Origin of the sequence: Thauera mechernichensis (assembly GCF_029588855.1) — a bacterium.
In the GTDB taxonomy this organism is placed as follows: domain Bacteria; phylum Pseudomonadota; class Gammaproteobacteria; order Burkholderiales; family Rhodocyclaceae; genus Thauera; species Thauera mechernichensis.
In genome coordinates, this window is the sequence record NZ_JARQZE010000012.1 from 57672 (window position 1) to 103357 (window position 45686).

Annotated in this window: 42 protein-coding genes, 1 tRNA gene, 1 rRNA gene and 1 pseudogene (1 of these 45 only partly in view); 29 read left to right on the forward strand and 16 right to left on the reverse strand. The window is 65.0% G+C overall.

Annotated features, from left to right (window positions below):
• The 3 genes from P7F68_RS14860 to P7F68_RS14870 form a co-directional block, all read right to left on the reverse strand.
• Nucleotides 1-1243, reverse strand: partial view of a propionate--CoA ligase gene (locus P7F68_RS14860; RefSeq protein ID WP_277834273.1) — the 5' portion only. Its footprint begins 650 nt before the window's first position; only the first 1243 of its 1893 coding nucleotides appear in the window; it begins with the start codon at nucleotides 1241-1243; its stop codon lies beyond the left edge, outside the window.
• 97 nt (nucleotides 1244-1340) lie between these two features.
• The gene (locus P7F68_RS14865; RefSeq protein ID WP_002927646.1) at nucleotides 1341-2540 is read right to left on the reverse strand and encodes a GGDEF domain-containing response regulator; all 1200 of its coding nucleotides are present in this window, start codon (nucleotides 2538-2540) and stop codon (nucleotides 1341-1343) included.
• Nucleotides 2541-2566: 26 nt separating this feature from the next.
• Nucleotides 2567-3562, reverse strand: a complete 996-nt coding sequence (locus P7F68_RS14870; protein ID WP_277834275.1) for an oxidoreductase — start codon at nucleotides 3560-3562, stop codon at nucleotides 2567-2569.
• Nucleotides 3563-3735: 173 nt separating this feature from the next.
• On the opposite strand from P7F68_RS14870, the gene P7F68_RS14875 reads away from it, so the two are divergent.
• The 3 genes from P7F68_RS14875 (at nucleotide 3736) to P7F68_RS14885 (ending at nucleotide 6255) form a co-directional block, all read left to right on the forward strand.
• Nucleotides 3736-4605: an HDOD domain-containing protein gene (locus P7F68_RS14875; protein WP_002943697.1), complete on the forward strand. Its 870-nt coding sequence runs from the start codon at nucleotides 3736-3738 to the stop codon at nucleotides 4603-4605.
• Between the two features lie 106 nt (nucleotides 4606-4711).
• Entirely contained in the window at nucleotides 4712-5287 is a 576-nt protein-coding gene (locus P7F68_RS14880; protein WP_002927652.1) for a LemA family protein, read from the forward strand.
• Nucleotides 5288-5352: 65 nt separating this feature from the next.
• On the forward strand, nucleotides 5353-6255 hold the full coding sequence (locus P7F68_RS14885; RefSeq protein ID WP_002943700.1) for a hypothetical protein: 903 nt from the start codon (nucleotides 5353-5355) through the stop codon (nucleotides 6253-6255).
• Nucleotides 6256-6297: 42 nt separating this feature from the next.
• Here P7F68_RS14885 and P7F68_RS14890 read toward each other — a convergent pair whose 3' ends face one another.
• On the reverse strand, nucleotides 6298-8223 hold the full coding sequence (locus tag P7F68_RS14890; protein ID WP_277834281.1) for an ATP-binding cassette domain-containing protein: 1926 nt from the start codon (nucleotides 8221-8223) through the stop codon (nucleotides 6298-6300).
• Between the two features lie 187 nt (nucleotides 8224-8410).
• Here P7F68_RS14890 and P7F68_RS14895 point away from each other — a divergent pair, with 187 nt between their 5' ends.
• The 21 genes from P7F68_RS14895 (at nucleotide 8411) to P7F68_RS14995 (ending at nucleotide 28838) form a co-directional block, all read left to right on the forward strand.
• Nucleotides 8411-10438 (forward strand): site-specific recombinase, encoded by a 2028-nt coding sequence (locus tag P7F68_RS14895; RefSeq protein WP_277834282.1) that lies wholly within the window; start codon nucleotides 8411-8413, stop codon nucleotides 10436-10438.
• A 17-nt stretch (nucleotides 10439-10455) separates the two neighbouring features.
• Nucleotides 10456-10530: transfer RNA gene (locus P7F68_RS14900), tRNA-Arg, on the forward strand.
• 188 nt (nucleotides 10531-10718) lie between these two features.
• Nucleotides 10719-11963, forward strand: a complete 1245-nt coding sequence (locus tag P7F68_RS14905) for a tyrosine-type recombinase/integrase (RefSeq protein WP_277834284.1) — start codon at nucleotides 10719-10721, stop codon at nucleotides 11961-11963.
• A 49-nt stretch (nucleotides 11964-12012) separates the two neighbouring features.
• Nucleotides 12013-12651 carry a hypothetical protein gene (locus P7F68_RS14910; protein WP_277834286.1) on the forward strand — a complete coding sequence of 213 codons (639 nt, stop codon included), beginning with the start codon at nucleotides 12013-12015 and terminating at the stop codon, nucleotides 12649-12651.
• Nucleotides 12652-12730: 79 nt separating this feature from the next.
• Nucleotides 12731-12994: a helix-turn-helix transcriptional regulator gene (locus P7F68_RS14915; RefSeq protein ID WP_277834288.1), complete on the forward strand. Its 264-nt coding sequence runs from the start codon at nucleotides 12731-12733 to the stop codon at nucleotides 12992-12994.
• A gap of 9 nt (nucleotides 12995-13003) precedes the next feature.
• A complete protein-coding gene (locus P7F68_RS14920) occupies nucleotides 13004-13357 on the forward strand; it encodes a hypothetical protein (protein ID WP_277834290.1) in 354 nt (117 codons plus the stop codon).
• Nucleotides 13354-13689 carry a hypothetical protein gene (locus P7F68_RS14925; RefSeq protein WP_277834292.1) on the forward strand — a complete coding sequence of 112 codons (336 nt, stop codon included), beginning with the start codon at nucleotides 13354-13356 and terminating at the stop codon, nucleotides 13687-13689. Before P7F68_RS14920 ends, P7F68_RS14925 begins: the two co-directional genes overlap by 4 nt.
• Nucleotides 13686-14558 carry a helix-turn-helix domain-containing protein gene (locus P7F68_RS14930; RefSeq protein ID WP_277834294.1) on the forward strand — a complete coding sequence of 291 codons (873 nt, stop codon included), beginning with the start codon at nucleotides 13686-13688 and terminating at the stop codon, nucleotides 14556-14558. The genes P7F68_RS14925 and P7F68_RS14930 overlap by 4 nt, the downstream gene beginning before the upstream one ends.
• Entirely contained in the window at nucleotides 14555-15934 is a 1380-nt protein-coding gene (gene dnaB / locus P7F68_RS14935; RefSeq protein WP_277834296.1) for a replicative DNA helicase, read from the forward strand. The genes P7F68_RS14930 and dnaB overlap by 4 nt, the downstream gene beginning before the upstream one ends.
• A 159-nt stretch (nucleotides 15935-16093) precedes the next feature.
• On the forward strand, nucleotides 16094-16291 hold the full coding sequence (locus tag P7F68_RS14940; RefSeq protein WP_277834298.1) for a hypothetical protein: 198 nt from the start codon (nucleotides 16094-16096) through the stop codon (nucleotides 16289-16291).
• A gap of 71 nt (nucleotides 16292-16362) precedes the next feature.
• On the forward strand, nucleotides 16363-16872 hold the full coding sequence (locus P7F68_RS14945) for a hypothetical protein (protein ID WP_277834300.1): 510 nt from the start codon (nucleotides 16363-16365) through the stop codon (nucleotides 16870-16872).
• A gap of 12 nt (nucleotides 16873-16884) precedes the next feature.
• Complete coding sequence (locus tag P7F68_RS14950) at nucleotides 16885-17382, forward strand: hypothetical protein (RefSeq protein ID WP_277834302.1); 498 nt, start codon at nucleotides 16885-16887, stop codon at nucleotides 17380-17382.
• Between the two features lie 270 nt (nucleotides 17383-17652).
• Nucleotides 17653-19452 carry a hypothetical protein gene (locus tag P7F68_RS14955; protein WP_277834304.1) on the forward strand — a complete coding sequence of 600 codons (1800 nt, stop codon included), beginning with the start codon at nucleotides 17653-17655 and terminating at the stop codon, nucleotides 19450-19452.
• Nucleotides 19452-25859, forward strand: a complete 6408-nt coding sequence (locus tag P7F68_RS14960; RefSeq protein WP_277834306.1) for a PLxRFG domain-containing protein — start codon at nucleotides 19452-19454, stop codon at nucleotides 25857-25859. Before P7F68_RS14955 ends, P7F68_RS14960 begins: the two co-directional genes overlap by 1 nt.
• Before the next feature lie 104 nt (nucleotides 25860-25963).
• A complete protein-coding gene (locus P7F68_RS14965) occupies nucleotides 25964-26284 on the forward strand; it encodes an HGGxSTG domain-containing protein (protein WP_277834308.1) in 321 nt (106 codons plus the stop codon).
• A 401-nt stretch (nucleotides 26285-26685) separates the two neighbouring features.
• Entirely contained in the window at nucleotides 26686-26913 is a 228-nt protein-coding gene (locus P7F68_RS14970; protein WP_277834311.1) for an antA/AntB antirepressor family protein, read from the forward strand.
• 127 nt (nucleotides 26914-27040) lie between these two features.
• Complete coding sequence (locus P7F68_RS14975) at nucleotides 27041-27385, forward strand: HGGxSTG domain-containing protein (protein ID WP_277834313.1); 345 nt, start codon at nucleotides 27041-27043, stop codon at nucleotides 27383-27385.
• 340 nt (nucleotides 27386-27725) lie between these two features.
• A complete protein-coding gene (locus P7F68_RS14980) occupies nucleotides 27726-28004 on the forward strand; it encodes a hypothetical protein (protein WP_277834315.1) in 279 nt (92 codons plus the stop codon).
• Nucleotides 28001-28216 (forward strand): hypothetical protein, encoded by a 216-nt coding sequence (locus tag P7F68_RS14985; RefSeq protein ID WP_277834317.1) that lies wholly within the window; start codon nucleotides 28001-28003, stop codon nucleotides 28214-28216. Before P7F68_RS14980 ends, P7F68_RS14985 begins: the two co-directional genes overlap by 4 nt.
• 8 nt (nucleotides 28217-28224) lie before the next feature.
• Nucleotides 28225-28542, forward strand: coding sequence for a hypothetical protein (locus P7F68_RS14990; RefSeq protein ID WP_277834318.1), 318 nt, complete (start codon nucleotides 28225-28227; stop codon nucleotides 28540-28542).
• Entirely contained in the window at nucleotides 28539-28838 is a 300-nt protein-coding gene (locus P7F68_RS14995; RefSeq protein ID WP_277834320.1) for a helix-turn-helix transcriptional regulator, read from the forward strand. The genes P7F68_RS14990 and P7F68_RS14995 overlap by 4 nt, the downstream gene beginning before the upstream one ends.
• 278 nt (nucleotides 28839-29116) lie before the next feature.
• Here P7F68_RS14995 and P7F68_RS15000 read toward each other — a convergent pair whose 3' ends face one another.
• Nucleotides 29117-29497 carry a YHYH domain-containing protein gene (locus tag P7F68_RS15000; RefSeq protein WP_277834322.1) on the reverse strand — a complete coding sequence of 127 codons (381 nt, stop codon included), beginning with the start codon at nucleotides 29495-29497 and terminating at the stop codon, nucleotides 29117-29119.
• A gap of 137 nt (nucleotides 29498-29634) precedes the next feature.
• Here P7F68_RS15000 and P7F68_RS15005 point away from each other — a divergent pair, with 137 nt between their 5' ends.
• The 3 genes from P7F68_RS15005 (at nucleotide 29635) to P7F68_RS15015 (ending at nucleotide 32569) form a co-directional block, all read left to right on the forward strand.
• A complete protein-coding gene (locus tag P7F68_RS15005) occupies nucleotides 29635-30819 on the forward strand; it encodes a DUF4236 domain-containing protein (RefSeq protein ID WP_277834324.1) in 1185 nt (394 codons plus the stop codon).
• Between the two features lie 187 nt (nucleotides 30820-31006).
• The gene (locus P7F68_RS15010; protein WP_277834326.1) at nucleotides 31007-31963 is read left to right on the forward strand and encodes a hypothetical protein; all 957 of its coding nucleotides are present in this window, start codon (nucleotides 31007-31009) and stop codon (nucleotides 31961-31963) included.
• A gap of 9 nt (nucleotides 31964-31972) precedes the next feature.
• Nucleotides 31973-32569, forward strand: a complete 597-nt coding sequence (locus P7F68_RS15015; protein ID WP_277834328.1) for a hypothetical protein — start codon at nucleotides 31973-31975, stop codon at nucleotides 32567-32569.
• Between the two features lie 28 nt (nucleotides 32570-32597).
• On the opposite strand, the gene P7F68_RS15020 is transcribed toward P7F68_RS15015, so the two are convergent.
• The 4 genes and pseudogenes from P7F68_RS15020 to P7F68_RS15035 form a co-directional block, all read right to left on the reverse strand.
• Complete coding sequence (locus P7F68_RS15020; protein WP_277834330.1) at nucleotides 32598-32849, reverse strand: thermonuclease family protein; 252 nt, start codon at nucleotides 32847-32849, stop codon at nucleotides 32598-32600.
• A 105-nt stretch (nucleotides 32850-32954) separates the two neighbouring features.
• Entirely contained in the window at nucleotides 32955-33254 is a 300-nt protein-coding gene (locus tag P7F68_RS15025) for a hypothetical protein (RefSeq protein ID WP_277834332.1), read from the reverse strand.
• Nucleotides 33251-33787, reverse strand: a complete 537-nt coding sequence (locus P7F68_RS15030) for a hypothetical protein (protein ID WP_277834334.1) — start codon at nucleotides 33785-33787, stop codon at nucleotides 33251-33253. The genes P7F68_RS15025 and P7F68_RS15030 overlap by 4 nt, the downstream gene beginning before the upstream one ends.
• Before the next feature lie 264 nt (nucleotides 33788-34051).
• A pseudogene (locus P7F68_RS15035) lies at nucleotides 34052-34198 on the reverse strand (helix-turn-helix domain-containing protein); the annotation flags it as partial.
• Between the two features lie 309 nt (nucleotides 34199-34507).
• Here P7F68_RS15035 and P7F68_RS15040 point away from each other — a divergent pair.
• Complete coding sequence (locus P7F68_RS15040) at nucleotides 34508-35167, forward strand: HAD family hydrolase (RefSeq protein WP_002943707.1); 660 nt, start codon at nucleotides 34508-34510, stop codon at nucleotides 35165-35167.
• Nucleotides 35168-35182: 15 nt separating this feature from the next.
• On the opposite strand, the gene P7F68_RS15045 is transcribed toward P7F68_RS15040, so the two are convergent.
• The 6 genes from P7F68_RS15045 to P7F68_RS15070 form a co-directional block, all read right to left on the reverse strand.
• Nucleotides 35183-35992 carry a S1 family peptidase gene (locus tag P7F68_RS15045; RefSeq protein WP_002943710.1) on the reverse strand — a complete coding sequence of 270 codons (810 nt, stop codon included), beginning with the start codon at nucleotides 35990-35992 and terminating at the stop codon, nucleotides 35183-35185.
• A complete protein-coding gene (locus P7F68_RS15050) occupies nucleotides 35989-36891 on the reverse strand; it encodes a transglycosylase SLT domain-containing protein (RefSeq protein WP_002927668.1) in 903 nt (300 codons plus the stop codon). The genes P7F68_RS15045 and P7F68_RS15050 overlap by 4 nt, the downstream gene beginning before the upstream one ends.
• A gap of 176 nt (nucleotides 36892-37067) precedes the next feature.
• Nucleotides 37068-39851: an XrtA/PEP-CTERM system TPR-repeat protein PrsT gene (gene prsT, locus P7F68_RS15055; RefSeq protein ID WP_277834337.1), complete on the reverse strand. Its 2784-nt coding sequence runs from the start codon at nucleotides 39849-39851 to the stop codon at nucleotides 37068-37070.
• A gap of 17 nt (nucleotides 39852-39868) precedes the next feature.
• Nucleotides 39869-41233: a PEP-CTERM-box response regulator transcription factor gene (gene prsR / locus P7F68_RS15060; protein WP_277834339.1), complete on the reverse strand. Its 1365-nt coding sequence runs from the start codon at nucleotides 41231-41233 to the stop codon at nucleotides 39869-39871.
• A 33-nt stretch (nucleotides 41234-41266) separates the two neighbouring features.
• Complete coding sequence (prsK, locus tag P7F68_RS15065; RefSeq protein WP_277834340.1) at nucleotides 41267-43309, reverse strand: XrtA/PEP-CTERM system histidine kinase PrsK; 2043 nt, start codon at nucleotides 43307-43309, stop codon at nucleotides 41267-41269.
• A 46-nt stretch (nucleotides 43310-43355) separates the two neighbouring features.
• Nucleotides 43356-44738 carry a TIGR03013 family XrtA/PEP-CTERM system glycosyltransferase gene (locus tag P7F68_RS15070; RefSeq protein WP_002927680.1) on the reverse strand — a complete coding sequence of 461 codons (1383 nt, stop codon included), beginning with the start codon at nucleotides 44736-44738 and terminating at the stop codon, nucleotides 43356-43358.
• Between the two features lie 257 nt (nucleotides 44739-44995).
• Between P7F68_RS15070 and P7F68_RS15075 the strand changes: the two genes are divergently transcribed.
• A complete protein-coding gene (locus P7F68_RS15075) occupies nucleotides 44996-45445 on the forward strand; it encodes a MaoC family dehydratase (protein WP_002927682.1) in 450 nt (149 codons plus the stop codon).
• A gap of 142 nt (nucleotides 45446-45587) precedes the next feature.
• Here P7F68_RS15075 and rrf read toward each other — a convergent pair.
• Nucleotides 45588-45686: ribosomal RNA gene (rrf, locus tag P7F68_RS19985) — 5S ribosomal RNA — on the reverse strand; the annotation flags it as partial.

Sequence of the window (45686 nt, forward strand, 5' to 3'; positions counted from 1 at the left end):
CGGGCGAGCCGAGCTTGATCGGGCTGTCTTCCACACCACGGCAGATGGCGAGCATCGGCCAGCCGGTCTCGGTCTGCCAGTAGTTGTCGATGACCGGGATGCCGAGCTCACGCATGATCCACTCGTGCGAGGTCTCGTCGAGCGGCTCGCCGGCCAGGAACAGGTGCTTGAGCGAGGACAGGTCGTACTTCTTGAGGAAGGCCGGGTCCTGCTTCTTGAGCACGCGCACCGCGGTGGGCGCCGAGAACATGACGCTGACCTTGTACTTCTCGACGATCTGCCACCAGATGCCCGCGTCCGGACGCAGCGGCGTGCCTTCGTACATGATCGTGGCCATGCCGCCGATGAGCGGGCCATAGATGATGTAGCTGTGACCGACCACCCAGCCGATGTCGGAGGTCGCGAACATGGTCTCGCCGGCTTCGCCGGTGAAGATGTGCGGCATGGTCGAGGCGAGCGCGACCAGGTAACCGCCGGTGTCGCGCTGCACACCCTTGGGCTTGCCGGTGGTGCCGGAGGTGTACAGGATGTAGCTCGGCTCGGAGGATTCCAGCCACACGACCGGCACCTGGGCATCCATGTGCCGGGCGCGCAGTTCGGCGTAATCGACGTCACGGCCCTCGACGCGCGAGAAGCCCTTGTCCAGGCCGCGGTCGACGATCAGCACCTTGGCCGGCGGGAATTCGGCCAGCTTGCAGGCCTCGTCCACGAGGTGCTTGTAAGGCACCGGCTTGCCGTTGCGCATGCCGGCGTCCGAGCTGACCATCAGCACCGGCTTGGCGTCATCGATACGAGTGGCGAGCGAGCCGGCGGCGAAACCGCCGAACACCACCGAGTGGATGGCGCCGATGCGCGCGCAGGCGAGCATCGCGAACGCCGCCTCGGCGATCATCGGCATGTAGATCAGCACGCGGTCGCCGCGCTTGACCCCGAGGTCCTGGTAGATCGCCGCCATGCGCTCGACCTCGCGCTGCAGCTCGGCGAAGGAATACACCTTCTCTTCGTTGGTCTCGGTCGAGATGTACACCAGCGCGCGGTCGTTGGGGCGCGTGGCGGCGTGGCGGTCCACTGCGTTGAAGCAGAGGTTGGTCTCACCGCCCTTGAACCACTTCACGAAAGGCGGCTTGGAAAAGTCGCAGATCTGCTCGGCGGGCTTGTTCCAGTGCACGAGCTGGGCCTGCTCGGCCCAGAACCCGTCGCGGTCTTCGATGGAACGGCGGTGGAATTGCTGGTAATCGGTCATTGCTTCCTCTCCCTTCTATTTTCCCTGTACTGCAAATGACGTGTTGCCTGCACCGCAGCGCCGGGACAGCGCAGCGAAACCTGCGACCACTCCTGCTTCAGATGGAGGTCCGGGTGGACTCCCCGTCATCATCATCACCATCGGCTGCGCTTCTGTTCTTGAGGGCATCGAGATGCCTGAGCGGCAGTCCGCAGTGAGTCTTTGATTCTATCAATTCGAGCAGCGGCATCAGCGCCGCGATGATCTCGGGCAACTGGCGCTCGACCTCGTCGCGCGCACCCGCGCGCACCTGCCTGAGCGCGCCATCGATGCTGACGAGGCGGCCGAGCGCACGCTCGATGGAGTCGGCATCCACCTCGCCGGCATCGGCGACCACGCGATTGCCCCCCGCGGCGCGCGCGGCCGCGGTACGCTCGAGCGCCAGGCCCAATAACTCGCTGACCGCACTGCGCCCGTCCACCACGGCGTTGGCAACGCCTATGCTGAGCGTGATGCGGATGCGCTCCTCGCGGTAGCCCATCACCAGCTTCTCGACGCTGCTGCGCAGGCGCAGCGCAAAGGCACAGCTCGAAACGCGATCGATGCCGGGCGACAGCAGTGCGAACTGCGAGGCCGAGTGCTGCGACAGCGTATCCTCGGCGCGAATGCGCCCGGTGAGCATCTTCGACAACTTGCGCACGATGAGTTGCACGACGTGCGCGCCGTAGCGATCGACAAGCTCGTCGAACTGGTCCAGCTCGATGACCAGAGCGGCAATGTCGGTCTGGCGGCGCAGCGACTCGGCCTCCACCTGACTGGCACGATGCTGCAGGTAGCCCTCGCTTGCGAGCCCGGTTTCCGGGTCAACCGGACTCTGGCGGGCGAGCGCGGCACGGCTGCGTTCGAGCTCGAGCTGGGCCTTCGACAGGCGCACCAGCGAGGTCAGGGTGGCGAGGAGCTCGACACTGCCCGCCCCTTTGGTGACGAAGCCGTTGGCACCCAGGGTGAGCGCCCGCTCACGGGCAGATTCGTCCTCGTCGCCGGAAATGATGACCACCGGCAGCTCGCGCACCCGCGCCACCTTCGATGCCCGGATGCGCTCGAGCAGGCCGTAGCCATCCAGGCGCGGCATTCCGATGTCGGTGAGCACGAGATCGATGCCCGGATCGACCAGCAATGTCTCCCATCCGGCTTCGCCGTCGGGCTCCTCGCGCACTTCGAAGCGGCCGCGAATGAGCTTGACGATCGTCGCCCGCACCATGCGCGAGTCGTCAACCACGAGGATGCGTGGCAGCTTGTCGTCTTCGCTCGTCACCACCTCGCCCCCGTTTTACCTGTGCCCGCTCAGGCGCCGATGCGGACGACAGTGCGGCCCTTGACGCGGCCCTGGATGAAATCGTCGAAAGCCGCTGGCAAGGTATCGAAGTCGATCGTGCGGGTGACTGCCGCGAGATGACGCGGCTTGAGGTCGGTTGCGAGGCGGTCCCACACGCGCTGGCGGGTCGGAAAACCCATGTAGCCCGAATCGATGCCGAGCAGGCTGACGCCGCGCAGGATGAAAGGGAACACCGTGGTGTCGAGCTTGAAGCTGGCCGCATTGCCGATGCTCGCCACCGTGCCCGCCTGCTTCATGGTCGCCAGCACCCAGTGCAGCACCGGACCGCCGACGTTGTCCACCGCCCCCGCCCACTGCGCGGCTTCGAGCGGGCGCACCTTGTCGAGATCGATCTCCGATCGCAGCTTGATCTCCGCCGCACCGAGCATCTTCAGGTAGTCGGCCTCGGCCTCCTTGCCGGTGAGTGCGACCACGTGGTACCCGAGGTTGGCCAGCATGTCGATCGCCAACCCGCCGACGCCACCGGTGGCCCCGGTGACGATGACCGGGCCGTTGGCAGGCGCGAGGCCGTTGTCCTCCATGCGCACCACGCCGAGCGCGGCGGTGAAGCCCGCCGTGCCAAGGGCCATGGCTTCGAACAGGTCCAGCCCTGCAGGCAGGGGCACGACCCAGCCCGCGGGCACGCGCGCATATTCCGCATAGCCGCCGTGATGCGCGACACCGATGTCGAAGCTGGTGGCGATGACCTTGTCACCGGCCTTGAAGCGCGCATCGGCGCTGTCCACAACCTCGCCGCACAGGTCGATGCCGCCCACGCAGGGAAAGCGCCGGATGATCTTGCCCGCCCCGGTAGCCGCCAGCGCATCCTTGTAGTTGATGCTGGAGTAATGGACGCGGATGGTCACCTCGCCAGCGTCGAGCTGCTCGGGCGCAAGCGCACCCATGCGGCTGACAACCTTGCGGTTCTCGTCCTGGTCGATCACGAAGGCCTTGAAGGGGGTCATGCGGACGTCTCCTGTGTGTTCGTAGCGTGGCCGTGAGGCCATTTCGACGCCGTAATTATAGCTCCAAGCGACGGGCGGGCCATTGGCCTGCCGCATGCCCTCAGGCAGCCCTTCAGTTCCGCCCGCCGGAGGCCGATAATGCAGCACAACACACGCCTTCTGCAGAGGTCCGCATGTCTTCGCTGTCACAGGCCCTGCCATCCGTGCAGGCCTACGTCGATCATTTCTCGGCCCAGCCCCTGCCGGTGCTGCGGCGGACGATGCTCGACCTTGCCGCGCTGCGTGACAGCGGGGAGTCTGTCGGTGCCAAGCAGCTCGCCAGCGTGGTGCTCTCCGACCCGCTGCTGACGATGCGACTGCTCACCCACATCGAACGCAACCGGCGCGAATCGCAGAACCACGACATCACCACCATCGAACGCGCGGTGATGATGCTCGGCATCGAGCCTTTCTTCAGCACCTTCGGCGACCTGCCGACTGTCGAGACAACACTGGCAAGCCAGCCCAAGGCCTTGGTTGGAGTGCTCAAGGTGATCGGGCGCGCGCGCCGGGTCGCCGACTACGCACGCGATTTCGCCATTCAGCGCCGCGATCTCGACGTACAGGAGATCACCGTCGCCGCCCTGCTGCACGAAGCGACCGAGATCGTTTGCTGGATCCACGCTCCGGCTCTCGCCCTGAGGGTCCAGGAACAGCTGGTGGCATCTCGCGGTCTGCGTAGCGCAGAAGCCCAGCGCGATGTTCTGGGCGCCACCGCCGCACAGATCCAGCTCGGCTTGATCCGTGCCTGGCGCCTGCCGCAACTCCTTGTCCAGCTGCTCGACGACAGCCAGCAGGACAACCCCAGGGTACGCACGATCAAGCTCGCCGCCGACCTTGCCCGGCACCTTGCCCGTGGCTGGGACGACCCTGCCCTGCCCGACGACCTGGCCGCCATCGAAGCCCTGCTGCACCTCGGCCGCGAACCCCTGCTCCTGCGCCTCGGTGCACCTGAGGAGGCGCGCGCACGCCTGCTGCCTCCAGAGCCCGCGGAGCCTGCCTGACGCATACGCCACCGTGCCCGCGCCGTTGCGCGGCAGGCGTGTCATGTGTAACAGGATTATTCATGCCAGCGATCTACAATGGCACGAATAACACAGGAGTCGTCCAATGAGCATTGGCAATGCGGTCTTCCTCGCCCTGATCGTCCTTGCGCTGGTCTGGAGCGTGGTGGTCTACAACGGCCTGGTACAACTCAAGCACAACATCGCCAAGGCCTGGGCGAACATCGACGTCCTCCTCAAGCAACGCCACGACGAACTGCCGAAGCTGGTGGAGGTCTGCCGCCAGTACAAGCAGTTCGAGCAGGAAACGCTGGCCCGCGTCACCGAGGCGCGCGCACGTGTCGCCAGGGCGCGCGAAGCCCACGACGTGCCCGCACTGGGCGCTGCCGAGAACCTGCTGCGCGCGGGCCTGGGGCAGATCTTCGCGGTTGCCGAAGCCTATCCGGAGCTCAAGGCCAACGAGCACTTCATGCAGCTGCAGACACGCATCACCGCGCTGGAAAACGGCATCGCAGACCGCCGCGAGTGGTACAACGAATCGGTCAACGTGCACAACGTACGCATCGAGCAGTTTCCGGACCTGATCATTGCGCGCCTGTTCAACTATGTTGCCCAGCCGTTGCTGCAGTTCAGCACGGCGGAAAAGGCCGACGTCGACCTCAAGGCGCTCTTCAATGCCTGAGACGCGGCCGACGCGCAGCGCGCGCTAGGCTTTCGCCCCCCCGCCCGCAGCACCACGACCGCCTGATGCTGGTCCAGCTTCGTCATCGACCGACGGACGTCATCCTGCCCTTCGTGCAGTTTGGCGCCGTCGTGCTCGCCCTCAGCGCAGGCGAAGGGCCGGGTGCCGTGACCGGATTGGGTGTGCTGCTGGCCACCGGACTGATCGGCTGGAAGCGCGCGCTGCGCCACGCACGCCTGATCGCCGACACACCGACCTCGCGCATCGCCTCGGCGGCCCAGGGCTACACCGAGCTGCGAGGACGCGGCCAGCCGCTCGACGGTACGCCGCTGCGCTCGCCGATCAACGGCTTGCCCGTGCTCTGGTACCGCGTGCTGATCGAGCAACGCCAACGCGACGGCAAGTGGAAACGGGAGACCGCCGACGAAAGCGATGCCTCCTTCCTGCTCGAGGATGCAAGCGGGCAGTGCGTGGTCGACCCCGAGGGCGCGGACATGATGGTCAAACGCTGCGACGTCGTACGCCGTGGCGACATGCGCTATACCCAGTGGTCGCTGATCCGCCACGATCGCATCTATGTGCTGGGCGATTTCGCCACCTTGGGCAGCGTCAATACCGACTTCGATTTCTCGGCCCAGGTGCGCGAGCTGCTGGCCAGCTGGAAGGCCGACCACCCCGGCCTGCTGGCGCGCTTCGACCTCGATGGCAATGGCGAGATCGATGTACGCGAATGGGAGCTCGCGCGTTCCCAGGCTCGACGCGAGGTACGCAGGCTACACGAGGAAGTGATGGCAGCGCCCGAGGTCCATGTGATGCGTCGGCCGACAGGCCGGCGCCTTTACCTCATCTCCGATCACGACCCCGCCCGGATCGCGCGCAGGTATCGCGCGCTGGCGATCTTCCATGCCGCAGTGGTCATTGCTGCAGCGGCAGCCACGGCCTGGTTCGCCCAGATCGGGGTGTTCTGAGCTCGCATCGCGAGCTGGCCGCCGACGGCAGGCCAGGCATGCTCAACCTGCGGCGCGCGACTCCAGCGCCTCCCAGCGCAGCATCGCCGCCTCGATCTCGCCTTCGATCGCCTCGAGCCGCGCCTTGACCTGCGCAACCTCCTGCGGTGCGTCCTGATACAGCGCGGGGTCTGCCATGCGCGCATGCAGGCGCGTCTGCTCGTCCTCCAGGGCGGCGATGCGGTCGGGCAAGGCGTCGAGCTCGCGCTTCTCGTTGAAGGAGAGCTTGGTCGGGCGATTGGCGGCCGGCTTCGCTTCGGCCGCGCGCGGCTTGTCGACTGGCGCCGTGGCACGGCGAGCTTGTTGCTGGGCGGCGGACTGCACCTCGGCACGCATGGCCTGTACGCGCTGCCAGTCGCCGTAGCCGCCGGCATACTCCCCCCAGAGCCCATCGCCTTCGGCCGCAATCACCTGGGTCACCACGTTGTCCAGGAAAGCACGGTCATGGCTGACCAGGAACAGCGTGCCGTCGTAACCGGCAAGCAGCTCCTCGAGCAGGTCGAGGGTCTCGATATCGAGGTCGTTGGTCGGCTCGTCCAGCACCAGCACGTTTGCCGGGCGTGCGAACAGACGTGCCAGCAGCAGGCGGTTGCGTTCGCCCCCCGAGAGCGACTTGACCGGCGAGCGCGCTCGCTGGGGGGCGAACAGGAAGTCGCCGAGGTAACCGATGACGTGCTTCCTGTCGCCCCCGATGTCGACATAGTCCGACCCCGGGCTGATGACCTCGGTGAGCGGCAGCTCGGGATCGAGTTGCTCGCGCAGCTGGTCGAAGTAAGCCACGCTCTGGCGGGTGCCGCGGCGTACCGAGCCCTGATCGGGCTCCACGTCGCCGAGGATGAGCTTCAGCAAGGTGGTCTTGCCCGCACCGTTGGGGCCGATGAGGCCGATACGGTCACCACGCATGATGCGGGTCGAGAAGTCGCGTACCACCAGCTTGTCGCCATAGCGCTTGGATACGTGGGTGAGTTCGGCAACCATCTGCCCGCTCTTGTCTCCCGTATCGACCGCCAGGCTGACGCTGCCCAGGCGGTCGCGGCGCGCCGCGCGCTCTCGGCGCAAGGCTTCGAGGCGGCGCACGCGGCCCTCATTGCGGGTACGGCGGGCCTCCACGCCCTTGCGAATCCACACCTCTTCCTGGGCGAGGAACTTGTCGAAGCGTGCCGCGGCCTTGTCCTCAGCGTCGAGTTCCTCCGCCTTGCGGCGCTGGTAGTCGGAAAAGCGCCCGGGGTAGCTCGCCAGACGGCCGCGGTCGAGCTCGATGATGCGGGTCGCGACGTGGTCGAGAAAGACGCGATCGTGGGTGATGACGATGACCGCACCGCGAAAGTCGCGGATCAGCTCTTCGAGCCACAGGATGCCATCGAGGTCGAGGTGGTTGGTGGGCTCATCGAGCAGCAGCAGATCGGGCTCGGCCACCAGCGCACGCGCCAGCGCGACGCGCTTGACGCCGCCCCCCGACAGACTGGAAACCTTTGCCGCGGGATCGAGTCCGAGGCGGGCGACGACCTGCTCGACGCGCTGGTTCAGGCGCCAAGCGGCGGCGGCTTCGACCGCATGCTGCAGGGCATCGAGCCGTGCCAGGGCCTCGGGCGTGGCATGCTCGGCGACCGCAAGCATGGCCGCGTGATAATCGACCAGCAGCTTCGCGGCGCCACCGAGTCCGTCGGCGATGGTCTCGAAGACGTCGCGCTCGAGGCCGAAGTCGGGCTCTTGAGGCACATAGGCCGTGACCATCTCGGCCTGCCGCCAGACTGTGCCATCATCGAGCGCGGCCTGGCCGGCGAGCACCCGCAGCAAGCTGGATTTGCCCGAGCCGTTGCGTCCGATCAAGGCGACACGCTCGCCTGCATCGAGCTGGAAACCGACGCGATCGAGCAGGTCGACATGACCGAAGGCGAGACAAGCGTTATCGACTGAAAGAAGAGGCATCTGCGCGGTTGCGGCAATCGGCCGCGGGTTCGGGAGAGGGGCGTCGATTTTAGCCGGCTGCGGGCGCTCAGGGCGGATTACCGCATAATGCAGTGCACAAATCCGCCCAAGGCGGCAATTTCGCGGGCGTGGCAAGCTCATCGTGGCACGCCCGACGGCAACACGGAACAGCATCAGGAAAAGACATATGGAACGATTGCTCGAACGCTTCGGCGACCACGACGAGGATCAGGTCGCGTTGTGGGCAAGCCTGGTGGGGAAGTTGCGTCCGGCCAGGGCCGACCAGGCCGACGAAGCCATCGAGAACCTGCGCGCGCTGCAACGTCTGCTGTCACGGCGGGCGGACCTGCTCGCAAACCTGCGCGCCGCATGCCTGCGCCTTTTCAACGAGCGCAAGCAGGTCACGATGTACGTCTCGTCGGGCCTGCTGCCTTCGACGGGCTTCTTCTCCGAGACCTCTCACCGCATCGGCAACCGGCTGCTGCCGGAGGTGGTGGACACCACGCACCTGAAGGATTTCCTGTCGGCGATCTTTCACCGCGTGGATGACGAGCAGTGGGTCAATGCCATCCCGGACGACGACTGGGTGGCGTTCCTGGGTCTGCTCGTCGGCCACCAGTCGCCGATGTTCGAAGAAGATGCCAACGCCCTGCCCCAGGCCGTGCGCGAGGTACTCGAGGCGTTGCGGGTGCTGTCCTTTCATGTCTCGGCGATCGGCCTGGACCGCGAACTGGTGCGCATCGACCCCAACGTGGAGGAGCATGAGTCGCCCTTCCTTGCCCAGAACGCCGAACTGCTGAGCTACATCCAGCATTACAGCGACTGGTGGACGACGCCAGGCGCACTGATTGCCGATGACAAGCACCTGATGGTGATGCTGCATCAGTGCGACGAGATCCTGCAGCGGGTGCGCAAGCGCGCCACCCGCATCGGCACCAGCCTTACCCTCACCTTCAAGCTCGAACGCCTGCGCCAGCACCTGGAGCGCATCAACGAGTTGGTGGCCCTGCTCGGTGAGCTGCGCACCCGGCGCGTGGTCGAAGACGCCGCGCCGCGCATCGTGCGCCTGTTCAAGACCCTGGTACGCGCCGAGTGCCGAAAGAACATCCTCTCCGACTACTGGGGCAAGAACGTCGAGCTGCTGTCGCTGCGCATGACCGAGAGCGCCAGCAAGACGGGCGAGAAGTACATCACCAATTCACGCGGCGAGTACTTCGGCATGCTCGCCTCGGCTGCACTCGGTGGCCTCATCATCGCCTTCATGGCGGCCAACAAGATCGTGCTCGGCAGCCAGGGCTGGGCACCACTCAACGAGTTGCTGTCGTTCTGCCTCAACTATGGCCTGGGCTTCGCCCTCATCCACATGCTGGGCGGCACGGTGGCGACCAAGCAGCCGGCAATGACGGCCAACGCCATTGCCGCCTCCATCGGCGAGGCCAAGGGCAAGGGGCGCGACCTCGAGGAGCTTGCCGACCTCATCGTACGCACCATCCGCAGCCAGGCCGCAGCGATCGCGGGCAACATCGGCGTGGCCATCCCGATCGCGCTGGTGGTGGGCCTGATCATCCACTTCGCCACTGGCAGCCACTTCGTGTCGCCCGAGAAAGCCCACCACCTGCTCGACGAGATCGATCCGCGTGGCGGAGCGCTGTTCTTTGCGGCCATTGCCGGGGTATGCCTGTTCATGTCGGGGCTGATCGCCGCCTTCTACGACAACCTGTCGGCCTACAACCGAGTACCGCAACGCCTGCGCCAGTTGCGCTGGCCCAGGCGACTGCTGGGTGCAGCGCGTGCCGAACGACTCGTGAGCTATATCGAGAACAACCTTGGCGCGCTGGCCGGCAACGTCTTCTTCGGCTTTCTGCTCGGCGGTGCGACCGCCATCGGCGTGCTTTTCGGCCTGCCCATCGACATCCGCCACATCGCCTTCTCATCGGCCTATCTGGGCTATGCATCGGTCGCACTCGATTTCGCCGTGCCGCTGACCACGGTGGCCATCGCATTCTCGGGCGTACTCCTGATCGGGCTGGTGAATCTGCTGGTCAGCTTCACGCTGACGCTGAGCGTGGCGATGCGCGCGCGCCGCATCACCTTCGAGCAAGGCCGCAGCCTCGGCGGCCTGTTGCTTCGCCGCCTGCTGCGTGCGCCGCGCGCCTTCCTGCTCCCCCCGCGCCCGGGCGACGCCGCACTTGGTCAGGCGCCACCAAACGGCTAGAATGCGCGCCCTGAGTCCTCGTCATAGTTCAATGGATAGAACGGGCGCCTCCTAAGCGCCAGATCCAGGTTCGATTCCTGGTGACGGGACCACTTAACAGCTTCACCCCGTAGCACGCAGAACCAGAAACCCGCACAGCTCAAGGCTTTGCGGGTTTTTTGTTGCCCCAGTTCGCCCCAAGTGGCACCATGTCAATACCGTCACAGCGACGGTATTTTCGACGGTACACGCAGCAGCAGGCCGATACCGTCACGAAAAATACCGTCAGCCGGAGATCGACATGCCGCTGACCGACACCGCAATCCGCCAGGCCAAGCAGGGCGCTAAGCCCATCAAGATGACCGATGGCGACGGGCTCTTCCTCCTTCTGCAGCCCACAGGCTCCAAGCTCTGGCGGTACGACTACCGCTTCGCCGGCAAGCGCAAGACGCTCGCAATCGGCGCCTATCCTGCCGTCAGCCTCGCGGCCGCACGGAAGGCGCTGGCCACTGCGCGCGAGCAACTGGCCGCGGGCGTGGATCCAGCCGCAACCAAGAAGGACGCCAAGCGCGCCGCCAGGCTCGCCGCTGAAAACTCCTTCGAGGCGGTGGCGCGATCCTGGTGGAGTAGCTGGAAGACAGCGCGCACCGAGGGGACTGCATACGCCGCCATCCGCGCGCTTGAGAACCACGTGTTCCCGGTTATCGGAAGCAAGCCGATCACCGCAGTTCAGCCCGTCGACGTCCTGGAGTTGCTCCGCAAGATCGAGGCGAAGGGCGCAACGGACATGCTCAAGCGGGTGCGCGCTCGGATCGGTGAGATCTACATCCACGCGATTGCGAACGGCATCGCCAAGAGCAACCCCGCCGAGGGCCTGCACAAAGCGGTAACGCCGCACCAAGGCGAACACCGTCCGGCACTGCGCGCCGGCGAGCTACGCGAGTTCTTCATTCGCCTGGACGCGGTACGCATCTCCAGGCCGATCAAGCTCGCGATTCAGCTTCTGGTGTTGACCTTCGTTCGGCCGGGTGAGCTGCGGTGTGCGCAGTGGCCAGAGTTCGACCTCGAGGCCGGCGTGTGGACCGTCCCCGCCGAGCGCGACCGCGCACGTGGCCTGACCGGGATGAAGATGCGCGAGGAACACGTTGTTCCGCTTTCCCGGCAAGCTGTGGCGGTGCTTCGCGAGCTGCAGGATCACTCAGCCGGAAGCGACCTGCTCTTCCCGAACCGCAACGGACAGGGCCGACCGATCAGCGAGAACACAATCAACAGCGCCTTGCGCGCGATGGGCTATCAGGCTGGCCAGGTAACTGGGCACGGCTTCCGCGCGACTGCTACCGGCGCGCTGCTGGAGCTGGGCTATCGACCTGACGTGATCGACCGACAGCTCGCGCACCGTGAGCGCAAACAGGTGTTCGCGGCCTACAGCCACCACGCGCAATTCATGGCCGAGCGCCGGGCCATGATGCAAGCGTGGGCGGATCACCTGGACGCGCTGCAGACCGGAGCACGAATCATCCCTTTCCGTAGCGTGGTGAACGGGTAGATCGAGACATCCGCGCCGCCGCCAGCCCAATCGCTCGAGGGAGTTCTGATTGACCGCCAAAGCCAAATTCAGCGGCCCCGTCTGCCCAGTCGTAGAGCTGCCGCCGGAGCTCTCAGGACAACTGCAGGGCTATGCGGTGCAGCACTGTGCCCGAGACATCGATCCCAGCGAATTTGCGGATCTTCTTTCGATGCATACCATCTACGCCGCAGCGGCGATCCAGTTGCACAGGGCCGGCGGGACAAACAAGGAAGAGCGAGAGCTGGAGCTCAGCTCCCTGAAAGCCAGCTTAGCCGACTCGGAGAGAAAGCTGTTCATGCTGTCTTTCGAGACTCATATCCTGTTCGCGTCACCAGACGACTCAGACCCTGTCGCGGAAACACGCAGATCGTTGCAGCTCATGATGCGGCAGGTCGACGCTGCGCTTCAGACCCTGAAGCAGCAGCCTCGGGCGCCTCGGTTTGACGAACGCGTCCGGGAGGTTGCCACCGAGCTCGCCGAATGCTTCGCCGAAACCCTCGAGCATTTCGGCGCCCCCGTTTCAAGAACTTCCGACGCAGACTTCGACGGATCATCGCCGGCGGTCGAGCTACTTGAGCGCCTTGGATCGATCGCGGGAATCACTCTTTCCAAGCGCACGTGGCGCGACTATCTCTCGCGACGTAGCAAACGCCCCGACTGCGGGTAGCTTCCTGCGCTCATTCCGAAGGTAACGACTACTTCAAAGTGCGCCCCATGCCGCACCACACGGCAACAAGGAGCGAACCATGCAGACAGTCACCCACCCCTCGCCAACGCTGAAAACGCACGGCGCAATCATCAAGCCGTCGATCATCAACTTCGACAGCCTGCCCGACTCGGCTCTGGTCGATGACAAGACCGTCGCCGTCGTGACAGGGCAAAGCCGCAATACGGTCTGGCGCAAAGCCAAGGCCGGCACCCTCCCCGCTCCTGTCAAGGTTGGCCCCAAGACAACCCGCTGGAAAGTTGGTGCGATTCGCGCATACCTCGCAAGCCTGACCGCGTCATGAGGTGGCGCCATGCCCGATCAGAACAAAGAAAAGGGCGCCGCCCCTTTCGAGAACGCGCGCCCTTGCGAATCACACACCTCGCACTGTAGCGCTCCGGCCAGCAGCCCGGTATTCCCGAAGGCGAACAGCATCCGCGAAGCCGCGCTGCGTGCCTTGGTCTCCGGCCCCATTCGCCAATCGGGCTTTCAACGCTCGTGGCGACTCGCCGCATACGTCCGCTTCCTGAAGGATGACGGCTGGGCGATCCGAAGCCGCGAGGTCGCGGAGAACGGCCGAGTGGTCGCCGAGTACGTACTCGACCTGCAGGACGCCGCCACCGCCAGCGCTGCGGCGCGCTTCCGGGCGTATGGGGTGGCAGCATGAACCGGCCGAGCAGCCACAGCCGGCGCGTGCACTCGAACGTGCAGATCCACGGTGACCAGGATTTCGACCGCCCGCGCCGGAGTGCCTACCCCGCGAATCCAGAGCTGCGGGTGCAGTTTCACGATCCCGTCAGCTACCGGCACATCCGCGGCCCCTACCGCGTCTCGATCCAGCTTGAGGCTCCGGTGATCGAATGGGGCACGAACGGCCGGTGCTGGGCCTTCCTGGCCGACTTCGACGACGAATCGCTCCTGCGCATCATGGCCGACTTTCGTCAGGCCACGGACGACCGCCGCGGCGCGTTCGGGCGTCCTTTCGGGGCTCGCCCATGAACGGAATTTTCAGCATCGTCCCGATCGAGGTATGGCGCGACAAGCGCCTGACCCTGGAACAGGTGCGGGTGCTCGGCGTGCTGTTCTCGTTCCGAGGGAAGAACACCGATGTGGTGTGGCCGTCGCGTGCCGAAATCGCCGCGCGCTGCGGCATGCACATCAGCAACGTTTCTTCAGCGACTACGGGACTTGAACGGCTGGGGTGGCTCCTCAAAGACGGCAAGGGCGGACACTCGAAGGCCACCCGCTACACCATAACCACGCCCGAGTCTCCCGAGGTCGGAACCGTTGCCTGTTCGGCTACGGTTGCCTGTTCGGCTACGGTTGCCTGTTCGGCTACACGCTTGCCCCTAGCCGATTCGGCTACCCCACCCCTAGCCGATTCGGCTACCCCACCCCTAGCCGATTCGGCTACACGCAAAGAACAGACCAGTGAACAGACCAGTGAACAGACCAAGGTAGGTGGACACGCTGCCGCGTGCCCCTCCTTGCTCGGCGAGATCGCACTCCAGAACACCGGAGCGAGCGCCCCAGACGCCCCCATTGCCGAGCTCGTCGCGCTGTACCACGAGCACATGCCGGCAAATCCCCGCGTGAAGATCCTCAACGATCGCCGCAAGGGGCTAATTCGGGCGCGCTGGCGTGAAGCTGCCTCGCTGACCTGCCGGCCCTTCGGCTACCAGGACCGTGCAAGCGGGCTAAAGGCTTGGGCCGCCTTCTTCGCCATCTGCGCCGAAAGCGCCTTCCTCACCGGCCGTGCAACGCCTCAGCCTGGCAAGCCGCCCTTCGTTGCCGACATCGATTTCCTGATGTCGCCGGCCGGCTTCGCGAAGACGCTCGAGAACCGCTATCACCGGGAGGCGGCATGAACACGGCGCAGACACCGACCATGCCCCCACACTCGATCGAGGCCGAACAGGGCCTTCTCGGGGCGGTCCTGATGTTCGGCGCCCCGGTGCTCGATCGCATCGAGGGCGTCGTCAAGCCGGCCGACTTCTACCGTGAGGAACACCGCCGGATCTTCGCCGCGGCCAAGGCGCAGCACGAGGCCGGCGGGAACGTCGATGTGGTGACGGTCTCCGTCGCCTTGACAGCCGCGGGCTACGCGGAGCGCACCGGGGTGATTGCGTACCTCGGCGAGCTGGCCGCCTCCTGCCTGTCGGCCGCGAACGTGAAGCGCTACGCCGAGATCATCCGCCAGCGCTCGACCCTGCGTGCCCTGCAGCAGCTGGCCACCGACCTGCAGAGCGCGTGCGCCGCAGGCGACAACCGCGACCCCGCCGAGATCGCCGCGGAGCTCGAAGCGAAGATGCTGCAGCTCGTCGACCGCAGCGAGAGCGACCCGGTGCGCCTGCACTATGCGATGGCCGAGGTTCTGCAGGACGTGGAAGCGCGCCGCGAGCGTGGCGGACGGCTCGCAGGCCTCGCCACGGGCTTCCAACGGTTCGACCGCATGACCGGCGGGCTTGAGCCGGGGCAGCTCGTGATCCTCGCCGCACGCCCGAGCGTCGGGAAGACGATCGCCGCCTGCAACATCGCTGCACAGGCCGCGGCGGGCGGATCCCCGGTGCTCTTCTTCACGCTCGAAATGACCCGGCGCGACATCGCTGCGCGGATCCTCGCGGCCCGCTCGCACGTCACGGTTCATGCGATGCGCTCCGGAACCAGCGAGCGCGGGCACTGGGATGCCATGTCCGACACGATCACCGCGTCGACCAACTGGCCGATGTTCATCGATGACCAACAGGCCGTGAGCGTGGCCTACGTCCGCGCGAAGGCTCGCCGGATTCAGCGCACCGAAGGCCTTGGCCTCGTCGTGATCGATTACCTGCAGCTCATGCGCGGTATCGGCGACACCCGGACGCAAGAGGTGGGCAGCATCTCGCGCGGGCTGAAAGCCCTGGCCAAGGAACTGCATGTGCCGGTGATCGCCCTCGCCCAGATCAACCGCGCATCCGAGGGTCGCCCAGATCGGCGCCCGATACTGGCAGACCTGCGCGACTCGGGCGAGATCGAGCAAGACGCGGACATCGTGGGGATGCTCCACCGCGAAAGCCTGTACCGCGACGCCCCGGAATGGGCAGGCCTGGCCGAGCTGCTGATCCGCAAGAACCGCAACGGGCCGACCGGTGATTGCCTGCTGGCGATCGACGGCCCCCTGATGCGCTTCACCGACCACGACGGCCCCTCGCCTCGCGAGAACGGCGCCGGACAGCCAAGCCGGCGAAAAGGGTTCGATCTGTGATCGCCAATTGCGGCGGAAACGTACCTGCCGGCTCGCAGACACCCCGAACGATACGCGGGCAATACCTACCCCTACCCGACCGACAAAGAAGCCGCCAGCGGCCGTTTTCGCGAAACACCGCATCCACGGCCCGGCGGTCCACTACCAAGGAGCAGCAGCATGATCCACCCCGAGATTGATCCCGCCCGGCGCTGCATCACCTGCGCCCATTACGACGAAGACGGATGCCTGAACGGCTTTCCAGCGGACGCGCTGTCCTGCACGGAGCATCAGACCGAGACGGAATCCGAGTTCTTCATCCATGCCGCATCTCGCGCGCCCATCGTGATGACATTCCGTCCGATGGGATGGCACTGAAGGTGGGCGCCAAGTACTCGCCACAGTGCCCTCAACTCAATCAACCACCTGGACCACAACCGGAGAACAATATGAGCAGCAACAACGGAGTCGCCAACCTGCTGAGCAACATCCGCGAACGAGAAGCCGCGAAGGCCGAACAGATGAAGATCGCCGCGCAGATTGCGGCAGTGCCCGACTCACAGTTCGACGACCATCCGGAGGTCAAGCGCCACCGCGAGCGGGTTGCCCTTCTGGAGCGCCGATCCGAACTGACTGAGGATCCGAGCCAACGCCGCCGGCTCGCCGAGGCGATTGCGGCAATGCGCCTCGAGCTGGTCGAGCGCTCGGCAGATGTGACCAATGCAGCGATCGACGACCTTGCCGACGATCCCATCACCTTCAGGCGCGCGTTTGCCGCGACAGAGGAGGCCCGCCGCCTGACGTGCGTCATTACCGCGGCCGAAGCCGCCCTCGGGGACCTGAACCGGAAATTCAACGGACGGAGCCCGCAACTCGATCAGTTGCGCGCCGCCCGCAGCGAGCTCGATCGTCTGCTGCGCCGCCTCAAGCGCGAGCACCTTGGAATCTCCGGGAAGTGAGGGGGGTGGCGAATGACCGACACGACCACGAAGGCCGAAAAGCCTACCAAGAGCAACGCTGAGATAGTCCTCGAGGCGATCCAGGATCTGCACGCCCGCGAGCAGATTGTCACGCGCGAAATCCTTGCCGAGCTGACCGGGCTCAAGCTCACGACCATCGACGACCGCTTAGGGCACCTCGTCGACAATGGAAAGGTCCGCCGCGTGCAGCGAGGGGTTTTTGTCCCGGTTGACCACCACAAGCCCGCCCGCCCAATCTCTCGAACCCTTTGCCCAGACGGCACGACAGTGCTCGAGGTCGGGGAGTCGGTGATTATCCTGTCGCCCAGGGAGGTCAGGATGATCGGCGAGTTGATGGCCGGAAGCAGCCAGCAATACGCTGCGATCGAGATCGGCCACGAGGCCGCCCGGCTCAATGCCGCACTAGCTGGACAGGTAAGCGAGGTTCGCAGAGAGCTGCGTCAACTCCAAGAGGGCGCAGCAACGACCGCACCCGACAACGAAGAATAGCGTTCAGCCGACGGTGGCGGCTTTGTGCGACTGGCTTTGTGCGACTTGTACGCGCGCGCACGAACCCGGGTTTCGCGAGTCCCTAAAGGCAGGAAACGCCGCCCATATGCACCTTCAGAAAACTTCAGTTGGATTTGTACGCGCGCGGACAAGCAAAGCCAAATCTGACTGAAGTCGCCGACGCCCTGCACTGCCCCCCTCTAGGGCTGGAGTCAGATAGAAGCGAACCCGACCATTTGATCGTTCAAATCAGATATCGGGGCAACGACCATGTACGGCTTTCACTCGCGCAAAGAGCGCAACGTCAGTCAAGGCGGAAAGATCAAAGGGCCGGGCTCCGGCACGTCCGACAGCATCAAGACCGAAGTTCCCAAGGGCAGCTACATCATGCCGGCAGACTCGACCGCGAAAATCGGCGAGAAGGCGATGAACGACATGGGCAAGCCCGTCCCGGTCAATTTGAGCAACGGCGAATACCAGATGCCGCCCGAGGCGGTGCATGCCGTCGGCGCACAGGTGCTCGACCAGATGAAGGACGCTACCCACACCCCTGTCGCGGCCCAGGGCTTCAAGCAGCACGAGGGCGAGCTCTACTTTTCCGATGGGGGGCTTGTCGATGATGAACGCCGCCGCACCGGGCCGAGCCCCCAGATGGGCGCTGTTGCGCTTGGCAATCAGGCGCGCTTGGAGCGCTCTGGTGGGCAAGGGATGTACGAGGGCGCAAACAGCGAGATTGCTCGCGGCTTCCGCGCCGCCTTCCCGGGTACGGACACCGCGATCCGAGGCGCAAGTCAGAACATCGCCGAGGCCTACCAGAAGGGGGGCGTCCCGGCTGCAATTGGCGCGACCGTGCGGAATACGGCTGTGCCCGCGCTCGGCTTGGCCGACGACATTGGTCGCGGCGTGAAGACATTGATCGACCCGGCAGCCAATGCGCTGAAGACAGCGGTTACTGGTGACGCCACGCCGATCGAAGGCACGCGGCCTGCCGCCGGATTCTCTGCGCAACCCAAGCCGCAACCGGCGACCTCCGAAACTGCGCTTCGGAGCCAAGCAAGCGCCCCCGCACGCACGCCGACCGCCACCGAACCGCGAGGCTTCAACCCGTCCGCCCTGACCGAGCAGCAGCGCAACGATGCTGGCGACGCCTACCGTTCCGCCTGGCAACGCGAGGCGCCAACCGGGATGCGTGGCGCAAACGATCAGGCGCTAGGCTTCTACAACGCAGAGCAGCAGGTTCGAGGCTCGAACATCACCGCGCGTCGTGGTGCCAACGGCGTGATGGAGTTTTCGGGCAACGGCGAAGGCGCACTGCCGCAAAACTACACGCGCGGCTTCGATCTGAACGCCGGCAACGAGCGCATGGCTGCAGCCAACGCCATCCGCCAGAGCTATCTCGACGCGCAGGCCGGATCGGATGGCGGGCCTCGCGGCGGCGTCATCGGCAACTCTGCTGCCGAGGAAACGAACGCACGGTTCCGAGAGTCCGCTCTTCGAGAGTCCATGAAGGGCATGGGGCGCACGCGCCTAAATGCGACAGTCGCAATGCGCAATGCCGACATGGCGGGGCAGCGCACTGAAGCCGAGCTTGCCATGCGCGAGCGCGAAGGCGCGGCAAACCGCGGACTCACTGCGCAGGCCGAGGTCAATCGAACAGCGATCGACCGCCGCCGGCTCGACATTGATCAGCAGCGTGCTGATGCCGAGGCAGGCGTTCGCGGCTTCGAGGCGCGCGGCCTGGAGCGTGTGGAGAAGCTGTACGCGGCGTATGAAAATGCGAAGACCCCGGAAGAGCGCGCCGCGGCCGCCGAGCAGATTCGAGTCCTGAATGGAAAGGACCGCGAGATGAACGCACAGGTCATCTATAGCGAAGAGCTCATCAACCCTGCGCAACCTATGGCGGGCACCCGTCGCGTGCCGATGCTGCTGAACCGCGACGGCACCGCGACCGTCGTCACGCCCCGAGCCACACAAGACGCGCCGGATGGCATGCGTTACGTGGGCACGTCGAACGGCAAGCCAGTCTATGAAGACCAGAACGGCCGCCGCTTTCTGCAGGGGGGCAACTGATGGCACTCATCCCGTTTGATGGCGAACTGGATCCGCCGCCCCCCGGCCTGACGCCCTTCAGCGGCAAGCTCGACAACGAAACCCGCTCTGCAAAGCCCAAGCGGAGCCTTTTCGCGTACGCGAATGACTCGGTGATCGATGCGGCGAACGCGGCGGCCGGGCTGGCGAAGGCGGGCGTCGATCTGGTTGCGCCGGGGTCGGCGCCATCGAAGGCCATCGGCGAGTTCATCGAGTCGGGGCAGGAGAAGCAGTCCGATTGGAAGAAACAGACGCGCGCCGATCTGGGGCAGAAACTCGCGAGCGCCGACGGTGAGCTAGACAAGGCGGGCACGTACCTGAAGCATGCGATCGTCGAGGATCCGCTCGGCACCATAGCAGAGGTGGCCGGCAACATCGGCCCCTTCGGCGCAGTCGGTCGAGGCCTGCAGGGCTTGGACGCCGCCGCGCGTACCGGCGCCATAATGGGGCTTGCTGGCGGGCTGTCGGCCGGCGAGGTGCGCGGCAACATCTTCGAGAAGATCAGCAGCACGCCTGATGCGGAACTGCAGGAGGCCAGTCCGGAGTACGCGCGCTTGCGTCAGACCATGGGTGAAGCCGAGGCAAAGGCAAAGATCGGCGGCGACTTCGGGCGCCACGCCCCCGAGATCCTGGCCGCGGGCGCCGTCGGTGCGCTGGGTGGGAAGTACGGCCTCGAGGGGATGGCAGCGCGGGTCGCGCCCGCCCGCACCCGTCTCGCAAACGCGGCAGTCGGCGTGCTCGATGAAAGCACCCAGGGCGCGGCCGAGCAACTCGCCTCGAACGTCGGTGCTCGCCGCACGCTCCCCGATCAGGCCTTGCTCGAAGACGTGGCACTGAATGCCGCAGCCGAGGGGGTTCTCGGGCTGGGCGGCGCAGCTGTGGGGCCGACCCGAAACGACCGCTCCGTCCGGCCGACCGGCGAGGAATTCGATGTTGGTGCAGCCCTCGCGCCCGTCTCGCTGCGATCTGAAGAAACGGAACTGGGACTTACCGCGCGCCCGATTATCGATGAGTCGGCGCTTGCGCGAGCCGGCGTCTTCCCGCTCGCGCCGACGCCGTCGCAGCAGATGGGGCTTGATCCTGCTACCGGCCCGATGTCGGCCGCTGCCGCGCTGGCCGTCGATACCGGCGCATCGCCTACTGCACAGCCTGCCACGCCCGCAGGGAATCCCGGCGTTGTGTGGCGCAACGGTGATTTTGACCTGCCAGTTGATGTGGTCGGCCCACCCGAGCCGGACCAGGGGGGCCGGCTTTTCGTTCCGGTGCGCGGCACTATCGACGGCAGAACCAGCACGAGCTATGTCCCTGCGGATCAGTTGGTCGGCTGGAATCTAGGCGCGACGACAAGCCCGGAAGGCGGAAACGCCTCCCCTGATGCTACACAGGCAGACGGCGCCCCGATCTCGGATTTCGGCGAGTTCGCGCCCTTCACGCCGGAACAGTCGCCCGTCCCACTTGAGAACGCGCAGCGTCTGGCGCAGATGCTGGAACAGAACGGCCGCGCGGTGCTCATAGTGCCGAACGTCGACGGCTCGGGCTTCGGGCTGGCACCGGCCGACGCCCTGACGCCCGAGCAACGGACAGCAGTGAAGCGCTTCCAGCCGCAGGCCGACGCGCAGCCTTCGGATCAAGCGCCCATCGAGGACGAGCCCCCCGCCGCGGCAGGACTTGCGAGCGTCGATCAAGGGAAAGTTGCGGGGGCTTTGGATATCGACTCAGCCGGCGCACGTTGGGAGACCATGCCGGCAGAAGAACGTCATGCGCTCATCCAGCGCGCCGGCCTTAACCCAGTGCAGCGCCGCAATGTGCAGGCTATGCCCTGGCGCAACATGGGTCATGTGCTGCGCAATCGGCTCGCGGGCGCGATGCAACCGGACCCATCGCCTGCTATACCGAGCGGCGTCACGATTCAAGCACTGCCCGCGAATAGCGGAGCTCCCGACGCTGCAACCAGGTGGGAGGCGATGTCCGGCGAGCAACGCCAGCAAGTCGCCGTGAGGGCAGGATGGGCGACAAGGGCCGGCGCCCCTAACGTAATCGCCAGACGACTTGCACAGACGGCGTGGGCCGACCTGAGCAATGCAGCGCGCGACCGACTCGAGTCCGGCCTCGTGCCGGACCCGGTGGACGCACCAGCAACACCTCTCGCAGCACCGGACATGCAGCAGGACATTCCGACCAGCACCGCAACGCCAGAAGCCGCGCCCGCGGTCGCACCTGGGCAAACGGCAAAGAGCCGTGACGTGCTCCTCGCGCAGGTCGAAGTGCTCAAGCAGCGCACGGCGCCCGCGGATCTCGTTGCGGACTACAATCAACTCAAGGACCGCATCGCCGACGCCCGCCGCCGCGCCAGCCTGAAGGCCACCAAGCGCACCGAGGCGGAAACGCTCACGAGCTGGGCCGATAACCAAGATCGGGAGCTTGAGCGACTGCGGACGCAGATCGGGTTCGTCGAGTTGAGGGCCGGCACCGCGCGTTACCGGGTGCTGAACACACCCGAGAATCTCGAGGCGTTCGCGCAGAAGCTGAAGAAGGCTCCCGTCGGCCGATGGACGGTGACTGTTCAACCAGATGAGGTGTACGAGCATGTCGAAACCCGACCAAGCACCACCGAAGCTCAGCGAGATGCTGGGCGGAGCGGACTCCGAGACCTACTCCGACGGCTCGAAAATAGCCAAGGTCGGCGAAACGGTGGCGCTGATCGAGGCGCGTTCTCCCTACTTGGTGCCCGACTCTACGACGGCTTCGTCGCTGGAGAAGCAAGCCAACTCGTCGGACAAGCAGTAAGCAGCCCTGCTGACCTCGCCGCCCTGGCGCAGGTCTATCGCGATCCGAGATTCGAGACCTTCCGCGCCTTCTTCGTCAAGAACGGCCGAATCGTCGGCGAGAACGGTTATTCGAGTCGCCTGCCCGCGGTCGTGCGCGTGCCGGACAACATGCCTGAGCAGGTCCGCGAGGACATGCAGGCCTTCGGCGCGGACGGCTATTACCTGTTGCACAACCACCCGAGCGGGCGCTCAGAGCCATCAGTCGCGGATCTGCGACTGACCAACGACGTCGACCAGAAGGCCCCGGGCATGCTCGGTCATGTCGTGATCGATTTCAATGAGTACAGTGTCATTCAGGGTGGCGGACATGTGCAACGCGTCGATGCGCCAGAGTTGGCCGGAATCGACTTCAAGAGCAAACCCGAGCTGCAGCACCAGTTGCTGAACACAGAGATCAGCGGACCCGATGACGTGGTGTCGATCGCGAAGGCGCTGCAGATTCCTGGCGGTCACGCAACGCTCGTGCTGACCGGCTCCGATGGGCGCGTGTCGCTGCTGCTCGACCTGCCGGCCGCCATGCTCGATGACGCATCGCCCGAAGCGCGCGGCAAGGTTAAAGGGGTCATGCGTGCACTGGCGCGCGAGTCAGGCAGCGGGGGCCATCGCTTCATCGTGCTGCCGGCTGGCGCTCAAACGAATTTCGCGATGGGCGAGCTGATCCGCTTTGGCGTGGTGTCGGATGTGGTCACCGCGAACGGCGACAGCATGCGGATGAGCGGCACACCGTGGGGCGGTGACTTCCTCGATGGGCGTGACGCGAAGGTGATGCGCATCAGCGACGAGGCGAGCCCGTACACCGTCGCCGATGACGCCCCGCAAAACCGCCAAGTCGGCGGCTTCGGAAATCGACCGGTGCACCGCGTGCGAGAGGACGCCCCCACCCACTACGCCCGCGACACAGCAGGCGCCCCCCAGGCCCAAGCCGACCCGAACGCCCTGCCCCCGGCGCCGCAGCTCACGTCCGCCGAGTGGATCAGCCACGCGCTGCGCACGAATCGCGGCTGGGCCATGGGTGCGCTCACGCGGGACCAGATCACCGACATCTGGGGCGACTCGATGCCGGGCGTTCGGCGCTTTGACGAGGTGGTGCGCAACATGGACACGGTGCGCCAGCGGATTGCCGAGCGCGCAGACGTGATCCTCGAACGCTGGCGCGAGCTGCCTTCCGAAGCCGCAGACCGGGTATCCGATCTCATGCACCGCGCGACCCTGGCGCAGTTCGACCCGGAGGCCCACCGCACGGGCGCGCTCAACACCGAGCAGGCGAACATGCTGCGCATGTGGAAGGCACTTCCGCCAGCGGCACAATCGCTCTACCGGGACGTGCGCGACACCTACCGCGAAACTCTGCTGTCGATCCGCGACGGGCTGGCCAACCGCGCGGAGAACGCCGGCACCAACGGCGCCCGCATCGCGGCACAGATCCGACTCGAGTTCGACAACTACCTCAAGGACGGCCCTTACTTCCCGTTGGCTCGCTTCGGTGAGCTGATGCTGATCGCGGACAAGGGCAACGAGCGTATCGTCGAGACCTTCGAGTCGAGCGCGCAGCGCGAGCTGCGAATGCGCCAGCTCCGCGGCGCCGGATGGACGGTGAAGGCGACGAGCAAGGCGCAGTACTCGGCCACCCGAGACGGCGCCGCCGGCCAGTTCATCGGCGACGTGCTGGAGAAAATCAACGCCCTGGAGATGCCGGCGGACCAGAAAGCGAAGCTGATGGACAACCTGAACCAGCTGGCGATCGGGACCCTTCCGGATGCCAGCTACCGGCGTCACTTCCGCCACCGCAAGGGCGTGCCCGGCTTCAGCTCCGACGCCATGCGGGCCTTCGCCGCAAGCATGCAGCACGCCGGACACCACATCGCGAAGATACGCCACGCGCAGGAACTCGCCCTGCTGCTCGACGAGATGCAAAAGGATGCCCGCGACGCGCGCGGCGACGTGGATGTAACCGAACAGCAACAGGTCATCAACGAGTTGAGTCGGCGCCTGGACTACCTGATGAACCCGAACACCCACCCAGTAGCGGCAGCAGCCGGACAGGTCGGCTTCGTCATGTCGCTGGGGGGCTCGGTGGCGAGCGGTCTGGTGAACCTGACGCAGACCCCGTTCGTGACGCTGCCCTGGCTGGGTGCCCGGTACGGCTTCGGCAAGGCCAGCACGGCACTCACCCAGGCCGCGCGCGACTACTTCGGAGGAAAGTGGGAGAAGTGGTCAGGCTTCGTGATGGCGGGCAATCCCAAGCTCACGGGCGACGAGCAGCAAGCGATTCGCGAGCTGGAAAGCATGGGCCTCATCAACCTGACTCAGGCTCACGACTTGGCGGGAACGGCGAACACGGACAGTACAGTGAGCAAGCGGGCCTTTGCGATCGATCGGGCGATGAAAATCGTCGGTTGGACCTTCCACGTTCCCGAGGTCTTCAACCGACAGGTTTCGGCACTGGCTGCCTATCGCCTGGCGCGCGGCAACGGCCGGGACCATGCCGGCGCCGTCGAGGCCGCCCGCGGTGCGCTGATCCGCACGCATTTCGACTACTCGGCGAGCAACCGCGCCCGGTTCATGCATGGCAACTTCACGCGCGTCATCACGATGTTCAAGCAGTACAGCCAGCAAATGACCTACCTGCTTTGGCGCAACGCCTACCAGGCATTGAAGGGCGAAAGCCCCGAGGTGAGGCGGGAGGCGCGCCGGATGCTGGTGGGCGTCGCTGCGATGCACTTCACCGCTGCCGGGTCGCTGGGCCTGCCGCTGGGCGTCTTCGGGATAACACCACTGCTTGGGCTGCTGAGCATGGGCATGGGCGACGAGGATGACCCGTGGGACTGGGAAGCAGAGTACCGGAAGATGCTGGCCGACGTTTTCGGCAAGGAAGGCGGCGAGGCAGTCGCCCGCGGCCCCGTGCGCATGCTGCTGAACGTGGATCTTGCCTCTCGCGTCGGTCTCGGCGACCTGTGGATCCGCGGACCGCAGAAAGAGGCCGAGGGGCGCGACCTCGTAGAGGCCTGGCTGATTTCGCTGCTTGGGCCGGTGGCGGGCTACGCGGGCCAGATGGGCACGGCCGCGAAGGCGTTCGAGGAAGGCAAGTTCTCCCGCGGCGTCGAGGCGATGATGCCGAAGTTCGCAAGTGCCCCGCTGCGAGCCTACCGCTACAGCGACGAGGGCGTGCGGTCCTGGCGTGGCGATGATCTCGGGATCGAACTCACGCCCGCCGATATCGTCGGGACGGCGCTCGGGTTCCAGCCTGCACGACTGGCCGAGATGTACGAGGGCCGCAACGCGGTGAAGGGGCGCGAGGCCAAGCTCCAGGATCGGCGCAGCGAGATCCTGAACCTGTGGGTGGCGGCGAACATGGCCGGAGACCACGACGGGATGACCGAGGCAGCCGAAGCCGCCCGGCGGTTCAACAACCTGAATCCAGAGTTCGCGATCAACGTCCTATCCTTCCAGCAGGCGTACCGAGCCAAGCTGCGCAACGCGGGGCAGATTCGAGACGGAATCCACCTTTCTCGGAAGCGTGATGCACTCAGGGAGGAAGGACGCTTTGCAAACGTCGATTGACCGCTGCAGCTACGCAAGGAAGCGGTACGCAGTGAAGTACGCACGAACCCGATTGGTGAAATATGCGCGCGCGCGAGGAAGGAAGCAGCACGGGGGAAACAACGATGAACGCAATGCAGACTGATCCGGATCGAGAGCGCCGCCGCCGATGGAGGGAGTATCACGCCGAGCATGATCGGCTCGCAAACGAATGGCGTGAGCGCGGCTACCAGCACCCGCCGCCTGTCTATCCGCCGATGCCGCATGACCTCATCGGCCTGACCTGTGGTGCACGCACCAGGGCCGGCACGCCGTGCAAGATCACGTCCATCTATCGCAACGGGCGCTGCAAGTTGCACGGCGGATTGAGCACGGGGCCAACCAGCGCACAGGGAAAGGCACGGTCAGCGAGCAACGGAATGGCCAAGAAGAAGCGAACCCCGTGAGGGGCGAAGAAAACGCGAGGTCGGCCCATGTCGACGGCCCCTGCATATTCGCAGACGCCGGTCGACCCAGCTCAGAGCTATAACTTAGGGCTATAAGCGAATCGATCGGACAGTCGGCCGACCGTCCAACACGGAAAGGGGGGGGCTGTGATCGATGGTTACCAGCGCATGGTTACCAGGATGGTTACCGGCAAAAGCGGGCTCTCAGGCCGATGGAAAGGCCGAGCACACGGGGCCGACGCACCGCTGTATCGCCCGCGCTGTCTGCCGCCCCCGGAATCGCCCCCCAGAGGCCACCGAGGCGGCGCGGTAGCCCGAGATACTACCGGCGCATCGTTCCCCGCTCCTGCGGCCGATACGCAAGCGGGAGAGGCGACAACCGGGGACGAGACAGGGGCCGAATGAAGCACCACGAACACTGGAAGGCAGGACTCCCGCCGGTCCGACCGGGGAGCAGCGAGGCGCAAGCGTTCGTCGAGAGCAGGCAGGAGTTCGCCAACTGGATCAAGGGCCGCATCGAGAAGTACGGCTTCGCCGAGGGCGAGGATTTCACGGTTCAGAAATTTGTGAACGGTCGCGCCACGGTCGTCCCTGACGCGCGCGGGGATCCAAGGCGGTGGGTGTCCTGAAAACTGAGGACGCCCCATTCATAGCGCGCGGATCGAGGGCAGAGCGTGGAGGGGCGGATCGCGTCTGCTCCGGGTTCGTCCTCAAATTGAGGGCGGACCAGACGGACCGACACGAATTGAGTGCGGCATGTTGAAAGATGTGAAGGTTTCTGCAGCTGCAGAACGTGACCGCCGTCGGCGCTGGCGGGCGTATCACGAGGAGCACGAACGCATCGCCCGCGAGTGGGCTGAACGGGGCTACCAGTACCCGCCGCCTGTCTATCCCCAGATGCCGCGCGACCTCGTCGGCCTGACCTGCGGCGCACGAACCAGGGCGGGCACGCCGTGCAAGCTGACCGTGATCTACATGAACGGGCGCTGCAAGTTACACGGCGGACTGAGCACGGGGCCAACCAGCACCGAAGGGCGCGAGCGGTGCAGAGAGGCCGCACAGAAGCGGTGGGCGATGGTGAAGGCGCATGCCACCCCATGAGGACGCTGGAAAACCATAGTTCGCCCGGGTCGACGGCCTCTTCAGATTCGCAGACGCCCGGCACCCGACCGCTTGACCCGGCAGAATCCGGAGTGCATGATTCGTTTGCGCCGTAAACAACGGTGCGCGAGCTTGGCGGCTCGTAAATGACCAAGGCGGACGTGTCCGCCGCCCCTGGCGGATTTTTTTCGTCCATCGCATGCGCTCGTTCAATGGCTGGCGCTGCGAGGAAGCCGCAAGGCTTGCCGGTGCCTTGGTCCCGGTCCGCCAACCTCGCAGTTGCCAGCCACCCCGCTTGGCGGCGGGAGCTGGCCGATTCAATCGACCAGGAGCACGCACCATGCACACCCCCTCCACGGGCACGCCCGCCCGACCCAGCCCCACTGCCGCCGCGCGAAAGCACCTCGCGCAACACCCCACCCGCCCCCAGCACGACGACACCCTGTCGCGCCTCGAGCTCGCTGACGCCTGCCTTGCCGGCGCGATCGCCCTGACGCAGTTCAAGCCTACCGAGCGGGCCGCCGTGCTGACCCTGCTCGACGGCGCCACCGAGGGCATTGCACGCGCCCGCGCTGCACTGACCACCACCAGCAACACCGCCGACGGGAGCAAGTCATGAGCACGCGCGCCAAAACCCTGGATGTGGATGCGATCGACCTGAAGCTCGCGACGGTGTGTAGCGTCATTGATCTCGTCTTCACTCTCGACAGCACGGGCGACCTTGATTCGCTGGACCGGCACTCCCTCTGCAACGCGCTCGGCATGTCGATGACACTGATCGGCGAGGCGCGCGAACTGCTCCAAGCCCCCTTCTCAGGAGAATCAGCATGAGGCGCCCCATGTACGACACCATGTCGACGTTGTTCGAGTACGCGAAGGGCAGCATCAGCGACAAGGATATGGAAGAGTTCGCGAGCCTGACCGAGCACGCCACGGATGAAGCGCTGCGCCTTGCCCAAGTCTGCGAAGGGATCGCGTGTACCGTTGAAAGTGACGCGCGAGGCGGTCACCCCGCTGGATCGTTCCATGGCGCCGACAGCGTCTTCACGCTGCTGTGCGCCCTGGCGCATTCCTTCGACACGATTGCGGCAATGGCCCATGTCGGCGACGAGGCGACGTACCACCTGAACTGCCGGAAGAGGGGTGTTGAGCCATGAGTTCCGAGCTTGTCGATACCTTCGAGCGCGCGGCCAGCGGGGGGCGCAACGTGACCGAGCTCGCCCCCATTCTGGAGCGGCTTGCCGCCGCGCTCGAGCGCCCGCCCCTGCCGCCGGATCGCATTCTGTGGGACGCTGAGCGAGTCGGCGAATATCTCGGCGTGTCGCCTCGCACCGTGGCCGAGAAGTGGGCGCACAAGCCGGGGTTCCCCAAGGCGATCACGCTCGGCGGTGAGCGCGCGATGAAGCGCTGGAAGGCCAAGGAAGTGATGGACTGGGCCGAGAGGCAACGATGAACCCGGAACGAGACCCGCCCACGTGGCGGGTTTTTCATGGACGATCGGCGGCGCGCTACCCTCCCCCGGGACATGCACGAGGGCCAGGCCATGAGCGGTAGCCCTGCCGCCCGCGCGGAACGCGTCCACCGCCTGGTGGAATCCCTGAGCCCCGATCCTGGCAAGGCGCTGCCGCCCGTGCCCGAGCGAGCCTCAGCAGTACGCACGCGATTGGTACGCAGCCGGTACGCACGGAACGCGCGTTGGCAGAGTGGTACGCACGCGAGACCATGTTTCGCTCATCGCCGGCTAGAGCGGCACGCCGCGGCTTCCGCCTTCAGCTCGGCGATTTCGCTCATCAGCCGCATGATCGTCGCCTCCTGGCGCTCAACGATCTGGGCCAGAGCATTCGTTTCCGTTGTGCCCGCCGGTCGCGCACCAGATGCGCCCCCACTGCCTGCAAACCGCTGAGGCTGCGCGGCCGGCGAAGGCGCCAGGCGCTGCACGGGAGCGGAATTCATGGCCGGAGGCGGTGGGGAGTAGCCCGCACGGTGGCAGGGATAGTCGCCGGTCTTCCTGTTCATGTGGCAACCCTTCGCGTCGAGTCCGCCGCCGTGGCCGTACCCAAGCCCGGGCATGGCGACGGACAGCAGCAGTAGCACCTTGAGTGATCCCCTCATCTCCTGCCCCTCCTGGCTATCGGGCTGGTGGCCTGCGCGGCTATGGATGCTCGAGAGTGCCCAATGTGTGACGCGTCACCAGAGCTGCCGATTGCATAATATGATAGATTACAAGCGACTAACATAACGTCCTAGTCATGGCGCTTCGATTCCGCAAATCCGTCAAGCTCGCACCCGGCATCCGAATGAACTTCTCGGGCGGCGGTGTGAGCTGGTCCCTCGGTCCACGTGGCGCCTCAATCGGCATCGGGAAGCGCGGGACCTACCTGAACGCTGGCATTCCCGGCACGGGCCTGTCGTTCCGAGAACGGCTCGGCCCTGGCGCTACAGGCGGTAGGCGGGCCCCGGCGACGTCGAGCTCGGGCAAGGTCTCGATGAGTGTGACCGTTGGCGTTGAAGACGACGGCACAATGATTTTCAAGGACGAGGCCGGGTACCCACTCTCAAGCGAGCTCGTCGCGGTCGCGAAACGCCAGCAGGGCGATTCCCTTCGCAACCTGATGCAGTCGAAGTGCGACGAGATCAATGCGCAGGTCGGCGCGCTGCGCATGCTCCATCACTTCGCCCCGCGCCCGACCGATCACCCGGCGTATCAGCCATCCCCGTTCGACGATCCCCGCCCATCGCCGCCGCAGCGAAAGACACCGGGTTTCCTCAAGAAGCTCTTCGGCGGCGCCGACTCGGTCGAAAAGGAGAACGCCCGCGCGGAAGGAGCGTACCGAGCGGCACTGCAGGACTGGGAGCAAGCGAAGGAGGAGCACGAGAACGCCGAGCGGCGGAAGTCGATCCTTATGAGCCAGGCCGCGGCCGGGAAGGTCACGTTCATGGAGATCTTCCTCGAGCAGGCCTTGCAGGACATCGTGTGGCCGCGCGAGACGCTGGTGTCGTTCGAGATTCAGGACGGCGGCGCGCGCCTGGTGTTCGACGTCGATCTTCCCGAGATCGAAGACATGCCGACGAAGGTGGCTGGCGTGCCGCAGCGTGGCTACAAGCTATCGGTGAAGGAGCTGAGCCAGACGAAGGTTCAGCAGCTCTACGCCGAGCACGTGCACTCGATCACGTTTCGGTTGATCGCCGAGGCCTTCGCGCTGCTGCCCACCCTCTCCGAGGTGATCCTCTCCGGCTTCACGCAGCGGGCGGACCCGAGCACCGGTCACGAGACCGACCAGTACCTGCTATCCGTCCGTGTGCGCCGGGAGGAGTGGGTGCAGATCAACTTCGACGCGCTTGAGTCGGTCGATGTCGTTGAGGCGCTGGGCCGCTTCGAAAACCGCCGACTGATGACCAGAACCGGCGCCTTCAGGGCTATCGAGCCGTTCTGATGCGCCGGAGCTACCTCGCGAAGTATCCCGGCAGGGTGCACCACCACCAGCATTGATCCGAGCGCTCAGATTATGGCGATCTCTCGGGTAGCAGGCGGGTGGCCCTGATTGCTCTGGTGACCAACACGGCCAAGAAGCGGGAAAACCAACCCACTCAGCCATGAATATCAAGGATGGAGACCTTTGGATGGCCAACGAAAAAAGCCCACGTAAACTCTTCTGCAAGCGCGCTGAGATCACCCCTGCAATGGGCTCCCTCCAGAGCCGCCTAGCGACCGCGCTGGCCGGAAAGGCAATCGTTCGGGATCGAGCCGAGCCAACAAGCCCGGCCGCATTTCGTATCGTAGCGCAGCACTATCCGGTGGACGGGGGGATTGCCGGCATCTTTACAGCCTTCGAGCGCGGCGCGAGCGCGGTCTCAGTTCTCGAGGATCTCACAGCCGAGGCCCTCACCGTCGACCAGATCAAGGCCCCGCCTGGAGACGATGGCAAAGAGCGGCAATGGGTCGACGGACTGCTCTACTTCTACGTGCTTGGCGACTTGGTGATCGTGATTCAATCCGCAGCCGTGCGCGCCGGTCAGTTCGAGTCACATTTATCCTGGCTACTTGGCGCCGATGGCAGCGCCTGTTCCGTGAAGCTGGTCAACCAATATGGACGCTCGGCACTGGAGCAGCTCAGCGCATCGCATGTTAAGGATGTCAAGGTAGGCGGACCGTTGCTGCATGCAGTGCCCGCGGCGCCGACTGCCAGTTCTGCGGTAACGAGCGGACGAATCGAGGTCGGCGGTGCGATGCTCGAGGCCGTGTCGGCATTGCTCGAGGGAGAGAGTGGGCCCGGCTTCAACTGGGCTGCCGCATTGGACGGCAACATTGAAGCGTGGCTGCACGTGTCCTACAAGCGCAAGACGAACGAGGACGCTCAGCGCCTGCTCGACAGGATTGCGTTGAACCTGCGAAACGCGGAGGACCTCGAAACCGTCATCACCCTGAACAACGGCCAGACGATTGCGGCGGGCGAGCTCAAACTCTCGAAGAACTGCAGGATCGAATCCAGGGAGGGCGTCTTGTTGGCCGACAAGGCCTTCTCGGCGATGTCCACGTGGCTGAAAGAGTTGGTGGAAAGCAGACAGATCCCCGTATAAGCTGAAGACATGAAGACCATGCTCAATCCGGCGAGACGTGTTGCTCAAGCGGGCCTGATGCTGCTCGGAGCGCTCGCGGGTTGGGCTTTGTTTCTCTGGGCGCCCTATCACCTGATCGGTGCGATTTCCAAGACCTCTGCCGTGTTCATCGGAACGGTATGGGTGACGGTGATGGCCTTCGCCCTGAAGGTTACGGATGTGACCGAGGCACCAAACCTATCGCCGACTGAGCATCGGGATCTCGAGGCGAAGGCACGTAAGGCAGTGAAGACTGTGTGGCTGTACGCAGCAGGTAATGTGCTGGCGGCAATCCTGACGCTCGTGCCATCGGTCCTTGTCGAGGCCAAGATGCCAATTTATGCGCTTACGGTCGCAATGGCAGGCGCTGCCGTTGGTTTTTCGACCCACTCGGTCTTGGCTCACGCGTACTGGCAAGAGGAGCTCAGGCGCTTCCGCTCTTCACTGCGGGAACGCGAGCGCATCGCCAAGGCGGAAGAGGCATTGATGGAGTCTGTGAGGTCGACCGGTATCGGAGACGATGTGCAGCGCCAGATAGTCTCGAAGAACCGTTCTATCGAATGGCCGGCGAGCGGCTCGAAGCATTGACCCAGCAGCGCCCGGTCTTCCTTCGTCGCTACCCTCGCTGCCGGCGCCAGTCCCACGGTGCGACCGGATACCGATCGACCCATAGACCGCGCCCGGCGCTGCGCGCCTCATCCTGCAGGCGATACAACGTCTTGTCCTTCGCGTAGCGGTCATACCCCCACGCCATGCCGCGGCGCACCTGGGCGGCGTTCGCATCCACGCCCGCGCAGGACACCCGGCCCACGATGCGCTTGTAGCGGTCGAGTCTGCCGCCCGATATCGGCACGCGGTCCAGACTCACCCGGCGGATGCCGCTATTGCGAACGTAGCGAGCATGCGTCGCACATGCCTGGTGGTCTGCGAGTTACCGTTCAAGCGGATTAAAGGGTGATCGGCGCTAGTCGACTCAGGGGGACCGATCAATCTCGTCGTGATTGGCCACGCGGCGAAGAAAGGCAGACGTGCCATCGATCTCCATCGAGATCTTGTAGTTGCCAGTGACGTGCACGGTGTAAATGTCCGGAGCTGAATGGCCCTTGAGCTTCTCGAATGCGAGCCCCGCCGGACGTAAGGGGCGCGCAAGATCCTGGAGCTTTGCGTCGACCAAGTCACGCAGATCGAGGCTAAGCTTGTCGTAATCCTTATGGAAACGTCTCGACTTCCGCCAATGTGTGATTACGACGCCGCCCGCCCCGGTGACCGTCATGCGTTGCGCAGGCTCTCGATCAAGGCTTCAGCCGTGGCGAAAGCTTCCCCGCTGCGTGGCTCGGCCGCCAAGTCGTGACGAATGATAGCGGCGCGCATCTGCATGCAGGACTCCGCAAGTTCCGCAACGGCCTCGATCGCTTGCTCGTAGGCGTCGTGCAGGGATTCGCAGTGGTGGCCCTTGAGCCGCCCATCCTTGTCGATGCTCGCGCGCTTGCGCACTAGGCTGGTGAGCTGATCCTTCAGGCTGCTGGCAGCATGGCCAAGGGCGTCCACCGCTTCGTCGTTCGCGTCAATGTAACGCCCCTCGATGCACTCGGCCGTCGCAACCTCTTCGCAGATCGACGCGATCATGCGGTTAAAGCCGTTCATTACGCCCGCCAGGCCCACCAATGCGTCGACCGTTCCGTCGACGGCGTCGATGAGGTTGATGCTCGCCGCTTCGGTCGATCGAGCCACGCCGACGAGGCGGGCTCCCGCTTCGTTGTTGCGTGACATAGCGATGCTCATGATGTTCTCCGTATTGACGAACAAAAAGCCGCTTGGGATGGCGGCTTAAGTTGGACGACCAAAGATTAACACCGTTCAGCGCACTCGGCTGTGGATAACCTATTGCATCTGGCTATGAGGAGGTATTTTGATGCATGCGGCTCATTTCGACGCTGCAGTCCCCGGGCTCTAGTTGCCCCCGGCTTGGGCGGCCTTGGTTTTTTTCTTCGGCTTCCCGGACGCACGCAGCTCGTCGAAGATCGCTGCGGCCTTAGCATCGGTGTTGAAAGCGATGTTCAGGAGCACTTAGACGGGGTTCGGGATGTCGCGACTGGACTCGTACCGGCTGCCGCCGCTCTGAGTCGTCTGGAAGGGAGTCCAGAACTCGGACTGGTTGAGGTGCAGCTTGCGACGCAGTTCGCGGACCTCGGCGCCGGCGTAAATCTTGAGCTTCATGACGGGCTTTCGATGCTCCAAAGGCATATTCTAGCCCGGCCGATCTCTGCAGCCACGCCTAGACGGATGTCACCTTGTTGTATCATCGCCGCAGGTTGAGGCCGATGTGTCTTCCCCCGAAAATTGGCCAGACTCACATTGATGACGGTATTTTTGACGGTATCGAGAAAGAGCCAGAGAGCAGAACCCTATAAACATTGGCCCCTCACCTGCTTTTCGATTCCTGGTGACGGACCAATTCGACAATTCAACCCCTCCGCGCTGCACGGCTGCGGCACGCCGTGCGCGGCACATTGGTCTCCGGCCTGCATGCTCCGTTACCCGCACGTGCTGTTCGACCTCGACGGCACCCTGATCGATTCAGCCCCTGCCATCCTCGCCAGCTACCGCGAAGCGTTTGTGGCTGCGGCTTGCGAGCCCGTGATGCCGATCGACGCCGGCATCGTCGGTCCGCCGCTGCTCGAGACCCTGCAGATGCTGACGGGCAGCAAGGACAGCGCACTGCTCGACACCCTCGCCGGGCACTTCAAGGCCAGCTACGACAACACGGGATACCGCCAGACGGCGGCCTACGGCGGGGTGACGGAAATGCTCGAGCGCCTGACGGCGGCAGGCTGTACGCTGTCGATCGCCACCAACAAGCGCCTGCACCCGACACGGCTGATTCTCGACCACCTGGGCTGGAGCCGTCATTTCGCTGCCGTGTATGCCCTGGACGCATTCGAGCCACGCCTGCCAAACAAGGCCGCCATGATCGCGCGCCTGATGCAGGACCGTGCGATTCCCCGCGACCAGGCGGTCTACGTGGGCGACCGCAGCGAGGACGGCGAGTCTGCAGACGCCAATGGCCTGCCCTTCCTGGCCGCCACCTGGGGCTACGGCAGCCTGGAGGCCGGCGAGATGGCGCCGCACTGGCGTGCAGTGTCCACCCCTGCGGCGCTGGCCGAGGACATCCTCGCACCGGCCTGAACGCCAGGCTTCCGCCTACCTCACCTCGCCGAGCAGGCGGTGCAGATGCTCGACGGGAATCGCGTAACTGATGCCCGAGGGGTCGGACAACACGCTCTCCTTCGTACCCTTGACGAACACCATGTTGAGCACGCCCAGCACGGCGCCGCTTGCCGGATCGTACAGGGGGCTGCCGCTGTTGCCTGGATAGGCGGTGGCGTCGAGCTGGTAGACACGAAAGACGTCGTTTGCGAGGCGGCGAACCAGGGCGGGATTGAGGTCGCGGGCATTGGCCTGCGGAATGCCGATCGGCGTGATCGCGGAGACGATGCCACGGTGCGTGACCGGCGTCATGCCGAGCACGTTGCCGATCGGAAAGCCGGTAAAGGCGATTTCCTGCCCTTCGCGTACGCCGCCACTGGCAGCCAGGCGCAGAGCGGGTAAGGCCGGCCCTGCGCCGAGCTTGAGTACGGCAAGGTCACGACCGCGATCGGTCGCGGCGACGCTGGCCGTGCGCACGGTGCCGGTCTGCCCGTCCCCCGGCAGCACGATGACGAGGGCCTCCATGTTGGCCGTATCGAGACGCTCGGGCAGGACGTGCGCATTGGTGGCGACGAGTTGCCCATCGCCAACGACGAAACCCGTGCCGCGAAACTGGAAAGCCGGGCTGCGGGTACGCTGGTAGGTGCCCACCGCCACGATCGAGGGCTTGATACGCGGCACCGTGGCGACGAGATCGGCACGTGCGCCCGTCGGCAGGAACAGCGCCCCAGGCAGGGCTAGCGCGGCCGCCAGCAGGCGGCGACGGGTCGGATCGTACCGCGGTGACGGGCGGCGCGCGCTCATGAGTCGTGATCCTCCTGGCTCGCCAGGCGCAGGGTCTTGAGGCGCGGACTGGGCGCAACCACGCGACTGTCGTACGGATGCCGCCCCTGCCCGACATGGCGCAGGATACGCTCGACATAGGCCTGCGTTTCCCGGTACGGCGGCACGCCGCGAAAACGGTCCACCGCTCCCTCGCCCGCGTTGTAGCCGGCCGCAGCCAGTGCAACATCGCCCTCGAAGTAGGCGAGCAACCAGCGCAGGTAGGCAAGTCCCCCGCGAATGTTCTGCTCGGGATCATAGGGCTTGGTGACCTTGAAGCGCGCTGCCGTCTCCGGGATGAGTTGCATGACCCCCATGGCGTTCTTGGGTGACAGGGCTTGCGGGTTCAGTGCCGACTCGGTGAGCGCGATCGCAAGCGCCAGTTGCGGCTGAATGCCGTAGCTGGGCGCCAGTGTAATGAGCAGGCGGGCAACCTCCTGCCGCTCCGCAGGCAGGCGCGCCACGAGCGCCTCGACCGGCCAGCGCGGCGGCATGATCTCGGCCGGCGTATGCAGGCAGCTCGGCACATCGCCCGCCGCCTCACCGGTGAAGCGCAACATGCGCTCGGCGTGCGCATGTCCGAGCTTGGCAGCCATTGCGAACAGGGTGCTCGCATAGGCGTCGTTGCGCTCCACGCCGCGCCCGTTGGCGTACATCCAGCCAAGGGCGTACATACCTTCGGCATCACCGAGTCGAGCCGACTCGCAGTACAGCCGCGCTGCATAGACCTGATCGCGGGGCACGCCCTCGCCATGCTCGTAACCCAGCGCCTCCTCGGCGAGGTAGCGCGCCTGCTGCGCGAACGCCGCCGCGACGACATCGCTGCTCACCGCGCCAACAGGCGCCGTACCGACACCGGCGAGGCAAACCCCCACAAGCATACGGTGCAGGCGTGCGCGCCACTCACCGTCACTGCGGCATGTGGAGGACCTGCGTGTGAGACCGAATGCGCTATCGACCATGATTCATGTATGGCAGATCTCTGTCATCGACGCCAGCCGGATACGCACGTCTGGCGAAGCGCACGCTCGCCGCGCCCACAACCCCGTACCTGCGCTCACAGCGACTTCCGCAGCTCGCTGGCCTCAGCGTGAATCGGCGTCCCATCCTTGAGGCGTGGCAGGAGGGCATCGAGCTGGCTGCGCGCATCATTCGCACGCCCGGCCTTGACGTAGGCGCGGGCAAGGTTGAGATGCAGCGGCAGCAGATCCGGCCCCAGCTTCACCGCGCGCTCGAGATTGGTCACCCCGGCATCGAAGTCTCCGCGCTCGACCTGGATCATGCCCACGGTGTCGATGATCGCAGGGTTGTCCGGCGCCAGGCGCAAAGCCTGCTCGGCGTACTCGAACGCCTTCGGATCCTTGACCTGGCTGGCAGTCCACGCGAGGTTGTTGAGGATGAGCGCGTTCTGCGGCGCCATCTCGTGCATGCGCGCGAAGAGGTCGTGGGCGTCACGATGCCTGCCATCGACGAGCGCCCGCTCGGCAAGGTATCCGCGCACGGCGATGTCGGTGGGGTTCTTCTGCAACCAGTCTGCCGCCAGGCGGTCAGCCTCGGCCTTGCGCTCGGCAAGCAACAACACGGTATGTAGCCTGCTGACCACCTGGGCGCCGCCGTTGCGCTCCAGCGCCTTGCGGAAAGCGGCCTCCGCGGCCTTCCAGTCGCGCCCGACACCATGGATTTCGGCTTCGAAGAAGTACCCGATGGGTGCATCGGGCTGACCAGCCTGGATGTCACGGGCAATACGCAGCGCCTCAGCGGCGTCGCCGCGCGCCATCACAGCGGCGATCAGACGCTGCTGGATGTCAACCGCGGCGGGCGCGATGGAGAGTGCGCGGCGCAACGACTGCTCCGCCGCCGTCTTGTCGCCCAGCATGGTGTAGACCTCGGCAAGGAACAAGTGCGGCTGCGGCGAACGCGGCATCAGACCCGCTAGCCGGTTGAGCGAGGAGATACCCTGCTGGCTGTCACCCGCAGCGACCTGCGCCCGGGCAAGGGCTTCGACCGCACGCACCTCGTCAGGGTGCGCGGCGGCCAGCTTCTGCGCAACCTGCAGCGCACGCGGGAATTCGCGCTGCTGCAGGTGATGTGACACCAGGGCGAGATTAGCCGCTACACCGCCCGGTGCGGCACCGTCGGCGCGCTCCAGGGTGGCAAGTACTTCCGCAGCAGCTGCGCCGGTGGCGCGCTGCAGTTCGGCCAAGGCAAGGTGTGCTTCCACGTTTCGCGGATCGCGCTGGATGACCGCCCTGATCCGTGCCAAAGCGCCCTCCGGCTGACGCTCTGCGAGATCCAGACGCGCAAGGTTGACCGCTGCAGCAAGATAACCCGGCTGCAGCGCGAGCGCCTTTTCGAACGCGGCACGTGCCGCGGGAACGTCGCGCTTCGCGAGCATCAGGCCACCGCGCAGGTTGTGCACCAGCGGGTTGTCGGGCTGCTTCTGCTCGAGTTGCAGCTGCGCCTCGAGGGCCTTGTCCGCCTCCCCCCTGCGCAGATGCGCCACGACAAGGGCAAGGTCGGCCTGAATCGCGGCCTGGTCCATCTGTGCGGCGGACTCCAGGTCGGCAAACGCGGCATCGGCATCGCCGCTGGCCATGCGTGCCACCCCCAGGCGCAAGCGCGCGCGGGCATCCTCCGGGGCAGCCTCGGCCGCCTTGGCGAAATACTCCTCGGCACGCTGGTAGTCGTTGTTGGCAATGAACACCTGCCCCGCCAGCGCCAGTACGCGGGGGCTCGGATCGGGCATCTGCAGCATGGGCTGGAGCAATTCGAGCGCGCGCGTCGCGTCGCCGGTGGCGAGATGCGACGCGATGAGCATCTGCCTCGCCATCAGCTGTCCGGGCGCGCGCTCCAGCACTCGCCCGAGATGTGTGCGCCCGAGCACATGCTCGTTCATGCGCACCATCACCGTGCCGGCGAGGAGCTCAGCGGGAAGATAGTTCGGCGCCTGCTTGAGGACCTGCATCAGGCCATCGCGCGCTTCGCTCAGGCGCTCGGCGCGGTAATCCATGAAGGCACGCAGGTAGCGCGTGGTCGGATGGGCAGCCGCAACCGATTGCATGGCGGCCAGTGCCCGCTCGGCTTCTTCGAACTGTCCCTTGCGCATCAGCAGAGAGACGTGATTGAAGTGATAGTGGACGGTCCCGGGCGAGGCCTTGAGTGCAGCCTGCAGCGCCTGCACCGCCGCATCAAGGTCTCCCTTGCTGACGAGAATGTCGCTCAGCACTGCATGTGCCTCTGCATGCGCCTCGGCACGGGCGATCGCATCCCTGGCCTGAGCCTCCGCAGCATCGAGTTCGCCCTTGACCAACAGGGCACGAGCCAGCCCGACGCGGGCATCGGCCTGGGCCGGATCGGCCGCGATCGCATCGCGGTAGGCCTTGAGCGCCTTGTCGACATCGCCCTTGCCAAAGTGGGCGTCGCCAAGCGCGCCAAACACTACAGCCTGCGCTCTTGCGTCGGGCAGGCGGGTGCCTTCGAACTCCTTGAGCACCGCGTCGAACTCGCCGGCGCGGACCATCGCCTGCAGCAATAGCGGAATGACCTCCTCGCGCGCATGCCCCAGCTCGCTGGCACGGCGCAACTCCTTGACGGCACCTGGAATCTCGCCCTGCTGGAGATTGATCTTGCCCAGCAGGAAACGCGCCTCGGTCAGGCTGCCATCTTCCTGCAGCGCATTCTTGAGCTGGATGCTGGCCGCGGTGAGGTCGTTCTTTGCGATGTAGTCCTTGGCCGACCCGAGCATCTCCTCGGCACTGGCGCCGCAGCCCGTCAACAGGGCGGACACCAGCGCGGTCACCGCCAGCCCACCCGCAGCACGGGACCAGCTGCTACGAGGCATCGAGTGGTTTTCTTGACTCACGAACCATTCTCCTTCTTGAGGCCGAAGCGGCCCAGCAGATCATAGAGCGAGGGCCGGCTCACGCCGAGTATCTCGGCTGCGCGGGCAACATTGCCGTTCGTGCGTGCCATCACCTTGAGCACGGCACCGCGCTCGGCCTCATCGCGAACCTGGCGCAGGTTGAGGTGCTCGAGACTTTCGTCGGGCGTCTGCAGTCCGAGGTCGGCTGCGGTGATGCAGTCGCCCTCGGCCATGATGACGGCGCGCTTCATGCAGTTCTCGAGCTCGCGCACGTTGCCGGGCCAGCGATGCGCCTCGATCGCCGACAACGCATCATCGGCAAGTACGAGCGAACGCCGTGCATTATCACGCGCAAAACGTTGCGCGAATGCGTGCGCAAGCAAGGTCGCGTCACCCTCGCGCTCACGCAACGCGGGAATCTCCACGACGATCTCGGCCAACCTGTAGTAGAGATCCTCGCGGAATACACCGGCGTGGATCTGCGCCTTCAGGTCACGGTGCGTTGCACATACGATGCGCACGTCGACCGGTATCTCCTCGCGCCCACCGATGCGCTCGATGCAGCGCTCCTGCAGGAAGCGCAGCAGCTTGGCCTGCAGAGGAAGCGGCAGATCGCCGATCTCGTCGAGGAAGAGCGTGCCACGGTGAGCGGTCTCGATCTTGCCCTGGGTCTGCTTGACCGCACCGGTGAAGGCCCCCTTCTCGTAACCGAAAAGCTCGCTCTCGAGCAGAGCGTCGGGGATGGCGGCACAGTTGATCGCCACGAAACGCTCGTTGGCGCGCGGCGACAGTGCATGCAGGCCGCGCGCAAGGATCTCCTTGCCCGTCCCGCTTTCTCCAAGCAGGGCCACCGTCACCGAGGCCGAGGCCAGCTTCTCGATCGTTCGGCAGATCTTGAGCATCGCCGGGTCGCGCGTAAGCAGACCGGACAGGGGCCCCGCCTGCAGCGCAGACAGGCGCGCATTTTCCATCTGCAGGTCGTGCATGCGGAAAGCGCGATCGATGGTGAGGATCAGCAGTTCGGGCTCGAAGGGCTTCGCAAAGAAATCGTAGGCCCCCATTCCTACCGCCTTCACCGCATTCTCACGGTCATGCTGGCCGGTGAGCACGATGACTTTGGTATCGGGCGCAAGCGTGAGGATCTCTCGCAACAGCCTGAAGCCTTCAGTGACATCATCGGGCGCGGGCGGCAGGCCAAGGTCCATCGTGACGACCGCAGGCTCATGCTTGCGCAGTTGCGCAATCGCACTCTCACGATCACCGGCCACAACCGTGTCACAAGCGTCGAGCGCCCAGCGCATCTGTTTCTGCAGCGCCGGGTCGTCCTCGACGATCAAAAGCGTTCGCTGCTTGTCTGACATGGGATTCCGTTACTCCTGCCCCCGATACCGGGATCACTGGCCGCGCTGATTGCGCGGCAGGGTTATCGTCACACGCGTCCCCTTGCCCACTTCGCTCTCGAAACGGACTTGACCACCAATCTCACCGAGATACTGGCGTGTCTCGAACACACCGATCCCCATGCCGCTCGTCTTGGTCGTCTGAAAGGGTCGCGACAATCGCTCGCGAAGAAAGTCCGCGGTCATGCCACAACCGCTGTCCTCTACCACAACCTGCAGCGCATCGCCGGCCTCGGTTACGGTCACGGCCACCTTACCATCCTCATCCGTGGCATCCAGTGCATTTTGCACGACATGCCCAATGATTCGCTCCAGCCGCTGCGGATGCGCGTTGACCTCGAGCGGCGCTGCCGCTTCGAGCCGCAGTTCGACCGCTGGCCGCAGTGCCCGCCTCGAATGACAGACCGCCTCGAGGAGCGTGACAAGCTCGACTGGCCGCGGGGGATCGATCGAGCGCTTCTCCTGGAGTTGTGTCATCAGCCCGCGCATGCGCGCCTCAACATGGGCAACGGTTTCGAGCATGTCCTGCTGGAACTCCGGGTTGTCTCGATGCCGCTCGGCGTTGCGCAACATCAGCGAGAGCTGCGCAACGAGGTTCTTCAGATCGTGCACGACAAAGGCCGACATGCGATTGAAGGAATCGAACTTGCGCGCCTCCAGTAGCGCCTCGGCGGCGAGCATCCGCTCGAGATAGCCCGCAGCTTGTCGCTGTGCGGTCTTCAGCAGGTCCAGCACCTCCCAGTCGATCTCGAACGGCGTGCGCGGCGAGCCAAGCACGACGAAGCCGATGAGCTTGTCCGAAGCCTTGAGGGGAATCACCAGCCACGCGTCACCAAGATCGGACAAGCCAGAGGGCAGCACCAGGCCCTCGTAGTGCCCCGGCCGCGCACGGAACTCCGCCAGGTTGATGACCCATTCGCGCTCATCCAGGAAGCGGACAAAAACGGAATCCTGCGCCTCGACCCAGTCGGACGCGGGCTGATTGAGGCGCGAATGCATTGCAAAGTTGCCAAACGCGTCGCGCAACCAGAGCCCCCCTCCCGGACTCTCGACGAGGTCACACAGCGCCTTGACCACCGATTGTCCAAGGTCGAGCCCCGAGTCGCTCGATGACAGCGCCTGGGTGAAGCGCAGCCACTCATTGCGGTAGTCGTAGCGGTACGAGAACAGGTGCTTGCTGATCAGGACGCGCAAGCGTGCTCGCAAGCTGCCCGAGAACAACAGAGCGCCAAGCAGGACCATGCCGGCGAACAGCAGGGTCATCTGCAGCGCCCGGCCCCAATCACCGCCGAAGTAGCGCACGTAGTACGCTGCCCCCGCGATGACCAGCAGATAGACCCCGGCTCCAGCCAGCGCTGTCGAGTGGAAGACCACCTCGCGCGAAACGGACATCCTGAGCGTCCACGACGGACTGCGGATACCCGCAAGCACGATCAGCGGAATGAGCAAGGCATGTACGAGACCGCGAACCGCCCAGACGTCGAAATCGATTCGCGAGAACAGGAACGCGTCGGCGAAAAGATAAAGGTCAAAGATGTACCCTGCCGCCAATGCCAGACAAAGCGGCTTGATACCCCACCGCGAGTTGGCCGGAAGCCCCCGGTACAGCTGCTCGACCAGCATTAGACCAATAACCGCGTGCGCGAGCCAGGCCACCAAGGCCGGCTGTACGGGCAACGCTGCGCGATCGACGACAGCCTCGGTCGCGAGCGCGGCGAACTGGGCCAGCAGCACGGCAAGCGCGAGCAGCGCCGGCCAGCGCAGACGCCGCCCCCACAATGGCAGGGAAAGAATGATCAGGAATGCAAACCAGGCACCACCACGCAGCACGTCGAGCAATGCAGCCGCGAGCAAGCCCGCCACGCCCTCGCCGGCAACATTGAACGACGACGCGATCGCCCAAGCACTGGACAGCACGACCGCGGCGAGCAATACACCGCCAGGCAACCCTCCCCGCCAAGCGACGAAGATATACAGCGCAAAAAGCAGATAGGCGGCACCGGCAATTCCGTAGCCCCACGTCGCGATCTCACCCAAGATCAGGCCTCCTCACCTGCCCCGGGCCGGCGCTGAACGGCTGCACTCAGTGCGCACCCTCGCCCGTCAGCACGACGCGCACGGTCTCGAACAACACCAAGGTGTCGAGGATGAGCGTGTGATTCTTCACGTAGTACAGGTCGTACTGCAGCTTTTCGGCCGAGTCATCAACGGACGCACCATACTGATAGCGCACCTGCGCCCAACCGGTCACGCCCGGCTTGACGCAATGCCGAACCGCGTAGAACGGAATCTGCTGAGTAAGCTGATCAACGAAGTAGGGACGCTCGGGGCGCGGCCCCACCAGACTCATGTCACCGACAAGCACATTGAAGAGCTGCGGCAACTCGTCGATGCGAAGCTTGCGGATCACCCGACCCACGCGGGTCACGCGATCATCGTTCGAACTCGCCCAACGAGGCTTGCCATCACGCTCCGCATCGCGGCGCATGCTACGGAACTTGATCACACGGAATGGCTTTCCGCCCAGCCCCACGCGCTCCTGGCCATAGAACACTGGCGCACCATCCTCAAGCAGGATCAATATCGCAGTGATGATCATCACTGGCAGGGCCAGAATCAGGAGAAGCGAACCAACCACAAGGTCGAACACCCGCTTGATGAAGGTCCGCGCCCACCCCTGACGAAAGCCATCACCGTAGATCAGCCAACTCGCACGCAGCGAATCCAGCCGAATCTGACCGAGCGAGCGCTCAAAAAAAGTGGACAGATCCAGGATCCGGATACCACCAAGCTTGCAATCGAGCAGTTCGCGCAGGGATAGAACCCCACCTCGCCGCTCGCGCACAGCGACGATCACCTCGTCTACACGGAGCTTGCCAGCAACGTCAAGCAGGCTACCCGGAGGCAAAACCTGACGTGGCTCGACCTCGACACGCTCCTGCCCACCCACAGGAAGGAACCCCACGACATCCACGCTGCGCTGCAAAGGCCGCGTCAGATCCCTGTACACAGCCAGGGCATCCCGTCCGGTCCCCACGATCAGGACACGGGGCACGAAGAAACCTGCAGCCTGGCGCTGATTGACCACCACCCTGAGCATCAGCAGCGAGCACAACAAGACAAGGATGCTCACCTGCATCGGGTGCGGCGCGATCTCCGGCCAGGGCATCAGGCCAAACGTCACGTACGCCACCGGCACACTGACGACGAGGGAGAGTGCCACGCGCGCAAACGCCTGCCTGCGGCAACGCTGATACACAGGCCGGTACAAGCCCATCGCGGCATTGAGACCGATCATGGATGCCGCGAACACCAGCGCGGCAGGCACCCACGCCGCCCAGTCAAGGGCGCCGGGCGCAGCCTGGAAGGCAACAGCCCCCAGCACCACGATGAACAACAGCGCAGCATCGAACAAGACCTGATGCAGCGTATGCGTTGGTAGGTAATGGCTGAAGATCTTCAGCATGGAGAACCTCTGCGTCCGTGGTCGTGTTCGTCGGCTAGACCTTCCGGTCTGCCAGGTCGCCACCAAGATAGCTGATCGACCCATGCACGCCTATTAAATCGATCACGCTCATCGACCAAGAGTCGAAGTTAAAAAATCAGTCGAAACAACAGATTCGAGAAAAACCGCAGATCGACACATCCCGCGAGCATTGATTTTAGCATGTGGAGACGGTAGCTTTCCGAGGCTAGACCCCTCACCCACCCCAGGAGAAAAACATGAGCAGCACGGCCCGCGATTTCGCTGAAGTTTATGGATATCGATTCGAAGACCTCACCGTTGGCATGAACGCCGCAGTCTCACGCACCGTCAGCGAAGCGGACATCCTGCTGTTCGCTGGCGTTTCGGGTGACACCAACCCCGTACACCTGGACGAAGAGTTCGCTGCCAGCACGATGTTTGGCGGACGCATCGCGCACGGCATGCTCTCCGCAGGCTTGATCTCCGCCGTCTTCGGAACCCGCCTGCCCGGTCCCGGCTGCATCTACCTTTCCCAGAACCTCAAGTTCAAGGCACCGGTCAAGGTCGGTGATACGGTCGTTGCGCGTGTTACGGTGAAGGAGCTGAAAGTCGAAAAGCGCCGCGCCGTTTTCTCGACGGTTTGCACTGTGCGAGGGGCAGTCGTTCTCGACGGCGAAGCGGAGCTGCTCGTACCAGCACGCGACTGACTCATCCCCCACTACGCGCCCGACCGAACGTCAGCCTTGCCGCGTTTTCGAGCGCGCTGTGGGCGGCGTTCATGTTTTTGGGGCGCGTTGACGCGCCAAAGCCCTGCTTTCTTCTGAGAGCAGGGCTTTGTTTTGTGGGTTAGTCTGACGATGACCTACTTTCACGAGGGCGGACCTCACTATCATCGGCGCATGTGCGTTTCACGGTCCTGTTCGGGAAGGGAAGGGGTGGTTCCACACA

Bases quoted from the DNA above. Each gene is read 5' to 3' on its own strand.
- P7F68_RS14930 (WP_277834294.1), top strand. From the start codon at position 13,686: ATGAACGGAATTTTCAGCATCGTCCCGATCGAGGTATGGCGCGACAAG.
- P7F68_RS14945 (WP_277834300.1), top strand. From the start codon at position 16,363: ATGAGCAGCAACAACGGAGTCGCCAACCTGCTGAGCAACATCCGCGAA.
- P7F68_RS15070 (WP_002927680.1), bottom strand. From the start codon at position 44,738: ATGCTGAAGATCTTCAGCCATTACCTACCAACGCATACGCTGCATCAG.
- P7F68_RS14975 (WP_277834313.1), top strand. From the start codon at position 27,041: ATGTTGAAAGATGTGAAGGTTTCTGCAGCTGCAGAACGTGACCGCCGT.
- P7F68_RS15000 (WP_277834322.1), bottom strand. From the start codon at position 29,497: ATGAGGGGATCACTCAAGGTGCTACTGCTGCTGTCCGTCGCCATGCCC.
- P7F68_RS14990 (WP_277834318.1), top strand. From the start codon at position 28,225: ATGTACGACACCATGTCGACGTTGTTCGAGTACGCGAAGGGCAGCATC.
- P7F68_RS14995 (WP_277834320.1), top strand. From the start codon at position 28,539: ATGAGTTCCGAGCTTGTCGATACCTTCGAGCGCGCGGCCAGCGGGGGG.
- P7F68_RS15005 (WP_277834324.1), top strand. From the start codon at position 29,635: ATGGCGCTTCGATTCCGCAAATCCGTCAAGCTCGCACCCGGCATCCGA.
- P7F68_RS14880 (WP_002927652.1), top strand. From the start codon at position 4,712: ATGAGCATTGGCAATGCGGTCTTCCTCGCCCTGATCGTCCTTGCGCTG.
- P7F68_RS14950 (WP_277834302.1), top strand. From the start codon at position 16,885: ATGACCGACACGACCACGAAGGCCGAAAAGCCTACCAAGAGCAACGCT.
- P7F68_RS14915 (WP_277834288.1), top strand. From the start codon at position 12,731: ATGCAGACAGTCACCCACCCCTCGCCAACGCTGAAAACGCACGGCGCA.
- P7F68_RS14895 (WP_277834282.1), top strand. From the start codon at position 8,411: ATGGAACGATTGCTCGAACGCTTCGGCGACCACGACGAGGATCAGGTC.
- P7F68_RS14960 (WP_277834306.1), top strand. From the start codon at position 19,452: ATGGCACTCATCCCGTTTGATGGCGAACTGGATCCGCCGCCCCCCGGC.
- dnaB (WP_277834296.1), top strand. From the start codon at position 14,555: ATGAACACGGCGCAGACACCGACCATGCCCCCACACTCGATCGAGGCC.
- P7F68_RS14970 (WP_277834311.1), top strand. From the start codon at position 26,686: ATGAAGCACCACGAACACTGGAAGGCAGGACTCCCGCCGGTCCGACCG.
- prsT (WP_277834337.1), bottom strand. From the start codon at position 39,851: ATGCCTCGTAGCAGCTGGTCCCGTGCTGCGGGTGGGCTGGCGGTGACC.
- P7F68_RS14875 (WP_002943697.1), top strand. From the start codon at position 3,736: ATGTCTTCGCTGTCACAGGCCCTGCCATCCGTGCAGGCCTACGTCGAT.
- P7F68_RS15050 (WP_002927668.1), bottom strand. From the start codon at position 36,891: ATGCTTGTGGGGGTTTGCCTCGCCGGTGTCGGTACGGCGCCTGTTGGC.
- P7F68_RS14920 (WP_277834290.1), top strand. From the start codon at position 13,004: ATGCCCGATCAGAACAAAGAAAAGGGCGCCGCCCCTTTCGAGAACGCG.
- P7F68_RS14985 (WP_277834317.1), top strand. From the start codon at position 28,001: ATGAGCACGCGCGCCAAAACCCTGGATGTGGATGCGATCGACCTGAAG.
- P7F68_RS14955 (WP_277834304.1), top strand. From the start codon at position 17,653: ATGTACGGCTTTCACTCGCGCAAAGAGCGCAACGTCAGTCAAGGCGGA.
- P7F68_RS14965 (WP_277834308.1), top strand. From the start codon at position 25,964: ATGAACGCAATGCAGACTGATCCGGATCGAGAGCGCCGCCGCCGATGG.
- P7F68_RS15045 (WP_002943710.1), bottom strand. From the start codon at position 35,992: ATGAGCGCGCGCCGCCCGTCACCGCGGTACGATCCGACCCGTCGCCGC.
- P7F68_RS14925 (WP_277834292.1), top strand. From the start codon at position 13,354: ATGAACCGGCCGAGCAGCCACAGCCGGCGCGTGCACTCGAACGTGCAG.
- P7F68_RS15075 (WP_002927682.1), top strand. From the start codon at position 44,996: ATGAGCAGCACGGCCCGCGATTTCGCTGAAGTTTATGGATATCGATTC.
- prsR (WP_277834339.1), bottom strand. From the start codon at position 41,233: ATGTCAGACAAGCAGCGAACGCTTTTGATCGTCGAGGACGACCCGGCG.
- P7F68_RS14940 (WP_277834298.1), top strand. From the start codon at position 16,094: ATGATCCACCCCGAGATTGATCCCGCCCGGCGCTGCATCACCTGCGCC.
- P7F68_RS14885 (WP_002943700.1), top strand. From the start codon at position 5,353: ATGCTGGTCCAGCTTCGTCATCGACCGACGGACGTCATCCTGCCCTTC.
- P7F68_RS14980 (WP_277834315.1), top strand. From the start codon at position 27,726: ATGCACACCCCCTCCACGGGCACGCCCGCCCGACCCAGCCCCACTGCC.
- P7F68_RS14905 (WP_277834284.1), top strand. From the start codon at position 10,719: ATGCCGCTGACCGACACCGCAATCCGCCAGGCCAAGCAGGGCGCTAAG.
- P7F68_RS15015 (WP_277834328.1), top strand. From the start codon at position 31,973: ATGAAGACCATGCTCAATCCGGCGAGACGTGTTGCTCAAGCGGGCCTG.
- P7F68_RS15010 (WP_277834326.1), top strand. From the start codon at position 31,007: ATGGCCAACGAAAAAAGCCCACGTAAACTCTTCTGCAAGCGCGCTGAG.
- P7F68_RS15025 (WP_277834332.1), bottom strand. From the start codon at position 33,254: ATGACGGTCACCGGGGCGGGCGGCGTCGTAATCACACATTGGCGGAAG.
- P7F68_RS14890 (WP_277834281.1), bottom strand. From the start codon at position 8,223: ATGCCTCTTCTTTCAGTCGATAACGCTTGTCTCGCCTTCGGTCATGTC.
- P7F68_RS14870 (WP_277834275.1), bottom strand. From the start codon at position 3,562: ATGACCCCCTTCAAGGCCTTCGTGATCGACCAGGACGAGAACCGCAAG.
- P7F68_RS15040 (WP_002943707.1), top strand. From the start codon at position 34,508: ATGCTCCGTTACCCGCACGTGCTGTTCGACCTCGACGGCACCCTGATC.